This is a genomic window from Agromyces sp. NPDC060279, from assembly GCF_042726785.1.
Classification (GTDB): Bacteria; Actinomycetota; Actinomycetes; order Actinomycetales; family Microbacteriaceae; genus Agromyces.
In genome coordinates, this window is record NZ_JBHXBK010000002.1 from 443,489 (window position 1) to 499,673 (window position 56,185).

Below are 56,185 nucleotides of genomic sequence, written 5' to 3' on the forward strand. Positions count from 1 at the left end.
CGACCGGCGGCGGGCCCGCCAGGCCGTGCGCCGGGCGATCGAGCTCTCCCGGGCCTGAACCGCGGTCGCGCGAGCGCGCGCAGGCCGCTCCCAGGCCTGCGTCAGCGCGTGGCGGCGAGCATCGCGTCGAGCGCCGTCTCGACCGAGGGACGGGCGAAGCGGTAGCCGTCCGACAGCAGCCGCTCGGGCACCGCGGCCTGGTCCGCGAGCAGCAGCTCGTCGGCGGCGACGCCGAGCCCGAGCCGCAGGAGCGGCGCAGGCACGGCGAGCACGTAGGGTCGTCGCATCCGCGTCGCGAGCGCGGCGAGCACATGATCGGCCGTGGCCGTCGCGGGGCCGACGAGGTTCACCGGGCCGTCGAGCTCGGAGTCGAGCAGGTGCAGCATCGCCCCGATCTCGTCGTCGAGGGCGATCCAGGGCCAGTGCTGGCGTCCGTCGCCGAGCCGGCCGGACAGCCCGAAGCGGGTGAGCCCGGCGATCCGGCGCATCGCCCCGCCGCGACCGACGACGATGCCGGAGCGCAGCAGCACGGTGCGGCTGCCGGCGGGAGCGCGGAGCGCCTCGGCCTCCCAGACGGCGACCACCTCGGCGAGGAAGCCCTCGCCGCGCTCGGCCGACTCGGGAAGCGTCTCGCCCGGCCGGTCGCCGTAGGCACCCACCGCCGAGGCGTTCAGCAGCGCCGCGGGCGGTGAGGCAACCTGCCGCATCGCCTCGACGAGGGTGCGCGTCGCCGCGACCCGCGAGGCGACGATCTCGGCGCGGTAGTCGCGGGTCCAGGGCAGCCGCGCGAGCGAGGCGCCGGAGAGGTTCACGACCGCGTCGGCGCGCTCGATCTCGGCGAACTCGACCTCGCCGCGCTCCGGCGCCCACGCGGACTCGTCGCCGGCGGACGCCGGACGGCGCACCAGCCGGACGACCTCGTGCCCCGAGGCCCGCGCGCGGGCTACGAACTCGGTGCCGAGGAAGCCGGACGCGCCGGCGACGAGGACGCGCACGATCAGGCCAGCTCGGCCTCGATGGTGATGGGGATGCCGGCGAGCGCCTGCGAGATCGGGCAGTTCTGCTTGGCGTCCTCGGCGAAGGTCTGGAACTCCGCCTCGCTGAGCCCCGGGACGCGCGCGCTCACGAGCAGGTGGCTGCCGAGCACGCCCTTGCCGGCCTCGAAGGTCACGGCGGCGGTGGTCTGGATGCTCTCGGGCTCGTGCCCCGCGCCGGAGAGCGCGTGCGAGAGCGCCATCGAGAAGCAGGAGGAGTGCGCCGCGGCCAGCAGTTCCTCGGGCGTCGTCGTGGCGTCGGCCCCCTCCGAGCGCGCGCGCCAGTTCACGTTGAACTCGGCCAGCTTCGAGGAATCGAGGCGGACGCTGCCGGAGCCGGCGACGAGGCTCCCGTTCCAGACGGTGGTGGATTCGCTCGTGACGGCCATGGGGTCCTCCTCTTCGCGCCGGGATCCGGCGTTCGTTCGGTGCGCCGGGCGTCTCAGGACGCGGGCTCCGGCCGTGCGGACCGGTGCCCGGCGTGCCGTTCGGCCGCCCGCCGGAGCTCGTCTTCGAGCCGTCATCCAGCCTAGCGAAGCGAGCCGGCGATCGGACGGGCCGGACGGATCACCCGGGCCCGGATCAGCAGCAGGTACAGCTGGCAGCCGAGGCAGAACCCGAACGCGGCGTTCAGGAACGCCGCGAGGAATGCGGCGGCCGCCGCGATCGGCACCGCGAGCGGGAGGCCGAGCGCGCCAAGCACGACGCCCGTGCCGGCGACGAGGAGGCCGACGCCCTGGGCGAAGGTCGGCGGGCGCGGGTCCTCGAGCTCCGCGGGCGGCGCGAGCCGCGGGCGGACGAGGCGCCGGTAGAGCACCCCAAACGGATGCCGGGCGACCCCGGCGAACGCACCCCACGCGAAGAGCAGGGCGAGCACCGCGAGCAGCAGCCACGCCGCGAGCTCGGCGCCGGCGAGGCCGAGCACGACGTCGACGAGCAGCAGCGCCGCGGTGATCGCGGCGCTGAAGCGCGGTCCCCGGGGGTCGATGGCGGTGGGTTCAGCTCTGGACACGGGTCCTCCTGGTGAGCGAGTCGAGCAGCCGGGCGAGCTCCTCGGTGCGGGGCGGCCCGCCGATGCGGGCGCGCTGCCGGCCGGCCCCGTCGTAGACGAGCGTGGTCGGCGTCTGCAGCACGGCGAAGTGCGCCGCGAGCTCCGGCGCGTCGGTGAGATCGATCTCGACGTGCCGCACGCCCTCGGTCTCTGCGGCGAGCGCGCGGAGCTGCCGGGCGGTGCCGGGGCAGCGACTGCAGAACGCGGTGGAGAACTGCACGAGGGTCGCCCGCTCGCCGAAGACGGCGGGCTCCACGCCGAGCGCAGCGGCCGCCGCCGAGGCATCCGCCGTGCCGCCCGAGGCGACGAGCACCCGGCCGCTGCGGGCGCGCAGCAGCAGGCCGAGCGCCGTCGCCGCGCCGAGCAGCGCGACGGCGACGAGGAGCGCCGCGGTCCAGTTCATGCGGCGATGCTAGGCGCGCAGGAACCGGCCCGCGAGCATGTTGCGCCCGGTGACGCGGCGTGACGCCCGGCGGCTCAGCGCGGCACGCCCGCTGCCCCCGGTTCCGGGGCTAGCATCGAGGGGTGGCAGCCGCGATCCCGACCCCGTACGAAGACCTGCTCCGCGACACGCTCGAGCACGGCACGCACAAATCCGATCGCACCGGCACGGGCACCACGAGCGTGTTCGGCCGGCAGATCCGCTTCGACCTCGCGCAGGGATTCCCGCTCATCACCACGAAGCGCGTGCACTTCAAGTCGATCGCGTACGAGCTGCTCTGGTTCCTCCGCGGCGACTCGAACGTGCGCTGGCTGCAGGAGCACGGCGTCACCATCTGGGACGAGTGGGCCGACGCCGAGGGCGAGCTCGGGCCGGTGTACGGCGTGCAGTGGCGCTCCTGGCCGACGCCCGGCGGCGAGCACATCGACCAGATCGCCCAGGTGATCGAGCAGATCCGCCAGACGCCCGACTCGCGCCGGCTCATCGTCTCGGCCTGGAACCCCGCCGACATCCCCGACATGGCGCTCGCGCCGTGCCACGCCATGTTCCAGTTCTACGTCGCCGACGGCAAGCTCTCCTGCCAGCTGTACCAGCGCAGCGCCGATCTGTTCCTCGGCGTGCCGTTCAACATCGCGTCCTACGCGCTGCTCACCCTCATGGTGGCCCAGCAGACGGGCCTCGAGCCCGGCGACTTCGTCTGGACGGGCGGCGACTGCCACATCTACGACAACCACCTCGAGCAGGTGCGCACCCAGCTCGAGCGCGAGCCCTACCCGGCCCCGACGCTGCGCTTCGCGCGCAAGCCCGAGTCGATCCTCGACTACGAGTACGACGACTTCGTCGTCGAGGGCTACGAGCACCACCCCGCCATCCGCGGCGCGGTCGCGGTATGAGCGACGCCCCGGCCGCTTCGGCGCCCGCCGTGCGCATCGGGCTCGTCTGGGCCGAGGCCCACGGCGGCGTGATCGGCGCCGGCGGCGGCATGCCCTGGCACGTGCCAGAGGACCTCGCGCACTTCAAGGCGGTGACGCTCGGCGCGCCGGTCGTCATGGGCCGCAAGACCTGGGACTCGCTGCCCGAGCGCTTCCGCCCGCTGCCCGGCCGGGCGAACGTCGTCGTGACGCGGCAGGGCGACTGGTCCGCCGAGGGGGTGCAGCGGGCCGGTTCGCTCGACGAGGCGCTCGCGCTCGCCGCGGACGCTGCGGATGCCGCGGGCGAGGCCGTCCGCGTCTGGGTCATCGGCGGCGGCGAGCTCTTCCGCCAGGCCCTGCCGCGTGCAGACCGCCTGGAGGTCACCGAACTCGACCTCGACGTCGCGGGCGACGCCTTCGCCCCCGGGCGCGGCGCCGAGTGGCGGCTGGAGGCCGGCGACCCCGAGCCCGACGGCGAGCCGCACTGGCACACCTCCCGCTCCGGCATCCGCTACCGCTTCCTCAGCTACGTGCGCTGAACCGCCCCCGCGCCGCCGACCGTGCCCGGCGCGAGTCGCACGACGATTCGCCCGGCGCGCCCGTTCGGCCCGCGCGTCGTCGGATCCGTCGTGCGACTCGCGCTCATGCACCCGCCGGTTCCTCGTCCTCACCGGGCGCCGGTCGGCCGGAGTCGTGCACAGATGCGCCGCGCCGGGATGCAAGGCGGGACCGAACCGCACAGGCTGCTCGCATGCCCGTCGCTCCTGCCCTCGTCCGTCGCCGATGCTCCATCTCGGGCGGCGTCGCCCGCACCAGCGAGCTCGCGGCGAGCGGCATCGACCGGTCCTCCCTCGCCCGCGCGCTCGCCGACGGCGAGATCGTCCGGCTCCGAGAGGGCGTCTACGCCGTCCCCGACCTCCCGGCGCCGGTGCAGACGGCGGTCCGTCATGGGGGAGCGCTCGGATGCCTCAGCCGAGTCCACGCCGCCGGGCTCTGGGTGCTCGAAGCGCCCGAGACGGTGCACGTGTCGATGCCGCGCACCGGGCGACGGCGGCGACACGAGGGCTGCCGCTGTGTCACGCACTGGAGCCGGGCGTCGACGACGGAGCCTCGAGCGTCTCTCGGCGAGGCGCTCCTCCAGCTGCACGGCTGCCGGGGAACGGAGGAGTTCTTCGTCGCACTCGAATCGGCGATGCGCAGACGATTCATCAGCCGGCAGGGCGTGGCGACGCTCCGTGCGCGGCTCCCTGCGAAGCATCGCTGGCTCGTCGACTTCGCGCGGTGGGACGCCGACAGCGGGCTGGAGTCGCTGCTCCGGCTCAGACTGCGCGGGCTCGGCCTCGAGCTTCGCTCGCAGGTGCGCATCCCCGGGGTCGGCCGGGTCGATTTCGTGCTCGGCGACCGGTTGATCCTCGAGGCGGACGGCAAGGCGAACCATGTCGACGCTCCCGGATCGTCGTCGTCCGCCTCGAAGCGCCACAAGGATCTCGTGCGGGGCGTCACCTTGCGCGTCGAGTCGCACGATGATCGCGACGGCGCGCCGGCTGCGGCGCAGCATCCCGCCGTTCGTCGTGCGACTCGCGCAGGCGGTCCCTCCGCTCGCGCAACGGATCGTCGTCCGGCGCGCGGAACCGATAGCCTGGTGGGCGTGACTCAGGAAAACCCCTTCGGACAAGTGCTCGTCGCGCTCGTCACGCCCATGACGGCGGACGGCGAAGTCGATTGGCCCGGGGTCGAGAAGCACATCGACGACGTCATCTCGAACGGTGCCGACGGCATCGTCGTCACCGGCACCACGGGCGAGACCTCGACCCTGACCGACCCCGAGAAGCTGCGGCTCGTCGAGGTCGGCAAGGACGTCGCGGCGGGCCGGGCGAAGATCATCACCGGCGGCGGCTCCAACGAGACCGCCCACGCCATCGAGCTGTACCAGCACAGCGAGAAGGCCGGCGCCGACGGCATCATGATCGTCACGCCGTACTACAACAAGCCGACCCAGGCCGGCATCCTCACGCACTTCCGCATGGTCGCTGACGCCACCGATCTTCCGGTGATCCTCTACGACATCCCCGGTCGCACGGGCGTGCCGATCACCTACGAGACCATCCTGCGGCTCGCGAAGCACCCGAACATCCTCGCCGTGAAGGACGCGAAGGGCGATTTCAGCGAGGTCAGCCGGGTGCTGAACCAGACCGATCTCATGTACTTCTCCGGTGACGACGCGAACGTGCTCCCGCACCTCGCGATCGGGGCGACCGGCCTCATCGGCGTCACCGCGAACATCGCGCCGGCGCCCTACCGGGCCATCGTCGACGCCGTGAACCGGGGCGACCTCGCCGCGGCGACGGCCGAGCACCAGCGCCTCGAGCCGCTCGTTCGTGCGACCATGACGCACGTGCCGGGCACCGTGGCGGCGAAGTACATCCTGCACGGCCTCGGCCGCATCGGCAGCCCGCGCGTGCGCCTGCCGCTCGTCGGGCCCGAGGAGTGGGAGGCCGCCCTCATCGAGGACGAGATCGCGCTCGTCCAGGGCGTGCCCGGCGCTGACTTCCACAACTTCCGCCCCGATCGCAACGCCGCCGCCGGCGGCGCCCTGCCGAAGATCGCGGGCACCACGCGCTGAACGGCGCACCGAGACATCCGCTGGGCCGCGCGGCCCGCACCGTCAACTGAACATCAACACGAAGGAGGGCCTATGCCCGACGTCTTTGCACCCGCCACGCTCGAGGCGGGCACGCTGCGCGTGATCCCGATCGGCGGCCTCGGCGAGGTCGGCCGCAACATGACGAGCTTCGAGATCGACGGCAAGATCCTGATCGTCGACTGCGGCGTGCTCTTCCCGGAGGAGCACCAGCCCGGCGTCGACCTCATCCTGCCCGATTTCGGCTTCCTCGAGGACCGCCTCGGCGACATCGTCGGCGTCGTGCTCACGCACGGCCACGAGGACCACATCGGCGCCGTGCCCTACCTGCTGAAGCGCCGCGCGGACATCCCGCTGATCGGCTCCACGCTGACCCTCGCGCTCGTCGAGGCGAAGCTCAAGGAGCACCGCATCCAGCCGTACAGCCTCACCGTGCGCGAGGGGCAGCGCGAGACGCTCGGCCCCTTCGACCTCGAGTTCGTCGCGGTGAACCACTCGATCCCCGATGCGCTCGCCGTCGCGATCAAGACCCGGGCGGGCAACGTGCTCGCCACCGGCGACTTCAAGATGGACCAGCTGCCGCTCGACGGCCGACTCACCGACCTGCGCGACTTCGCCCGGCTCGGCGAGGAGGGGATCGACCTGTTCCTGGTCGACTCGACGAACGCGGATGTCCCGGGCTTCACCCCGCTCGAGCGTGAGATCGGCCCGGTGCTCGACCAGGTGATCTCGCGGGCGACGAAGAAGGTCGTCGTGGCGAGCTTCTCGAGCCACGTGCACCGTGTGCAGCAGGTGCTCGACGCGGCGCACGCGAACGGCCGCCGGGTCGCGCTCCTCGGCCGGAGCATGGTGCGGAACATGACCATCGCCGCCGAGCTCGGCTACCTGAAGGTGCCGGACGGCGTGCTCGTCGACTACAAGAAGGCCGGCGACATCCCCGACGAGCGCATCGTCTACATGTCGACCGGTTCGCAGGGCGAGCCGATGGCCGTGCTCAGCCGCATGGCGAACCGCGACCACCAGATCGAGATCGACGAGGGCGACACCGTCATCCTCGCCTCGAGTCTCATCCCCGGCAACGAGAACGCCGTCTACCGCGTCATCGACGGGCTCACGAAGCTCGGCGCGAACGTCGTGCACAAGGGCAACGCCCGGGTCCACGTCTCGGGCCACGCTGCGGCCGGCGAACTGCTGTACTGCTACAACATCCTGAAGCCGGGCAACGTGCTGCCGATCCACGGCGAGTACCGGCACCTCGTCGCGAACGCGAAGCTCGCCCGCGACACGGGCATCCCGGAGCGCAACACTTTCATCGGCGAGAACGGCACCGTCTTCGATCTGAAGGACGGCGAGGTACGCGTCGCCGGCCAGCTCGATCTGGGCTTCGTCTACGTCGACGGGTCCACGGTGGGCGAGATCACCGACGCCGACCTGAAGGACCGCCGCATCCTCGGCGAGGAGGGCTTCATCTCGGTCATCGTCGTCGTCGACGCCGCGACCGGGCGGGTCATCTCCGGCCCGGAGATCCACGCCCGCGGCTTCGCCGAGGACGACGCCGTCTTCGAGGACGTGAAGCCGAAGATCGTCGGCGCCCTCGCGGATGCCGCGCAGAACGGCGTGCGCGATGCGTACGGGCTGCAGCAGATCGTGCGCCGCACGCTCGGCACCTGGGTGAACCGGCGGCTGCGCCGGCGCCCGATGCTCGTGCCGCTCGTGATCGAGGCGTAGCCCGCTCGGGGTTTTCCCGGATTCATCCCCGAGAGGGACGAAGCGGAGCCGTTTCACCCCATAGGGTGGTCCAGTGGCCGGGGGACGGGCCGAAGGATTGGGGTGTCGTGGGCGTCTGGCGCAAGTGGATCTTTCCCATCATCCGGGTGGTGCTCGTCGCGGTCGTCGCAGTGGCGCTCGTCAAGCTCGCCTTCTTCCCGGACCGGGCGGAGGACGATGCGGCGTTGCAGCCGGGCGGCAGCCTCACCCAGCCCGAGGTCGTCGTCTCGACCGGCACCATCACGAACGACCTCGTGCTGAGCGGCACGGTGAACGCCGACGCCGCCGTGACCGTGAAGGCGACGGGGACGGGCACGGTCGACGAGATCTTCATCGGCGCGGGCAGCACCGTGACCAAGGGCGACAAGATCTTCGACATCAAGGTCGAGGACCCGCCCGCGATGGTCGAGGAGCCGGGGCCCGACGGGCAGCCGATGCAGGTGCCCGCGGAACCGACGTTCCACTTCGAGAAGGTCTTCGCGCCGGCGAACGGCGTGCTCAGCTCGCTCGACGTCATCGAGGGCCAGCCCGTCACGACCGGGGCCGCCGCGGGCAAGGTCGCCCCGCCGACCTTCAACGTCACGGCGACGCTGAGCCCCGAGCAGCAGTACCGGCTCACGCAGCAGCCGAGCGAGGCGACGGTGGCGATCACCGGCGGCCCTGCGCCGTTCGTCTGCACCGGTCTCACCATCGGCACGCCGCAGACCGGCGGTGGCGGCGACGGCGAGGACGGCGGCGGTCAGGGCGACGGCACCGCGACCGCAGCCACGGTGCGCTGCGCGGTGCCCGGCGACGTGCGGGTCTTCCCGGGCCTCGCCGCCGAGGTGACGATCCAGGCCGGATCGGCCGAGAACGTGCTCATCATCCCCACGACCGCCGTGAAGGGCGGGGCGGAGACCGGCGTGGTGTGGCTCGTGGACGCCGAAGGCGCGCAGACCGAGCGGAGCGTGAAGCTCGGCCTCAGCGACGGCAGCCAGGTGGCGGTCGCCGAGGGCCTCGCCGAGGGCGACACGATCCTCGAGTTCGTCCCGGGTGCTCCGGCCGTCGCGCCGGGCATGGAGGGCTGTGAGCTCCTGCCCGACGGCAGCCAGGTGTGCCTCGGATGAGCCTCATCGAGGCCGTCGACGTCGGCCGTACGGTGCAGATCCCCGACGCGGAGCCGCTGACGATCCTCCGCGGCGTCGAGCTCACGGTCGAGGCGGGGGAGCGGGTGTCGATCGTCGGACGCAGCGGTTCCGGCAAGTCCACGCTGCTCAACCTGCTCGGACTCATCGACAGTCCGACCGAGGGCGAGCTGCGCATTCTCGGCGAGGATGCCGCGAGGCTCCGCGGCGCCCGGCGCGACCGCATGCGGGGGCAGGAGATCGGCTTCGTCTTCCAGCAGTTCAACCTCCTTCCGGGGCGCACGGCGCTCGAGAACGTCCAGACCCCGCTGCTCTACGCCGGCGGCGCCTCCTTCTGGCGTCGTGAGCGGATCGCGCGCGAGATGCTCGGGCGGGTCGGCCTCGGCGAGCGCACCGACGCGAAGCCCGAGCGCCTCTCGGGCGGCGAGCAGCAGCGTGTCGCCATCGCGCGGGCGCTGGTGCGCCGCCCCCGGCTGATCCTCGCCGACGAGCCGACCGGCGCCCTCGACCTCGAGACGGGCGGCACGGTGATGGAGCTCATCGAGGAGGTCGCGGCCGAGACCGACGCCGCCCTCGTCACGATCACGCACGACCCGGCGATCGCGCGCCGCGCGGACCGCCACCTGCGGCTGAGCGAGGGGCGTCTCGTGCCCCTCGACGAGCCGGTCCCGGCCGGGAGCGCCGCATGAACGCGCTCGCGCGGCTCGGCACCGGCTTCGTCAGCGCCGTCGTCGAGGCCATGGAGGAGCTGCGCATCCACCGGGGACGCGTGCTGCTGTCGCTCGTCGGGGTGGCGGTCGCGGTGTGCGCGCTCGCGACCGTCGTCGGCGCGGGTGCCGTGGCCGAGCAGGGGGTCCGCGAGTCCTCGGAGCGCGGGGGAGGTCGGGCCGCGACGGCGACCTTCAACGTCAACGCCGCCACGCCGCCCGACGCCGAGTCGGTCTCGTCGGCCTGGACCGAGGTCCTCGAGCGCTACGGTGTCGCGTACGGCACGCGGCTCAGCTTCGGTGAGATGCTCGTGCAGTTCACCGACGGCGCCGTGACGGTGCCGGTGCAGGCGGTCGATCCGGCGTACGGCATCATCCACCGGGTGCGCGTCAGCGAGGGCACCTGGTTCGACGCGAGCGACGCGGAACGGCTCGCCCCCGCCGTCGTGATCAGCGAGGCCTTCTGGGACCGGCTCGGGCGACCGCCGCTCGCGACGCACCCGACGGTCGAGCTCCTCGGCGAGGGCGGCCGCACTGCGGTCGTCGTCGGGGTCACGCCGCGCAACGGCGAGTGGGACACCGAGCCCAGCGCGTTCATGCTCGCCGACGCATACGCCGCCTTGCCGGTGCCGGGCGGCACGGGCTCGTCCATGATGGGCAGCTTGCTGCCGAGCTTCGAGGCGTGGATCGATCAGAACCAGGCCGACCCGATCATCGAGGCGATCCGCCGCGACTTCGCGGCCGCGCTCGGAGAGGGCGTCCAGGTCGACGGCTTCCGCACCGACTACGCCGCCTTCGGCGAGGACCCGCTGCTCTTCGTCAAGCTGCTCGTCATCGGGGTCGCCGTGGTCATCCTGCTGCTCGGCGCGCTCGGGCTCGTGAACATCGCCCTCGTGACGGTGCGCACCCGCATCCGAGAGATCGGCATCCGGCGCACCTTCGGCGCGACCGCCGGCCGCGTCTTCTTCGCGGTGATGATGGAGAGCGTCGTGGGTACCTTCGTCGCGGGCGTCGTCGGCGTCGGCGTCGCGATCCTGCTCGTGCGCAGCCCGCTGATGAGCATGCTGCTCGGCGGCGGCGAGCTCGAGGACCTCCCCGGCTTCCCGATCGAGGCCGCGGTGATCGGGCTCGGCTCCGCCGTGCTCGTCGGGGCGCTCGCAGGCCTCCTGCCGGCGTTCGCCGCGATCCGCGTGCGGGTCATCGACGCGATCCGGTTCTGAGCGTGCGCACCCGGATCCGGAACATTCCCGCGCAGCTGCCGGCCGGTGACGGCGGGCGGCCGTAGCCTGGTGGGCATGGCAACGAGCACGAAGTCGACGGGCCGTGCCTCGGGTACCTCGACCCGCGGCGCCGCCGCGCGCACTGCCCCGACGAAGAAGCTGCCCGCCGCGACGGCCAAGCAGAGCAAGGCCGCGCAGGCGAAGGCCGCGCAGCCCGAGGGTCCGAACCTGCTCGTGCGGGCGTGGATGGGGCTCGCTCACCTGGCCGGCGGGGCCGCTCGCGCGCTCGGCCCGGAGACGCTGCAGAAAGAGGAGCGCCGCGACGGGCTGCCCTTCTTCCTCGTGCTCCTCGCCATCGCGGGCGCCGTGATCGAGTGGTTCCTCATCAACGACCCCGTGGCGCAGACGCTCGACGCGTGGAGCTTCGGCGCCCTGTTCGGCCGGGTCGCCTTCGCGCTGCCCATCATCATGCTGCTGTTCGCGGTCTGGCTGTTCCGCCACCCGAGCTCAGTGCACGACAACACCCGCATCGGCATCGGCCTGGCGCTGCTGCTCGTCACCGTGGCGGCGCTCTGCCACATCTTCGGCGGGCAGCCCGACCCGAGCGAGGGCATCATGGCGCTCGCGAAGGCCGGCGGCGTCCTCGGCTGGACGCTCGCGCAGCCCCTGATCTTCCTGATCACGCCGATCGGCGCGACCGCGGTCGTGATCCTGCTGCTCATGCTGGCCCTGCTCATCATGACGAAGACGCCGCCGAACCGCATCGGCGCGCGCGTCCGCGAGCTCTACGTCTGGCTCTTCGGGGCACCGGAGGCCGACGCCGTCGAGGCGGAGCCCGAGGCGAAGCCGAGCCGCCGCAAGAAGGAGCGCAGCGAGCCGGTCGAGCTCGACGGGCTCGACGACGACGAGGAGTCGAGCGCGAGCGGCCTCGTCCCGTGGTGGCGGCGCAACAGTTCGAACCGCGAAGAGGACCCGAGTTTCGAGGCGCCCGGCGTCGACGGCCTGACCGAGGTGTTCGGCCCCGGCTCGGCCGACGGCAGCTTCGAGTCGGCCATCGAGGGCGACGGCTACGGCGCCGAGGTGCTCGGCGAGCTCGAGCGCGCCGAGTCCGCCGTGGCCAGGTTCACGGGCGAGGTGCCGCACGGCGGCACCGGGCTCCGGGGCGACGACGCGGGCGCGACCGCCGTCTTGGAGCCGCTCGCCGGCCTCGGCGACGAGCCGGGGGCCGATGCGGCGCCGGGGCTCGTGCCCGACGAGGCCGCCGAGCCGCAGCCCGACCGCCCGTACCACCTGCCGGCCTCCTCGACCCTCGCGGCTGGCGCCCCGGCGAAGACGCGGTCACAGGCCAACGACGACGTGGTCCGTGCGATCACGGGCGTGCTCGAGCAGTTCTCGGTCGATGCGAAGGTCACCGGCTTCTCGCGGGGCCCGACCGTGACCCAGTACGAGATCGAGCTCGGACCCGGCGTCAAGGTCGAGCGCGTCACCGCGTTGTCGAAGAACTTGTCCTACGCGGTCGCGTCGAACGAGGTGCGCATCCTCTCGCCGATCCCCGGCAAGAGCGCGATCGGCGTCGAGATCCCGAACGCCGACCGTGAGATCGTGACCCTCGGCGACGTGCTGCGCGCGCCGGCCGCGGCGAACGCGAAGCACCCGATGACGATCGGCGTCGGCAAGGACGTCGGCGGCGGCTACGTCGTCGCAAACCTCGCGAAGATGCCGCACCTCCTCGTCGCCGGCTCCACCGGATCGGGCAAGTCGAGCTTCGTGAACTCCATGATCACGAGCCTCCTGATGCGGGCGAAGCCGAGCGACGTGCGCATGGTGCTCATCGACCCGAAGCGCGTCGAGCTCGCCCCCTACGCGGGCGTTCCGCACCTCATCACGCCCATCATCACGAACCCGAAGAAGGCGGCCGAGGCGCTGCAGTGGGTCGTGAAGGAGATGGACATGCGGTACGACGACCTCGCGTCGTTCGGGTTCCGCCACATCGACGACTTCAACAAGGCCGTCATCAACGATGAGATCGTGCTGCCGGCGGGCAGCGAGCGGGTGCTGAAGCCCTATCCCTATCTCCTCGTCGTCGTCGACGAGCTCGCCGACCTCATGATGGTCGCCCCGCGCGACGTCGAGGACTCGATCGTCCGCATCACGCAGCTCGCCCGCGCCTCCGGCATCCACCTGGTGCTGGCGACCCAGCGGCCCTCGGTCGACGTCGTGACCGGCCTCATCAAGGCGAACGTCCCGTCGCGGCTCGCGTTCGCGGTGACGAGCGTCACCGACTCGCGCGTCATCCTCGACCAGCCCGGCGCCGACAAGCTCATCGGCCAGGGCGACGGCCTGTTCCTGCCGATGGGGGCGTCGAAGGCGCTCCGCGTGCAGGGTGCGTGGGTCAGCGAGGCCGAGATCGAGCGCGTCGTCTCCCACGTCACGCGGCAGGCGCGACCCGACTACCGCCAAGACGTGCAGGCCGCGGTCGAGCGCAAGGAGATCGACTCGGACATCGGCGACGACCTCGAGCTGCTGCTCGCGGCGGCCGAGCTCGTCGTGTCGACGCAGTTCGGCTCGACCTCGATGCTGCAGCGCAAGCTCCGCGTCGGCTTCGCGAAGGCCGGGCGACTCATGGACCTCCTCGAGTCCCGCGAGATCGTCGGCCCGTCCGAGGGGTCGAAGGCGCGCGACGTGCTCGTGACCGCCGAGCAGTTGCCCGGCGTGCTGGCGAAGCTCCGCGGCGAGCCGTCGGGGCCGGCGCCCGCCGCCGCTCCCGCCGCTGCGCCGGCTGCCGCTCCCGCCGCTGCGGCGCCGCCGCAGGCCGCGCCGCAGCCCGACGACCGCTACGACGATCCGGTGGGCCGCATCCCCGAAGGCCTCGAAGAGGTCGAGGCGGAGGACGACGAGGATGCCTGGGGCCTCACCGGTCGCGACTGACCGGGTAGCCTTGGCCCTATGACCTCCTCCGCCGAAGGGCGTGCTCGATCGGCGAACTGGAATCTGCCGAACGCGATCACGATCGTGCGAATCCTGCTCGCGCCGATCTTCTTCTGGCTGCTGCTGGCCGACGGCGGCGAGGGCGGCGCGCTCCGCTGGGCTGCCACGGCGCTGTTCGTCGTCGCGATCGCGACCGACGGCATCGACGGGCACATCGCGCGCAGCCGCGGGCTGGTCACCGACCTCGGCAAGCTCCTCGACCCCATCGCCGACAAGCTGCTCACGAGCGGGGCGCTCGTCTGCCTCTCGATCCTCGCCGAGGTGCCGTGGTGGGTGACCGGGCTGATCGTCCTCCGCGAGGTCGGCATCACGGTGTGGCGCTTCGTCGAGCTCGGCCGGGGCAACGTCGTGCCGGCCTCCTCCGGCGGAAAGCTCAAGACGGTCGTGCAGGCGGTCGCGATCTCGGTCGCCCTCGCGCCGCTGCCCGTGCTGCTGGGCGAGTGGATGGCCTGGGTGAATGCGGTGCTCATCGCGGCGGCGCTCGTGCTCACCGTCTGGTCCGGCCTGCTGTACGTGCGGGACGCGATCCGGCTCGCTCGTGAGGGGCGCGCGGGGCGCGCATGACCGACGGCGCGGATGCCTCGCTCGGACCGGCCTCTCGCGGCGCCGGCGCCGCCTCCCCGCATGACGAGACCGCCGAGCTCGTCGCGGAGCTCGGCCGTCGCGGCCTGCGCCTCGGGATCGCCGAGTCGCTCACCGGCGGCCTCCTCGCCGCCGAGCTCATCCGCATCCCCGGCGCCTCGGCGGTCGTGAACGGCGGGATCGTCGCGTACGCCACCCCGTTGAAGCACCAGCTCCTCGGCGTGGACGCGGAGCTGCTGGCCGCCGAGGGCGCCGTGCACCCGGAGGTCGCCAGGCAGATGGCCCGCGGCGCCCGTTCGGCGCTCGCCGTCGGCGGCCGCGAGGCGGAGTTCGGCATCGCCACGACCGGCGTCGCCGGCCCGGATCCGCAGGACGGCCGTGCACCGGGCACCGTCTACCTGGGGGTCAGCGGCCCGGCGGGGGAGCGTGCGGTCGAGCTCCGGCTGACCGGTGATCGGGCGGCGATCCGGGCCGAGACGGTGCGCCGGGCCGTCGTCGAGCTGCGCGCCGAGCTCTAGCGCGGCTCCCGCCGCCGGTAGCGGTGCTCCGGGCGGCCCGCCGCCCCGTACCGCGGGGCGACCTCGGCCGCGCCGGTCGCCACGAGGTGTTCGAGGTAGCGCCTGGCGCTCACCCGGCTCATGCCGAGCGACTGGGCGATCTCGGCGGCCGAGGCATCCGGTGCCGCGTTCGCGAGTTCGGCCGAGACCCGGCCGAGGCTCACGCCGGACAGCCCCTTCGGCACCGGCAGCGGGCCGCTCGGCGTGGCGGCCGTGCCGAGCAGGCGGTCGACCTCCTGCTGATCGAGCGCGTCGGGGCGACGCTCGCGACGGAGTTCGCGGCGCACCTCGTCGAGCCGCTCGCCGAGCGTCGCCCCGGTGAACGGCTTCACGAGGTACTGGCGCACGCCGAGCAGGCGCGCCCGGCGCACCGTGTCGAGGTCGCGCGCCGCGGTGACGGCGATGACCTCGACCTCGTCGCCGGAGGCGCGCAGCCGGCGGAGCACCTCGAGCCCGCCGAGGTCCGGCAGGTACACGTCGAGCAGCACGAGCTCCGGCCGGTGCTGCTCGATGGCCGCGAGCGCGGCGGCGCCGGTGTGCGCCTCGGCGACGACGACGAAGCCGGACCGCGCATCGACGAAGGCCCGGTTGACCTGCGCGACGGCGAAGTCGTCGTCGACGATGACGACGCGGACGTCGCTCATGCGTCCGCCCCCACCCGGTCCCTGGCGACGGGGAGCCGCACGGTGAACCGGGCGCCGCCGGCGGGGGAGCTGCCGGCCTCGGCGGTGCCCCCGAGCCGCTGGGCGATCCGCTGCACGATCGTGAGCCCGATACCGCGGCGCGCCTTCCCCGGTGCGGGCGGCTTGTCGCTGACGTCGGGCTGGAAGATCGCGGCGCGCCGCTCGGCGGGGACGCCGGGCCCGTCGTCGTCGACCTGCACCAGCACGACGTCCGGCTCCAGGTCGTCGCGCACGAGCAGGCGCACGTCGCCGCCGAGCACGCAGGCCTCCACGGCGTTGTCGAGGAGGTTCGCCACGACGGTGCGGATGTCGTCCGCCGCGGGATGCCCGCCGCCGAGATGCGAGGCGGGGTCGACCTCGAGCCCGATCCCGAGCTCGTGTGCGCGGGACCGCTTGGCGAGCACGAGCGCCGCCGTCTCCGCGTCGGCGATCCCGCCGTGGTCGTGCAGCGAACCGAGCGCGCCGCCGGCACCGACACGCTCGATGAACGCGCTGGCCGCCTCCAGCTGGCCGAGCTCGATGAGCCCGCCGAGCACGTGCAGGGTGTTCGAGAACTCGTGCGACTGGGCGCGGAGGTCGTCGGCGAGGCTCTGCGCGCCCTGCAGCTCGCGCAGCATCGTCTCGAGCTCGGTGCGGTCGCGGAGGATCGCGATCCAGCCGACCTCGCGGCCGTCGACGCGGATGCGGTCGGCGTGCACGAGCAGCACGCGTTCGCCGGAGAGCACCGGGGTCTCCGCCGGCTCGTCGGCCACGATGAACCGGGCGAGCTCGCCGTCCAGCACCTCGTCGACCACACGGCAGAGCACGGCGTCGGCGTCCACGCCGAGGAGCCGGGCGGCGGCGTCGTTCACGAGCACGATGCGCCGATCGCCGTCGAGCGCGACGAGCCCCTCGCGGATGCCGTGCAGCATGGCCTCGCGGGTCTCGAGCAGCGCACGGATCTCGTCGGGCTCGAGGCCATAGATGCGGCGGCGGATGAGCCCGCCGATCCAGGCCGAGCCGAGCACGCCGACGAGCGTCGCGCCGACGAGCGCCGCGAAGAGCGCCCACAGGCCGCCGAGGAAGTCTTCGCGCAGCTCGGACTCGAGGATGCCGACCGAGACCTGCCCGATCACCGTCGTGCCGTCCGCCGCGAAGATCGGCACCTTGACCCGCCAGGACTCGCCGAGCGTGCCGGTCTGCGTGCCGACGTAGATCCTCCCGGAGAGCGGCACGGACGGGTCGGTGGACACCCGCTCGCCGATCCGCTCGGGATCCGGGTGCGAGTAGCGGATGCCGTCGTCGTTCGCCACGACGACGTAGGTCACGTCGGAGGCCTCGCGGATGACCTCGGCGATCGGCTGGATCGTGCGCGACGGCGCGCGGTCGTCGAACGCCTCGATGATGACGGGCAGCGAGGCCACGGACTGGGCCACGGCGACCATGCGGTCCTCGTACGACTCGCGGAGCTGGCGCTCCTGCAGCAGGGCGGCGACGAGCCCGGTGCCGACGACGGTGGCGAGCACGATCGTCACCTGCAGCAGCAGGAGCTGCATGCGCAGCGACATCGACCGGCCCACTGGAACAGTGTGCCGCACGCGGGGTCGGCGCCAGGCATCCAGGACCGTGAACACTACGACCGAAACGACCGCAACGACCCTTACGACGCTTACGACCGCAGTGTTCCGCCTGACGGAAGCCGGGCCCTAGCTTCGTGCCGTACCGATCGACCGGCCAGGGTGGCCGGCGCTCAAGGAGGAGTCTTGCGATCAGCATCCGGACCGCGGTCCGCGGTCCTTTCCCGACCCATGGCACGGCGCTCCGGCGCCGCCGCCCTCGCCCTCGCGGCCGGACTCGGCCTCGCGGCCTGTTCCGGCACCGGAGCGCAGCCCGCCGGAGGAGGCGACGCGGAGGCCGTGTCGTTCGACGCCGTCCAGCTCATCGCCCCGGCCGACCCCGGCGGCGGCTGGGACCAGACCGCCCGCGCCCTCGGCGAGGTGCTCACCGGTGAAGACCTGGTCGCCAAGGCCCCCGTGGAGAACATCGGCGGTGCGGGCGGCACCGTCGGTCTCGCGGCGCTCGCCAACGAGAAGGACCCGGCGACCCTCATGGTGACCGGCCTCGTGATGGTCGGTGCGGTCGAGACGAACGCCTCGCAGTCGCGCATCGAGGACGTCACCCCGATCGCCCGGCTCACCGAGGAGCCGCTCGTCGTGGTCGTGCCCGCCTCGTCGTCGTACGAGACGGTCGACGATCTCGTCGACGCGATCGTGAAGGAGGGCGCCGCGATCTCCGTCACGGGCGGCTCGGCGGGCGGCGCCGACCACATCCTGGCCGGCATGCTCGTCACCGAGGCCGGCGTCGACCCCGCCGAGGTGCCGTCGACGCTGAACTACATCCCGAACTCGGGCGGTGGCGAGGCGGTCACGATGCTGCTCGGCGGCACCGTGCAGGCCGGCATCTCCGGCGTCGGCGAGTTCGCCGAGCAGGTCGAGGCGGGCGAGCTGCGTGCGCTCGCCGTCTCCTCGGGCGAGCCGAGCGAGCTCCTGCCCGAGGTGCCGACCCTCGTCGACGAGGGCTACGACATCGAGCTCACCAACTGGCGCGGGCTCCTCGCCCCTCCCGGCATCGACGACGCCGACCGCGAGGCGCTGGTCGAGCTCGTGACCGAGCTGCACGCCTCCGACGCCTGGGCGAAGACCCTGGCCGACAAGGGCTGGAGCGACGCGTTCCTCGTCGGCGACGAGTTCCAGGAGTTCCTCGACGGCAACATCGCCGAGGTCACCGAGACGCTGCAGACGATCGGCCTGGGCGCGAAGTGACCACCGAGACTCCGGACCCCGCCGGCGCCCCCCGCCCGGCGGGGGCCGGACCCCGCCGGCCGATCGGCGAGCTCGCATTCGCGGTCGTCTGCGCGCTGCTCGGCGTCGGCGTGATCGTCGGCGCCGGGGCCATCCGCGTTCCCCCGGGCTCGGCGAGTGTGCTCGGCCCGCGCGTCTTCCCGTACTTCGTCGGCGCCCTGCTGCTCGTCGCCGCGGTCGCCGTCATCGTCGCGATCGCGACGGGGCACCGCGGGCAGCCGGACGACGGGGAGGACGTCGACCCGAACGCGAAGACCGACTGGCGGGCGGTCGTGCTGCTCGTCGCCGTGTTCTGCTCGCAGCTCGTGCTCATCGAGTTCGTCGGCTGGCCGATCGCGATCGCCGCCGTCTTCGCCGGTGCGGCGCTCACGCTCGGCGCGAAGCGCTGGTGGGTCGCCGTGCTCGTCGGCCTCGGTCTCGGCCTCGCCACGCAACTGCTCTTCGGGTCCTGGCTGGGGCTCTCGCTCCCCGCCGGCCCCCTGCTCGACTGGATCCCGATCTTCAATGGATAGTCTCGCCGCCCTCCTCGAGGGCTTCGCCACGGCCCTGCAGCCGCAGTACCTCCTCTACGCGTTGTTCGGCGTCTTCGTCGGCACCGCGGTCGGCGTGCTCCCCGGCATCGGACCGGCGATGACCGTCGCCCTGCTGCTGCCGCTCACCTACTCGCTCGATCCCACCGGCGCGCTGATCCTGTTCGCCGGCATCTACTACGGCGGCATGTACGGCGGCTCGACCACCTCGATCCTGCTGAACACGCCGGGGGAGTCGGCGTCGATCGTCACCGCGCTCGAGGGCAATCGGATGGCGAAGGCCGGTCGCGGCGCGGCCGCCCTCGCCACGGCCGCCATCGGCTCCTTCGTCGCGGGCACGATCGCCACCGTGCTGCTCACCTTCCTCGCGCCCGGCATCGCGAAGCTCGCGGTGCAGCTCGGCCCGGCGGACTACTTCGCCCTGATGGTCGTGGCGTTCCTCACCGTCGGCGCGCTGCTCGGCTCGAGCGTGCCGCGCGGGCTCGTCTCGCTCGGCCTCGGGCTCATGCTCGGGCTCGTCGGCACCGAGGTGCTCTCGGGGCAGCAGCGCTACACCTTCGGGGTGCCGAGCCTCGCCGACGGCATCGACGTCGTGCTCATCGCCGTCGGCCTCTTCGCGCTCGGCGAGACGCTCTACGTCGCGTCGCGGCTGCGGCACGGCGCCGTGCAGCTCATCCCGGTCACGCGCGGATGGCGCAGCTGGATGACCCGCAGCGACTGGCGCCGCTCGTGGAAGCCGTGGCTGCGCGGCACGGCGATCGGCTTCCCGATCGGCACGATCCCGGCCGGCGGTGCCGATGTCGCGACGTTCCTCTCCTACGCGAGCGAGCGCAAGCTCGCCAAGGGCCGCGCGCGCGAGCAGTTCGGGCGCGGTGCGATCGAGGGCGTCGCGGGTCCGGAGGCCGCGAACAACGCGGCGGCGGCGGGCGTGCTCGTGCCGCTGCTGACGCTCGGGCTGCCGACCACGGCGACCGCGGCCATCATCATCTCCGCGTTCCAGTCGTACGGCATCCGCCCGGGCCCGCTGCTCTTCGAGAACCAGTCGGGCCTGGTCTGGGCGCTCATCGCGAGCCTCTACATCGGCAACGTGCTGCTGCTCGTGCTCAACCTGCCGCTCGTCGGCATGTGGGTGAAGGTGCTGCGCATCCCGCGGCCGTACCTCTACGCCGGCATCCTCGCCTTCGCCGGTCTCGGCGCGTACGCGCTGCACTTCAACGTGTTCGACACCCTCACCCTGCTCGTCGTCGGCGTCGCCGGCTTCCTCATGCGCCGCTACGGCTACCCGGTCGCGCCGATGGTCGTCGGCGGCATCCTCGGGCCGATGGCCGAAGAGCAGTTGCGCAAGGCGATGGCGATCAGCCAGGGCGACCTGCTCTACCTCGTGCACAGCCCGTTCGCGATCATCGCCTACTCGACCATGGCCGTGATCGTGCTCGGCGGCGTCTGGCTGAAGCGCCGGCGAGCGAAGCTCGAGGCCGCGCCGAAGCTCGTGCCGACCTCGGCGATCCAGGCGATCGACGACGCGAGGAAGTAGTCGCAGGCGCGGGCCGCGGGGCCCCGTGACGATCGCCCGGGATCGTCGCGGGGCCCCGCGGAATACCCGCCGACTCCGAGCCGTTACATGTGACGAGTTCACACGGGAAATCCAGTGTGCAAGGCTAGAGTCTGACTCACGGGAGACGTCGGTTAGACTGACCCTCCCATTCCGGTCCAACCGGACCGAGAGGCAGAAGAGAAGGAGGTTCCGATGGTTCTGGTTCGTCAGGAGATCGGCGATGTGCTGAGGGACTTCCGGCTGCAGAAGGGGCGCACCCTCCGTCAGGTGGCGTCCAAGGCCTCCGTCGCTCTCGGCTACCTCAGTGAGGTCGAGCGCGGGCAGAAGGAGGCGTCGAGCGAGATTCTCGCGTCCGTCGCCGAGGCGCTCGACACTCCCATCTCGGTGATCATGCACGAGGTCGGCGATCGCATCGCCGTGCTCGAGGGCCTCACCGCGGTGCCCGACAGCCTGCCCGACGAGCTCGTCGCCGAGTTCGACGCAGACATGATGGTGCGCTGAGCCCCGCGTTCAGTGCTCCCCGATTTCCCGAACGGCCGGTCCTCGACCGGCCGTTCGGCTGTTCCGGCCGTGTGGCCGCCAGGAGGTCGACGTGAAGCTCAGTGAGTTCCAGCTCGCCGTCGCCGAGGAGTTCGGCGAGGGCTACGGCGGGGTTGTGGTCGCCGATCTGGCGCTCGCCCCGTTCGGCGGGCGCACGGCGAAGGAGGCGCTCGCCGACGGCGTGCCGGCCCGCGAGGTCTGGTCGGCGCTCTGCGAGGCGACGGATGTGCCGCTGGCGCGCCGACACGGGCCGGCGATCCGCGAGCCGCGCGCCACGAGCTGATCCTGGCCGAAGATCTGTTCGACACGCCGCGGCGGGTTCGAACATGCGTTCGGTGCTGCGGTACTGTCCTCAACAGGTGAGGTGATCCCGGATCCGTCCACGGTTCACCGCCTCCGGCACTCGGTGTCGGTGGTGGTGACTAGCGTCGGAGGCGTCGGATCTTCCGATCCGAACCCGCCTTGTCGCAAGGCGGGCGGGGTCACGGCCCCGCTCGAGGCGCGACAGCCTAGAGGCAGCCGACCGACTCAGAAGGAGCCCACCTCATGCCCTCTCCCGCAGACCGCGAGAAAGCCCTCGAAACCGCCCTCGCCCAGATCGACCGCCAGTTCGGCAAGGGCTCCGTCATGCGCCTCGGCAGCGAAGAGCGCGCCCCGGTCGAGGTCATCCCCACCGGTTCCATCGCCCTCGACGTCGCGCTCGGCGTCGGCGGCCTGCCCCGCGGCCGCATTATCGAGATCTACGGCCCGGAGTCCTCGGGAAAGACCACGCTCACCCTGCACGCCATCGCCAACGTGCAGCGCGCCGGCGGCATCGCCGCCTTCGTCGACGCCGAGCACGCGCTCGACCCCGACTACGCGAAGAAGCTGGGCGTCGACATCGACTCGCTCCTCGTCTCGCAGCCCGACACGGGCGAGCAGGCGCTCGAGATCGCCGACATGCTCGTCCGCTCCGGCTCCATCGACCTCGTCGTCATCGACTCCGTCGCGGCGCTCGTGCCTCGTGCCGAGATCGAGGGCGAGATGGGCGACTCGCACGTCGGTCTCCAGGCCCGCCTCATGTCGCAGGCGCTCCGCAAGCTGACCGGTGGGCTCAACCAGACGAACACCACGATGATCTTCATCAACCAGCTCCGCGAGAAGATCGGCGTGTTCTTCGGCTCGCCCGAGACGACCGCGGGCGGCAAGGCGCTGAAGTTCTACGCCTCAGTCCGCCTCGACATCCGCCGCATCGAGACCCTGAAAGACGGCACCGAGGCGGTCGGCAACCGCACCCGCGTCAAGGTCGTCAAGAACAAGATGGCCCCGCCGTTCAAGCAGGCCGAGTTCGACATCCTGTACGGCGTCGGCATCTCCCGCGAGGGCTCGCTCATCGATTACGGCGTCGACCAGGCCATCGTGAAGAAGTCGGGCGCGTGGTACACGTACGACGGCGACCAGCTCGGTCAGGGCAAGGAGAACGCGCGCAACTTCCTCCTGCAGAACCCCGACATCGCCGCCGACATCGAGCAGAAGATCCTGGTGAAGCTCGGCATCGGCAAGCAGGGGCAGCAGGCCGCCGAGACGGGCGGCAACGTCGAGTCGATCGACGCGAAGCGCCGGGGCGCCTGAGTCCCATGGTCCGTCGGCACGAGCCGGGTGGTGGGCGCGAGCGCTCGGACGAGGTCGGTCAGCCGGCCGAGTCCGAGCGGCTCGCGCCCGTCGCGTATCTGCCGTGGGCGGTGCCCGGTGTCGAGCCGAGCGCGCGCGAAAGCGGTACGGGGGCGACCTCCGCGCGGCCGGCCGCATCGCGACCGGGTGACTCGCGCTCGTCGGTCTCTCGACCGAGTCGCTCGGGCTCGCGCTCGCGCGACTCGGCGGCACGATCGCCCCGGGGCAGCGAGTGGTCGCACCTCATCGCCGTGACGCCCGAGCCCGCCGACGAGGCGACGTTCGATGGCAGCTCCGCTGAGCACGACGAGCCGGGGCCCGAGCGCGACGAGCGCATCGACCGCATCGTGGTCGGCCGGCTTCGGCGTTCGGCGCTGTCGGTCGCCGAGGTGCGTGCCGTCCTCGTCGAGCACGGGCTCGACGACGTCGAGGTCGAAGAGTGGATCGAGCGCTACGAACGGCTGGGCTACCTCGACGACGCCCGGCTCGCCGAGCAGCTCGTGCACAGTCACGGCGAACGCCGCGGCCGGGGGAGCGGGGCGATCCTCGCCGAGCTCGCACGGCGCGGCGTCGACGTCGGCGTCGCCCGAGAGGCCGTCGGCGAGCTCGACCCCGAGGTGGAGCTCACGAACGCGATCGCGGTCGCCGAACGTCGGGCGCGGCAGCTCGGCGGACTCGACCGTGCGGTCGCCGAGCGCCGGCTCTCGGCGTTCCTCGCCAGGCGGGGGTATCCGGGCGACGTCGTGCGGGAGGCGGTGGCGACGGCGCTGCCTCGCGAACGCTCGTAGACTGGTGCGATCATGAGCACGCTTCACGAGGTCTCGCCGGGCGAGGCCGTCCCCGCCCAGGCAGAGTCCGCCCCGCGCACCTACGAGGTGCGCACCTTCGGCTGTCAGATGAACGTGCACGACTCCGAGCGGCTGTCGGGCTCCCTCGAGGCCGCCGGCTACGTCCCCGCGAACGGCGCCGAGGCCGACGTGGTCGTCATCAACACCTGCGCGGTGCGCGAGAACGCCGACAACAAGCTCTACGGCAACCTCGGGCACCTCGCCGGCGTGAAGCGGCGGCACGCGGGCATGCAGATCGCCGTCGGCGGCTGCCTCGCGCAGAAGGACAAGAACGTCATCCTCGAGAAGGCGCCCTGGGTCGACGTCGTCTTCGGCACGCACAACATGGGCGCCCTGCCGAGCCTGCTCGAACGGGCCCGTCACAACGACGAGGCGCAGCTCGAGATCCTCGACGCGCTCGAGGTGTTCCCCTCGACGCTGCCGACGAAGCGCGACTCGACCTACAGCGGCTGGGTGTCGATCTCGGTCGGCTGCAACAACACCTGCACCTTCTGCATCGTGCCGGCGCTCCGCGGCAAGGAGAAGGACCGCCGTCCCGGCGAGATCCTCGCCGAGGTGCAGGCGCTCGTCGACGACGGCGCCATCGAGGTCACGCTGCTCGGGCAGAACGTCAACTCCTACGGCGTCGAGTTCGGCGACCGGCAGGCGTTCGGCAAGCTCCTCCGCGCCGCAGGCACGATCGAGGGTCTCGAACGCATCCGCTTCACGAGCCCGCACCCTGCCGCCTTCACCGACGACGTCATCGACGCCATGGCCGAGACGCCGAACGTCATGCCGCAGCTGCACATGCCCTTGCAGTCGGGCTCCGACCGCATCCTGAAGGCCATGCGGCGCTCCTACCGCTCCGAGCGCTTCCTCGGCATCCTCGACCGGGTGCGCGCCAAGATCCCGAACGCGGCCATCTCCACCGACATCATCGTCGGTTTCCCCGGTGAGACCGAAGAGGACTTCCAGGAGACGCTGCGCGTCGTCGAGGCCGCGCGCTTCGCCTCCGCCTTCACCTTCCAGTACTCCATCCGCCCGGGCACCCCGGCCGCCACCATGGAGGAGCAGGTGCCGAAGGAAGTCGTGCAGGAGCGCTACGAGCGCCTCATCGCCCTCCAGGAGCGCATCTCCTGGGAAGAGAACCAGCGGCTCATCGGCCGCACCGCCGAGGTGCTCGTCGCGACCGGCGAGGGCAAGAAGGACGCCGAGACGCACCGGCTCTCGGGCCGCGCCGAAGACAGCCGGCTCGTGCACTTCGAGGTTCCCGAAGGCTCCGAGATCCCGCGGCCGGGCGACGTCGTCACCGTCGTCATCTCGCAGGCGGCGCCGTTCCACCTCATCGCCGACTCGCCCGACGGGGCACCGCTCGCGGTCCGCCGCACCCGCGCCGGCGACGCCTGGGACCGCGCGCAGGCTGAGAGCTGCGGCGTGCCGGGCGACGGCGGCGCGGCTGGGGCTCCCGGCCCGGTCTCACTCGGGCTGCCGACCGTGCGCGTCGCGCGCGAGCCGCTCGTCTCGCCGGGTGTCGGCACCATGCCGATCTACGACCCCACCGACGGTCAGCGCTGAGGTGACCCTCGTCGCGGTCGTCGGTGCCACCGGCACCGGCAAGTCGGACTTCGCGCTCGACCTCGCCGAGGCGGTCGCCCGTGCCGGCCGGCACGCCGAGATCGTGAACGCCGACGCCATGCAGCTCTACCGGGGCATGGACATCGGCACGGCGAAGCTGCCCATCGCGGCGCGCCGAGGCATCCCGCACCACCTCCTCGACGTGCTCGAGGTGACCGAGGAGGCCTCCGTCGCCGCGTACCAGCGCGACGCGCGCGCCGCCGTCGACCGCATCACCGCCGACGGAGGTGTCGCGGTGCTCGTCGGCGGCTCCGGCCTGTACGTCTCGAGCGTCATTCACGACTTCCGCTTCCCCGGCACCGACCCGGCGGTGCGCGCGCGGCTCGAGGCCGAGCTCGCCGAGCGCGGGCCGGGACTCCTGCACGCCCGGCTGCGAGAGATCGACGCCGAGACCGCCGCGGGCGTCGACGCGCAGAACGGCCGGCGCATCGTGCGAGCGCTCGAAGTCATCGAGGTGACCGGCGAACCCAAGGCGGCGCGCCTCCCCGACGAGCCGGTGCCGTGGCGCCCGCACCGCATCGTGCACCTCCGCAGCGAGCGGGCTGCGCTCGTCGCTCGGCTCGACGAGCGGGTCGAGCAGATGTGGCGCGACGGGCTCGTCGACGAGGTGGCGCAGCTCGTTCCCCGGGGACTGGAGCGCGGGGTGACCGCGCGCAAGGCGATCGGCTACGCGCAGGCGCTGGCCGAGCTGCAGGGTCGGATGCCGCGGGCGGAGGCGATCGCCGAGACTCAGCAGCTCACCCGGGTGTACGCGAGACGCCAGGTGGGCTGGTTCAAGCGGTACCGCGAAGCGGTCGTGCTCGACCCCCTCGACGACGTCGCTCGCGCCGCGGAGCTCGACCGCCTCGCCGCCCTAGACTGAAGCGCATGTCGTTCGATCTCAGGTTCACCAAGGGGCAGGGCACCGGCAACGATTTCGTGCTCTTCGCGGATCCCGAGGGCGACCTCGAACTGACCCCAGAGCAGATCCGGGCGGTCTGCGACCGGCGCTTCGGCGTCGGCGCCGACGGCGTCATCCGCGCGGTGCGCAGCAGCAACCTCGCAGCCGGAGCCGACGCCCTCGCCGAGGACGCCGAGGCCGTCTGGTTCATGGACTACTGGAACGCCGACGGTTCCGTGTCCGAGATGTGCGGCAACGGCATCCGCGTCTACGCCGCGTACCTCCTCGACCAGGGCCTCGCCGAGCTGCCCGACGGCGGCGAGCTCGTCATCGGCACACGCGCCGGCGTGCGGCGCGTGCGCCGGTCCGGCAGCGGCTACCAGGCCGACCTCGGCGTGTGGCGGCTCGCCGGCGGCGAGCCGCTCGTGCGCGCGAAGAACCTGCCCGTCGCCCGGCCGGGCCTCGGCATCGACGTCGGCAACCCGCACGTCGTCGTGGCCCTCGCCGACGAGGCCGAGCTCGAGGGCCTCGACCTCGGCTACCTGCCGGTGCTCGACCCGGAGCCCGAGGCCGGGGCGAACGTGGAATTCGTGGTGCCGGCCGACCCCCTCGTCGAGGACGGCGTCGGCCGCATCCGCATGCGCGTGCACGAGCGGGGCTCCGGCGAGACGCTGTCCTGCGGCACCGGCGCGGTCGCCTCCGCGCTCGCCGTCCGGCACTGGGCCGGGGCGGGCGCACCCGACACCTGGCGCGTCCAGGTGCCGGGCGGGGTGCTCGGCGTCCGCATGGTGAGCGCGCCCGACGGCGAGCGCGTCTCGCTCTCCGGCCCGGCCGAGCTCGTCTACGACGGCGTGCTCGCGCTCGCATGAGCGGCGCCGAGCGCCGCGAGTCCGCCCGCTCCGCCTTCCCCTGGTTGCTGCTCGTCGGCATCTCGCTCGTCGCGCTGAACTTCCGCGGACCGCTCGTCACGATCTCACCGGTCATCGGCGACATCGAGCAGAGCCTCGGCATCACGCCGACCACCGCTGGACTGCTGACGAGCCTGCCCGTGCTCTGCTTCGCCCTCGGCACGCCCGTCGCCGCGTGGACGATCCGTCTGAGCGGTGCCGAGCGGGCCGTCGCGATCGCGCTCATCGGCACGCTGATCGGCACGATCATCCGCTCCGGCGGCACGACGGCCGCTGCCTTCGTCGGCACCGTCGTGATCGGCATCGCCATCGCGATCGGCAACGTCGTCGTTCCCGTCGTGATCCGGCGCGACGTGCCGCCCGCGCGGGCGCAGCTCGTCACCGGCGTCTACTCGGCCATGATGAACGTCGGCTCGATGCTCACGATCGCCGCCACCGCGCCGCTCGCCGAGCAGATCGGATGGCAGTGGGCCACCGCGGTCTGGGGCGTACTCATCCTCGTCGCGCTCGCGGTGTGGGGCGTGCACCTCCGCCGCACGGTCGCGGAGAGCCGCGAGGCGAGAGCCGCGGAGGCGCTCGCCGTCACCGGCTCGATGCAGGCGGTGACGGGTCCCACCGGCGTCATCCCGGGGGAACGCTCGGCGTGGCGCAACAGCATGACCTGGCTGCTCGCCGCGGCCTTCGCCACGCAGTCCTTCTCGTACTACGGCCTGAGCGCCTGGCTGCCGAGCCTCTACGGCGACGAGCACGGCCTCGACGTGATCGCCGCGGGCAACGTCTCCTCGCTGTTCCAGCTTGCGGCCGTCGTGGGTGCGCTCGGCGTGCCGTTCCTCGGCCGCGCGCGCCCCGTCTGGCTGCAGCCCGCGATCGTCGGCGTGCTCTGGATGTCGCTCCCGCTCGGGCTGCTGCTCGCCCCGGACGCCTATCTGCTCTGGACCGTCACCGGCGGCATCGCCCAGGGCGGCGGCTTCGTCGTCATCATCGCCTCGGTGGTGCGGTTCACGCGCACCGACCGGGAGACGACGCAGATGTCGGCGCTCGTGCAGGCCGGCGGCTATCTGCTCGCCGCGACCGCGCCGCCCGTGCTCGGCGCCCTGCACGAGTCGACCGGCGCCTGGACGGCGCCGCTGCTCGCGGTGCTGGTCGCGACGAGCGGATTCCTCGTGCTGACGAGCACGGCGGCGATCCGCGCGGCGCGCACCGGCGCAGCGGACTGATCGCGAGGTCCGAGCGCGGCGAACGCCGGGCTACGCGTCGGGCCAGCGCACCTCGATGAGGCGGAAGCCCTTGTCGGTGGCGCGTCGCTCGACCGCCGTGCCGCTCGGCAGCGTCTCGCCGAGCCAGCGCTGCAGCGAGTCGGCGCCGAGGTTCTTCTGCACGACGAGCCAGGCCGAGCGACCGGCCTCGAGGCGCGGCAGCCAGGTGGTGAGGAGCTCGTGCAGCTGCGGCTTGCCGATGCGGATCGGCGGGTTGGACCAGATCGCGCGGAACGCGACGTCGTCGGGAACATCGCCGGGCAGTACGGCGTTGACATTGTGGAGCCCGAGCCGCGCGGCGTTCCGCCGCACGAGGTCGAGCGCCCGCTCGTTGACGTCGACGGCCCAGACCGTCGCCTCGGGGGAGCGCAGCGCGAGCGTCAGCGCCATCGGCCCCCACCCGCAGCCGAGGTCGAGCAGCTGGCCGTCGGCGGGCGGCTCGGGAGCGTGGTCGAGCAGCACGCGGGTGCCGTGGTCGACGTGCTCGGGGCTGAACACCCCGGCGGCGGTGAGCAGCTCGAGTTCACGCCCCGCCAGGCGCACCCGGACGGTGCGCAGCGCGTCCTCCGACGCGGGCTTGGACGAGAAGTAGTGCTCCTGAGACATACAGGGGAACCTATCGCACGAGGGAGAAGTAGGCTGGACACGATGAACGAAGCCCCAGAACAGCACCCCGACGACGCCGTCGAGCGCGTGCTGCGCTCGGCCGACACGCGCGCCGGCATCGCCCGGTTCGGTGCCGAGGCCGCCGCAGCCATCCAGAAGGACGGCGCGGATGCCTCGCCGTGGCAGTCCACCGACGGCGAACAGCTCGACCGTGAGGAACGCGCGGCGCTCCGCCGCGTGAGCGGCCTGTCGACCGAGCTCGAAGACGTCACCGAGGTCGAGTACCGCCAGCTGCGGCTCGAGAACGTCGTGCTCATCGGCGTCTACTCGCAGGGCTCGCTCGACGACGCCGAGACCTCGCTGCGCGAGCTCTCGGCCCTCGCCGAGACCGCCGGTGCCCGGGTGCTCGACGGCGTGCTGCAGCGCCGTCCGCACCCCGACCCCGCCACCTACCTCGGTCGCGGCAAGGTCGAGGAGCTGCGCCACATCGTGGCCTCCCTCGGCGCCGACACCGTCATCGCCGACACCGAGCTCGCACCGAGCCAGCGCCGTGCGCTGGAGGACGCGGTGAAGGTGAAGGTCATCGACCGCACGGCCGTGATCCTCGACATCTTCAGCCAGCACGCGAAGAGCCGTGAGGGCAAGGCCCAGGTCGAGCTCGCGCAGCTCGAGTACCTGCTTCCCCGTCTCCGCGGCTGGGGCGAGTCGATGTCGCGCCAGGCCGGTGGCCAGGTCGGCGGCGCCGGCGCGGGCATGGGCAGCCGCGGTCCCGGTGAGACGAAGCTCGAGCTCGACCGTCGGCGCATCCACTCCCGCATGGCGAAGCTCCGCAAGCAGATCGTCGGCATGAAGCCGGCCCGCGAGGCGAAGCGGGCCAACCGCAAGCGCAACGCGGTGCCGTCCGTGGCGATCGCCGGCTACACGAACGCCGGCAAGTCGAGCCTCCTGAACCGCATCACCGGCGCGGGCGTGCTCGTCGAGAACGCCCTCTTCGCGACCCTCGACGCGACGGTGCGGCGCAACACCACCGCAGACGGCCGGGTCTACACGATCGCCGACACGGTCGGCTTCGTGCGCAACCTGCCGCACCAGCTCGTCGAGGCGTTCCGCTCGACGCTGGAGGAGGTTGGCGACGCCGACCTCATCGTGCACGTCGTCGACGCCGCGCACCCCGACCCCGCCGGACAGATCGCGACCGTCCGCGACGTCATCGGCGAGGTCGGCGCACGCGATGTGCCCGAGCTCGTCGTGTTCAACAAGGCCGATCTCGTCACCGCGGAGGACCGCCTCGTGCTGCAGGGCCTCGAGCCCGACGCCGTGTTCGCGTCCGCGCGCACCGGCGAGGGCGTCGAGGCCGTGCTCGAGGCGATCGGGCGGATGCTGCCCGACCCGGCCGTCGAGGTCGAGCTGCTCGTGCCCTACGAGCGGGGCGACATCGTCTCCGCGTTGCACGAGACCTCGCGGGTGCTCGAGCTCGAGTACGTCGAGGAGGGCACCCGGGTGCGCGCGCTCGTCTCGCCCGAGCTCGCGGGCCAGCTCGCCGAGTTCCGGGCGCCGGTCGCCGCGTAGGCCGGAGCCGCACCGCCGCGGGAGGCCGGGTCATCCGGCGTCCCGCGGCGTCATCCTCGGTCATACTCCTGCGCGCCCGGCGCGGTCGGCGTATCGTCGCTCTTGATCGTCGGCGACGGGCCGGATGCCCGCCGCCAGGAGCGACCGCCGAGCCCGGCACCCGCCCCCGAGACCCACCCGCCGCAGCGCGGCGGTGGTCGCGGCAAGCCGTGCCATCGCCCATGCGGCATCCCGTCGAGGAGCCAGCATGACCGGAGCCGCAGGCGACTGTCCCGGCCGCCCGCCGATCTCCTTCGAGCTGTACCCGCCGCGCAGCGATGCCGCGGCGATCGCGCTCGGACGCACGATCGATCGGCTGGCCGAGGTCGACCCCGCCTTCATCTCCGTGACGTTCGGCGCCGGCGGCTCCTCGCGCGGACGCTCCCTCACGGTGCTCCGGTACATCCTCGAACAGACGCACGTCGAGCCGATGGCGCACCTCACCTGCGTCGGCTCCTCCCACGCGGAGGCGAACCGCATCGTGCGGGAGTTCCTCGACGCGGGGATCACGAGCTTCCTCGCGCTCCGCGGCGACCCGCCCGAGGGCGGCGACCCGGACGCCGGCCTCGGCGACCTGGGCTCGGCCGCCGAGCTCGTGCAGCTCATCCACCGGGTGCAGGAGGAGCGCGAGCCCTTCGGCCAGGCCGGGGTGCCCGGCGCTCCCGGCGCCCGGCGGATCCGCGCCCGGCCGCGACCCGAGCGCGTCGCCGTCGCCGCCTTCCCGACGGGGCATCCGCGCTCGCGCGGCCTCGCCCAGGACGTCGACGCCCTCCTCGCCAAGGAGGTCGCCGGGGCGACCCTCGCGATCACCCAGCTGTTCTGGCACGCCGAGGACTACCTCGGCTTCGTGGAGCGGGCGCGCGCGGCCGGGGTCTCGATCCCGATCCTGCCCGGCCTCATGCCCGTGACGACGCCGGCCCGCCTCGCCCGGCTCACCGAGCTGACGGGTGTCGAGCCGCCGGCCGAGCTCGCGATCGCGCTCGAGATCGAACCGGACGCCGCAGCGCGCGCGGAGATCGGCGAGGCGCACGCGGCGGCGCTCGCGGCCGCGGTGCTCGAGGGCGGGGCGCCCGGCCTCCACCTCTACACCTACAACCGGCACGAGACGGTGCGCTCGGTGCTCGAACGGATCGGCATCCACTCGGCCACGACGCACGGCTGAGCCCGAACGAAGACCCGGCCCGAGGCATCCCGCCCCGGGTCTCCCCGGCGACCCGCGATCCCGCGGTGCTTCGTCGACCCCGCAGCACGACGAAAGGACCCAGCACATGACCGCACCCGCCTTCCCCGCGGGCACGATCCTCGGCTACCCGCGGATCGGCCGCCGCCGCGAGCTGAAGCGCGCCGTGGAGGCCTACTGGGCCGGACGCATCGACCGCGCCGAGCTCGAGCGGCGGACCGCCGAGCTGCGGTCGGCGACCCGCGCCCGGCTCGTCGAGCTCGGGCTCGGCGGTGACGACTCGGCCATCCCCGACTCCTTCGCCGTGTACGACCAGGTGCTCGACACCGCCCTCGCCGTCGGCGCGGTGCCCGAGCGCTTCGGGCACCTCCGCGCGGCCGACGGCTCCGTCGACGTCGACGGCGAGTTCGTGCTCGCCCGCGGCGAGGTGGGGCAGCCGCCGCTCGAGATGACGAAGTGGTTCGACACGAACTACCACTACCTCGTGCCCGAGATCGCCCCGGGAACGGCGTTCGGCACCCACCCGGAGCGGCTCGTGACGCGCTTCGCGGAGGCGCTCGGGGAGGGCGTGCTGACCCGCCCGGTGCTCGTCGGACCGGTGACGCTGCTCGCGCTCGCGAAGCCGGCCGCGGAGGCGCCGGAGGGCTTCCGGCCGCTCGATGAGCTGGAGCGGCTGCTCCCCGTGTACGCCGAACTCCTGGCGCGCCTCGCCGAGGCGGGCGCCGCGTGGGTGCAGCTCGACGAGCCGGCCCTCGCGAGCGAGAGCCTCGACGAGAGTCCGGCGCGTCTGCGCGAGGCAGCGGCGCGAGCGTACGCCGTGCTCGGGGCCGCGGCGCGGCGCCCGGCGCTCTTCGTCGCGACCCCGTACGGGGGAATCGGCGACGGACTCGCCGTGCTCGCCGCGACGCCCGTCGAAGCGATCGGTCTCGACGTCGTGCGCGGCGAGCTCCCGAGCGCACTCGACGGGGCCACGCGGGCCGCCCTGGCGGACAAGACGCTCGTCGCGGGCGTCGTCGACGGGCGGAACATCTGGCGGGGCGACCTCGCGGCGGCCTTCGATCGCGCCGCGGCGCTCGACGGGCTCGCCGGCTCGCTCGCGATCTCGACCTCCACCTCGCTCCAGCACGTGCCGCACGACCTCGCGGACGAGCAGCGGCTCGACCCGCGGCTCGTGAGCTGGCTCGCCTTCGCCGATCAGAAGGTCGCCCAGGTCGCGACGCTCGCGCGCGGGCTCGCGGACGGGCGGCAGGCGATCGAGACGGAGCTCGCGGAGGCCTCGGCCGCCCTCGTCGACCGCGCCGGCGCGCCCGGGGTGCGGGTACCGGCGGTGCGCGCGCGGCTCGCCGCCCTCTCCGACGGCGACTTCGCCCGCGTCGACTACGACGCCCGCGTCGAGGCGCAGCGCGACCTCGGGCTGCCGGAGCTGCCGACGACGACGATCGGCTCCTTCCCGCAGACGGGCGAGCTCCGTCGGGCGCGGGCCGCGCTCGCCGGCGGCGAGCTCGACGAGGCGGGCTACCGCACGCTCATCGAGCAGGAGATCGAGCGGGTGGTGCGCCTGCAGGAGGAGCTCGGCCTCGACGTGCTCGTGCACGGCGAGCCGGAGCGCAACGACATGGTGCAGTACTTCGCCGAGCTGCTCGACGGCTTCGCGGTGACCGAGCACGGCTGGGTGCAGTCGTACGGTTCGCGCTGCACGCGGCCCTCGATCCTCTGGGGCGACGTCTCCCGCCCCGCACCGATGACCGTGGGCTGGTCGGCCTACGCCCAGTCGCTCACCGAACGGCACCTGAAGGGGATGCTGACGGGGCCCGTCACGATCCTGGCCTGGTCGTTCGTGCGCGACGATCAGCCGCTCGGCGACACCGCCCGCCAGGTGGGACTCGCGCTCCGCGACGAGGTCGCGGACCTGGAGGCCGCCGGCATCCGGATCATCCAGGTCGACGAGCCCGCGCTTCGGGAGCTGCTGCCGCTGCGCCGCGCGGAGCAGCCCGCGTACCTCGACTGGTCGGTCGGGGCGTTCCGGCTTGCGACGGGCGGGGCCGCGCCGGCGACGCAGGTGCACACCCACCTCTGCTACTCCGAGTTCGGCGTCGTCATCGACGCCATCCGGGGCCTGGATGCCGATGTCACGAGCATCGAGGCCGCGCGCAGCCGGATGGAGGTGGTCGAGGACCTCGGCCGCAGCGGCTTCGACCACGGGGTCGGCCCCGGCGTGTACGACATCCACTCGCCCCGGGTGCCCGGCGAGGACGAGGTCCGCGAGCTCCTGGAGCGCGCGGTCGCGGAGGTGCCGGCGTCGCGGCTCTGGGTGAACCCGGACTGCGGCCTGAAGACGCGCGGCTACGACGAGACCGTCGCCTCGCTCGCCAACCTCGTCGGCGCGGCGCGTTCGGTGCGGGAGTCGCTCGCCCGAGCCTGAGCGGGTCCGCCCGTCGGGCGTGAGACGAGGAACGGCCCGGGATGCCTCGCATCCCGGGCCGTTCCGCGTGCCTGGCGGCGTCAGACCGCGCGGAGCACCGCGACGACCTTGCCGAGCACCTCGGCGTCGTCGCCCAGGATCGGCTCGAAGGCGCTGTTGCGGGGGAGGAGCCAGGTGTGGCCGTCGCGCTGCCGGAAGACCTTCACCGTCGCCTCCTCGTCGAGCATGGCCGCGACGATCTCACCGTTCTCCGCGGTGCGCTGCGAACGCACGACGACCCAGTCGCCGTCGCAGATGGCCGCGTCGACCATGGAGTCGCCGACGACCTTCAGCATGAACAGCTCGCCCTTGCCCACGAGCTGACGGGGGAGCGGGAAGACCTCGTCGATCTGCTGCTCGGCGGTGATCGGGATGCCGGCGGCGATCCGGCCGACGAGCGGCACCATCGCCGCGTCGCCGACGGGGATCGGCTCGCCCTCGCTCGGCTGGCGTTCGTCGCTGCCGGGGAGCTCGATCAGCACCTCGAGCGCGCGGGGACGGTTCGGGTCGCGGCGCAGGTAGCCGGCCAGTTCGAGCTGGTTCAGCTGGTGGGTGACGCTCGAAAGCGAGGACAGGCCCACGGCGTCGCCGATCTCGCGCATGCTCGGCGGATAGCCCCGCGTCGCGACGGAGCGCTGGATGACCTCGAGGATCGAGATCTGCTTCGCGCTCAGGCTCTTGCGGCGGCGCGCACGTGCGGCCGGTTTGCTGCCCTCGGTCTCGGTGCTCACGTGCTGACGCCCCTCGTCGGCGGTCTTGCGACCGGAATGTCGGTGGTCCCTGATGGACTCTGTTCTGACATTCGAAACTGTATCCGCGCAACGCGGGTGCGGCAAACATTCCTTCGAGTGTGTCGCGAATCCGAGGCGGCGCAATGTTCGAAGAACGGCTTGCAGATTCGAACAATCGAAGATAGATTCGGAACACAGCTTCGCATCCGGCCCTCCCGGCCGAGGGCCGGGTGCGATTCTCCTGGAGGTGTTGAGATGAGCGCAGTGATCGCAAGCGGTGCCGAGTTCACCGCGAACGGCTTCGCAGGTGCCCGCACGCGGCTTCGACTGACCCGACGCGGTCGGGTCGTGTTCACGTCCCTCGGGGCGCTCCCGCTCGTCATCTGGGCGGCGCTGAGCGTGCTCGGCGCAGGAGTCGCAGCGGCCGACGACGCCGTCGGCCCGGGCGCGAGCTTCGAATACGTCACGGTCGGCGCCGGCGACACCCTGTGGGAGATCGCCGAGGCGACCGACCCCGGGGCCGATCCTCGCGTGGTCATCGACGACATCATCCGGTTGAACGGGCTCGACTCCTCGGTGGTCGAGCCGGGCCAGCGCCTGGCGCTTCCCGCCGCGAACTGAGCGCTCCGGCACCGCCGCACCACGGCGTCACAGGGTGCCGCGCATCACTAGCATGAAGTGGTGACGAGCTTCGAAGATCTGCCCATCCGCGATGACCTCAGAGGGCGTTCGCCCTACGGAGCGCCGCAGAAGGTCGTTCCGGTCGCGCTCAACGTGAACGAGAACACGCACCCGATTCCCGAGGATGTGGCGCACGACATCGTCGCGCGAGTTGCGGCGGCCATCCTCCAGCTGAACCGGTACCCCGACCGGGAGTTCACGGAACTGCGCGAGGCGTTCGCCCGCTATCTCGGACACGGGCTCACGCCCGAGCAGATCTGGGCGGCGAACGGCTCGAACGAAGTGCTGCAGCACCTGCTGCAGGCGTTCGGCGGCCCCGGGCGCCGGGCGCTCGGCTTTTCGCCCACCTATTCGATGTACTCGCTGCTCGCCTCCGGCACCGGCACGGAGTGGGTCGACGCCCCGCGCGACGCCGACTACGAGTTGAGCGCCGAGACGGCCGTCGCGGCCATCGAGCAGCACGACCCCGACGTCGTCTTCCTCTGCGCGCCGAACAACCCCACCGGCACTCCGGTCTCGCTCGACACGATCCGCGCGGTCGCCGATGCCGCCCGCGGCATCGTGATCGTCGACGAGGCCTACTTCGAGTTCGCCGACCCCGGCACGCCGAGCGCCCTCGAGCTCCTCGAGGGCCGGCCGCGCCTCGTCGTCTCGCGCACCATGAGCAAGGCCTTCGCCTTCGCGGGCGCGCGGGTCGGCTACCTCGCCGCCGACCCGGCGCTGATCGACGCCCTCCGTCTCGTGCGGCTCCCGTACCATCTCTCCGCCCTCACCCAGGCCGCGGCCCTCGCCGCCCTCGCGCACAGCGGCGAGATGCTCGCGATGGTCGACGAGATCCGCGGCCAGCGCGACCGCATCGTGCGCGAGCTCGGCCGGCTCGGCTTCCGCGCCTACCGGAGCGGATCGAACTTCGTGCTGTTCGGCGGCGTCGACGAGCCGGCGGCGCTCTGGCAGGCGCTCCTCGAGCGGGGCGTCCTGATCCGCGACATCGGCCTGCCCGGCAGCCTCCGGGTGAGCGCGGGCACGGAGGCGGAGACGACCGCGTTCCTCGAGGCGATCGCGCTGTTCGCGCCGAGCGCCGCGAATAGGATCGGAGCATGACCATGGCGAACCAGCACCGCACGGCCCGCGTCCAGCGCGAGACGAGCGAGTCGAGCATCGACCTCTCCATCGATCTCGACGGTACCGGCACGAGCGACATCGAGACGGGCGTCCCGTTCTACGACCACCTGCTCACCGCCTTCGCCAAGCACTCGCTGAGCGACCTCACGGTGCGCGCCAGCGGCGACGTGCACATCGACGTGCACCACACCGTCGAGGACACGGGCATCGTGCTCGGCCAGGCCATCCGCCAGGCGCTCGGCGACAAGCGCGGCATCTCGCGCTACGGCGACGCGCTCGTCCCGCTCGACGAGGCGCTCGCGCAGGCCGTCGTCGACATCTCGGGCCGGCCGTACCTCGTGCACACGGGCGAGCCCGAGGGCTTCGAGTTCCACCTCATCGGCGGCCACTTCACGGGGTCGATGGTGCGCCACGTCTTCGAAGCCATCACGTTCAACGCCGGCCTCACCGTGCACGTCCGCGTGCTCGGCGGACGCGACCCGCACCACATCGCCGAGGCCGAGTTCAAGGCGTTCGCGCGGGCGTTCCGGCAGGCCAAGGCGCTCGATCCGCTCGTCGTCGGCATCCCGTCCACGAAGGGCGCGCTGTGAGCCGCACCCGGCGCGTCGTCGTCCTCGACTACGGCTCCGGCAACGTCCACTCGGCGGCCAAGGCGCTCGAGCGGGCGGGGGCCGACGTCGAGGTCACCGCGGCCCGCGCGGCGGTCATGGAGGCCGACGGGCTCGTTGTGCCCGGCGTCGGCGCCTTCCGCGCCGTCATGGAGCAGCTCCGCGCCGTGCGCGGCGACGAGCTCATCGATCGGCGACTCGCGGGCGGACGCCCCGTGCTCGGCATCTGCGTCGGCATGCAGGTCATGTTCGAGCGCGGCGTCGAGCGCGGCACCGACACCGAGGGGCTCGGCGAATGGCCGGGCGAGGTCACCGAGCTGCCGGCCGAGGTGCTGCCGCACATGGGCTGGAACACGGTGACCCCGGATGCGGGCAGCGCGCTCTTCGACGGCATCGAGGACGAGCGCTTCTACTTCGTGCACTCCTTCGCCGCCCAGCAGTGGAGCCTCGACGTGATCCCGCCGTTCCCGCAGCCCTCGCTCACCTGGGCCGAGCACGGAGGCCGTTTCCTGGCGGCGGTCGAGAACGGCCCGCTTTCCGCGACGCAGTTCCACCCGGAGAAGTCCGCGGATGCCGGCATCCGCCTGCTCTCCAACTGGATCGGCACCCTTTCCTGACCAGCGCGACGCCCCGGCGTCCCGACCCTGACCGTCACGTGTCAACGGCGGCCGCCGGCCGCGACTAGGATGCTGTGACTGTGCCCGAGTGCCGCACAGCGGCCTTCTCTCCGAGGACAGTGATGAGCGAGTTCAACCACACCCCCCGCCTGGTGCTCCTGCCGGCCGTCGACGTCGCCGGCGGCAAGGCCGTCCGCCTGACCAAGGGGGAGGCGGGCACCGAGACCAACTACGGCGACCCCGTCGACGCCGCGGCCGAGTGGGCCGACCAGGGCGCCGACTGGATCCACCTCGTCGACCTCGACGCCGCCTTCGGCCGCGGTTCGAACGCGGGCATCCTGAAGAAGGTCATCCGCCAGGTGCGCGGCGTGAACGTCGAGCTCTCCGGCGGCATCCGCGACGACGCCTCGCTCGAGAACGCGCTCGAGATCGGCGCGAAGCGCATCAACCTCGGCACCGCGGCGCTCGAGAACCCCGAGTGGGCTGCCTCGGTGATCGCCCAGTACGGCGAGGCCATCGCGATCGGCCTCGACGTGCGCGGCACGACCCTGGCCGCCCGCGGCTGGACGCAGGACGGCGGCGACCTCTGGCAGGTCATGGACCGCCTGGAGGAGGCCGGGGCCGCCCGCTACGTCGTCACGGACGTGACCAAGGACGGCACGCTGCAGGGGCCGAACCTCGAGCTGCTCCGCCAGGTCATGGAGCGCACGCACCGCCCGGTCGTCGCCTCCGGCGGGGTCTCGAACCTCGACGACATCGCGGCGCTCCGCGAGCTCGTGCCGCTCGGCCTCGAGGGCTCGATCGTCGGCAAGGCGCTCTACGCCGGCGCGTTCACGCTCGCCGAGGCCCTCGACGTCGCCGGCTACTGACGGCGTTCCGATGAGCGACGCCGAGACAGCCGACCGCGACGGTCGGGACGGCGCACGGGAGCTTCCCGCGCACCTCACCGACTCGGCGGGCGTGCCGTGGGCCGGACGCGCCTTCGAGGCGAATCCGCACGCCGGTGACGACGGCTCGACCCCGCCGGAGCTCGGGGCGGCGCTCGCCCGGTTCCGCGACGGCGACGGCTCGCAGGCGGCCGTGGTCGACGCGTTCGGCCGCGCGCGGCTGCTGATCCCGCTCCTCGCGGAACTCGGTGACCCGTCGGCCGGTTCGGGGGAGCCCGGCGGTGCCGACATCGGCCCGCACGGCCACGCGGTCGACAAGAGCCAGGAGCTCTCGATCGTCACGGTGGAGGCGCCGGACGGCCGGCGCGTGCTGCCCGTGTTCTCCTCCGTCGAGGCGATGCGCACCTGGAACCCGGAGGCGCGGCCGGTTCCCGCCGACGGCGTCCGGGTGTGCCTCGCGGCGGCCGACGACGGCACGGAGCTCGTGGTGCTCGACCCGGGCTCGGGGAACGAGTTCGTGCTGCGCCGGCCCGCGGTCTGGGCGGTCGCCCAGTCGCACGACTGGGTGCCGCCGTTCGAGTCCGTGCCGGTGCGGCTCGCCTTCGAACGCTCGATCGGCAGCGAGCTCGCGGTGCTCGGCATCGACCTCGCCGCGGGCGACCCGCTCGCGCAGCTCGCCGGTCCCGAGCTCGTCGTCGTGCTGCACCTCGTCGAGGGGCTCACCCGCGAGGAGCTCGACGCCACGACCGCCCGGCTCGCGCGTCGCTGGGCGGAGGACGACGCCATCGCGACCGGCGTCGACTCGCTCGCGGTGCGCCTCGTGGGCGGTCGCGCCGCCTGAAGGGCGGCAGTGTCGGCGGCATCCGCTTGAATGGATGCCATGACCGATGCGCTCGCGGCGTTCTCGGCGGCCACGCGCACGTGGTTCACCGAGGCGTTCCGCGCGCCGACGCCCGTGCAGGCCGGGGCCTGGTCGGCGATCGGGCGCGGCTCGCACGCGCTCGTCGTCGCCCCGACCGGCTCGGGCAAGACGCTGTCGGCCTTCCTCTCGGCCATCGACCGGCTGCACCGCGAGCCCGCTCGTGAGCCGGGCACCCGGGTGGTGTACCTCTCCCCGTTGAAGGCGCTCGGCGTCGACGTCGAACGCAACCTCCGTGCGCCGCTCACGGGCATCGGGCGGGTGGCCGAGCGGCTCGGCGACACCCCGCCGCCGATCACGGTGGGCGTGCGCTCGGGCGACACCCCGGCCGACGAGCGACGCGCGCTGCAGCGGCATCCGCCCGACATCCTCATCACGACGCCCGAGTCGCTCTTCCTCATGCTGACCTCGCAGGCGCGCGAGACGCTCCGTTCCGTCGAGACCGTCATCGTCGACGAGATCCACGCGGTCGCCGGCACCAAGCGCGGCGCCCACCTCGCGGTGACCCTCGAACGCCTCGACGCCCTGCTCGAACGTCCGGCGCAGCGCATCGGCCTCTCGGCCACGGTGCGTCCCGTCGAAGAGGTGGCGCGCTTCCTCTGCGCGAGCGCCCCCGTCGAGATCGTCGCGCCGCCGGCCGACAAGCGCTTCGAGCTGCGCGTCGTCGTGCCCGTCGAAGACATGGCGCAGCTGCCCGCGAGCGACGACGCCACCGGCTCGATCTGGCCGCACGTGGAACAGGCGATCCTTGATCAGGTGCTCGCGAACCGCTCGTCGATCGTCTTCGCGAACTCCCGCCGGCTCGCCGAACGGCTGACGGCGAGGCTCAACGAGCTGCAGCTCGAAGAGGTCGAACGCGAGGAACTGGCCGTCGCGGCCGCCGCCGGCGGGCCGCCGGCGCAGGTCATGGCGCAGTCCGGGCAGACGAGCGGCGCCCCGCCCGTCATCGCCCGGGCGCACCACGGCTCGGTCAGCAAGGAGCAGCGGGCCGAGATCGAGGACGAGCTGAAGTCCGGCCGGCTCCGCTGCGTCGTCGCGACCTCGAGCCTCGAGCTCGGCATCGACATGGGGGCCGTCGACCTGGTCGTCCAGGTCGAGGCGCCGCCCTCGGTGGCGAGCGGCCTGCAGCGCCTCGGTCGCGCCGGCCACCAGGTCGGCGAGGTCTCCCGCGGCGTGATGTTCCCCAAGAACCGGGCCGACCTCGTGCACACCGCGGTCGCCTCCGAGCGCATGCTCGCCGGCGCGATCGAGACGCTCCGGGTCCCCGCCAACCCCCTCGACATCCTCGCTCAGCAGACCATCGCCGCGGCGGCCGTCGACGAGCTCGACGTCGAGGGCTGGTTCGCGACGCTCCGCCGCTCGGCGCCGTTCTCCGCGCTGCCGCGCTCGGCGTACGAGGCGACCCTCGACCTCCTGGCCGGCCGCTACCCGTCCGATCGCTTCGGCGAGCTGCGGCCGCGCCTCGTCTGGCACCGCGAGCAGGGGGTCCTCACCGGCCGCCCCGGCGCGCAGCGGCTCGCGGTGACGAACGGCGGCACCATTCCCGATCGCGGCATGTTCGGCGTGTTCCTCGTCGGCGCCGACGAGGGCGCGGCGCGCCGTGTCGGCGAGCTCGACGAGGAGATGGTGTACGAGTCCCGGGTCGGCGACGTGTTCGCGCTCGGGGCGACGAGCTGGCGCATCCAGGAGATCACCTTCGACCGGGTGAACGTCGTGCCGGCCTTCGGTCAGCCCGGCCGCGTGCCGTTCTGGAAGGGCGATGCGCTCGGCCGTCCAGCGGAGCTCGGCCGGGCGCTCGGGGCGTTCATGCGCGAGCTCGGCGCCGCTGCGGAGTCGCCGGCGCTCGCCCGGCTCCGCGCCGCCGGGCTCGACGACAACGCCGCACGCAATCTCGTCGCCTTCCTCGCCGACCAGGCCCGCGCCACCGGACAGGTGCCGAGCGACCGAACCCTCGTCGTCGAACGCACCCGCGACGAGCTCGGCGACTGGCGCGTCATCCTGCACTCGCCGTTCGGCATGCCCGTGCACGCCCCGTGGGCGCTCGCCGTCGCGGCCCGGGTGCGGGAGCGGCTCGGCGTCGACGGCTCGGCCGTGGCCTCCGACGACGGCATCATCGTGCGGGTGCCCGACACCGGCGTCGACCCGCCCGGCGCGGAGCTCTTCGTCTTCGAGCCGGCCGAGCTCGAGCAGCTCGTCGCCGACGAGGTCGGCGGATCCGCGCTGTTCGCGAGCCGTTTCCGAGAGTGCGCGGCGCGGGCGCTGCTGCTCCCGCAGTACCAGCCCGGCCGCCGCTCGCCGCTCTGGCAGCAGCGGCAGAAGGCCGCCCAGCTCCTCGAGGTCGCGAGCGCGTACCCCACGTTCCCGATCATCCTCGAGACGGTGCGCGAGGTGCTGCAAGACGTCTACGACGTGCCCGGGCTCGTCGAGATCGCCGCAGACGTCGCGGCGCGGCGGGTGCGGCTCGTCGAGGTCACCACGGACACGCCGAGCCCGTTCGCGAGCGCCCTGCTGTTCGGCTACGTCGGCGCGTTCATGTACGAGGGCGACTCGCCGCTCGCCGAGCGCCGGGCCGCCGCGCTCGCGATCGACCAGTCGCTGCTCGGCGAACTGCTCGGCCGCGTCGAGCTGCGCGAGCTCCTCGACCCCGGCGTCATCGACGAGACCGAGGCCGAACTGCAGCGGCTCGCCCCGGATCGCCGGGCCAAGGGCGTCGAAGGCGTCGCCGATCTCCTGCGCGTGCTCGGCCCGCTCCGCGACGACGAGCTCGCGGCCCGGGTCGATGCGGGCACCGACGCCGCGGCCGCCCTGGCCGAGCTGATCGCGGAGCGGCGGGCGGTTCGGGTCTCCTTCGCGGGGGCCGAGTTCGCCGCGGCGGTCGAAGACGTCGGCCGGCTGCGCGACGCGCTCGGGGTGCCCGTGCCGCCGGGAGTCGCCGCGGCCTTCGGCGAGGGCGTCGCCGACCCGCTCGGCGACCTCGTCGGACGGTACGCGCGCACCCACGGGCCCTTCGCGGTCGAGGAGGTCGCCGAGCGCTTCGGCATCGGCGTCGCGGTCGCGCGCGCGGCGCTGCGCCGGCTGGCCGACGAGCGCCGAGTCGTCGAGGGGGAGTTCCGCCCGCACGGCACCGCCACCGAGTGGTGCGACGCCGAGGTGCTGCGTCGGCTCCGCCGTCGCTCGCTCGCGGCGCTCCGGCACGAGATCGAGCCGGTGCCGCAGGAGGCGCTCGCGCGCTTCCTGCCCGCCTGGCAGCACGTGGGCGGCACGCTGCGCGGCCTCGACGGCGTGGTCGCCGTCGTCGAACAGCTCGAGGGCGCCCGCCTGCCCGCCTCGGCCTGGGAGTCCCTCGTGCTGCCGGCTCGGGTGGCCGACTACTCGCCGGCGATGCTCGACGAGCTGATGGCCGCCGGCGAGGTGCTCTGGGCCGGCTCCGGCGCGCTTTCCGGCGACGACGGCTGGGTCACGCTGCACCTGGCCGAGACGGCTCCGCTCACGCTGCCCGCGCCGGCACCGCTCGAGCTCGACCCGGTGCAGCGCGAGCTCCTCGTCGCGCTCGGCTCCGGGGGCGCGTTCTTCTTCCGGCAGCTGGCCGACGCGGTGGGCGCGTTCGGCGAGCTCGAGCACGCACCCGACGACGCCGCACTGGTGGAGGGGCTGTGGGGGCTGGCCTGGTCGGGGCTCGTGACGGGCGACACCTTCGCGCCCGTGCGGGCGCTGGTCGGCGCGGGGCGCAGCGCGCACAAGTCCTCGCGCCCGGCACCGCGGGCGAGGATGCTCCGCGGCCGCGCGCTGCCCCGGGCCACGATGCCGAGCCGCAGCGGGCCGCCGTCGGTCGCGGGCCGCTGGTCGGTGCTCCCCGTCGCCGACGAGGACGCCACCCGCCGCGCGCACGCACTCGGCGAGACGCTGCTCGACCGCTACGGCGTGGTCACCCGGGGCAGCGTCGTCGCCGAGGGCGTGCTCGGCGGCTTCGCGCTCGCCTACAAGACCCTGCGGGGCTTCGAGGACTCGGGCCGGTCACGGCGCGGGTACTTCGTCGAGCGTCTCGGCGCCGCGCAGTTCGCCGCGCCGGGCGCCGTCGACCGGCTCCGCGGCTTCGCGGAGCCCACCGTCGGGCGCGAGGCCGGCGCGCAGGGCCCGCCCGCGCCTCGGGCGTCGGGCGCCGGGGGCGCGGGCGCCCGCGAGGCATCCGCTTCGGCGCCTCGGCCAGTCGCGCTCGCCGCGACCGATCCGGCGAACGCCTACGGCGCAGCGCTGCCCTGGCCGGACCCGCCGGGCGAGAGCTCGCACCGGGCCGCGCGCAAGGCGGGCGCCATCGTCGTGCTCGTCGACGGCGAGCTCGTGCTGTACGTCGAGCGCGGCGGCAAGACCGTGTTGGCGTACCGCGACGACGAGCAGACGCTGCAGGCCGCGGCCACCGCGCTCGCCGAGCTCGTGCGCTCGGGGCGGGTGCGTCGGCTCGCCGTGGAGTCGGTCAACGGCGTCTTCGTGCTGGGCACGCCCTTCGGCCGTGCGCTGAGCGCTGCGGGCTTCGGCGAGACCCCGAAGGGGGTGCGGCTCGATGCCCGAAGGTGACACGGTCTACCGGGCCGCCGCGCGGCTCCGGGAGGCGCTCGCCGGCCGGGTGCTCGTCCGCAGCGACTTCCGCGTGCCGCGCTACGCGACCGCCGACCTCCGCGGCGAACTCGTCGAGCAGGTCGTGAGCCGCGGCAAGCACCTGCTCGTCCGCACGCCGTCGTGGAGCGTCCGCAGCCATCTGAAGATGGAGGGGGAGTGGCGGGTCTACGCGCCCGGCCAGCCCTGGGGTAAGCCCGCCCACCTCGCGCGGCTCGTGCTCGCGAACGACGCGGCCGTCGCGGTGGGCTTCGAACTCGGCGAGGTCGAGCTGCTGCCGCGCGACGCGGAGGACGCGGCCCTCGCCCGGCTCGGCCCCGACCTGCTCGGCGACGACTGGGACCCGCTCGAGGCGAGCGCGAGGCTCGCCGCCCGGGGCGAGCAGCCGATCGCCGTCGCGCTGCTCGACCAGCGCGTGATGGCCGGGCTCGGCAACGTCTACGTGAACGAGCTGTGCTTCCTCCGCGGCATCCGCCCGGAGCGGCCCGTCGCCGAGGCGGGCGACCCGGCGCGGTTCGTCGAGCTGGCGCATCGCCTGATCCGGGCCAACCGCGAGCGCACCGCACGGGTCACCACCGGCGTCGACCGGCGCGGCGCCCGGCTCTGGGTCTACGGGCGGGCCGGGGCGCCGTGCCGCCGCTGCGGCACGCTCGTCGAGCGCGGTGAACTCGGCCGCGGGCGCACCGATTCCGTCACCGACCCGCAGGAGCGGGTGACCTACTTCTGCCCGCACTGCCAGCGCTGAACGGCGCTCCGAGGGACCTCCGAGGGCGCGCGCGGCTCAGCTGACCGGGCCGGTCCACTTCTCGCCGGGGCCCTGCCCGATCGGGTCGGGGATGGGTGAGGTCTCGCGGAAGGCGAGCTGCAGCGAACGCAGGCCGTCGCGCAGCGAGCGGGCGTGCATGTCGCTGATCTCCGGCGCGCCGGCGGTGATGAGTCCGGCGAGGGCGTTGATGAGCTTGCGGGCCTCGTCGAGGTCGAGCTGCGAGTCGGGGTCGTCGGCGAGGCCGACCTTCACGGCGGCGGCGCTCATGAGGTGCACCGCGGCCGTCGTGATCACCTCGACGGCGGGCACCTCGGCGAGGTCGCGGGTGGCGTCGGCGGCCTCGGCCGCGACCGCTGCGGCGTACTGCGCGGCCTCCTCCCCGTGCGAGTGGGCGGCGGGGGGCTCGGCGGAATTGTCGGTCACGGATTTCCTCTGCTAAACTTCTGCGGGCTCCGGGGTTCATCCCCGGTACGAAAGTGGATCTTCTCCCACCCGCGCTGACCGCTCAAGGTTACCGGGTCGTTGCACTCCGCCGGGTCTCGCGAGAGGCCGGGTAGTCAGGGTGCCGCACGAGCCCTCGGAATCCGTTCCGGGGGAGCAGTGCGTGCCAGAGTTTCTGGCAAAGGAGTGCCGCTCTCGTCGTCGGGCGGCATCCGTCTCCCGATCGGCTTCTGAAGAATGCCTTGAGCAGAGGAGACACGCATCAGCGATCCGCGTACCAATGACCGTATCCGCGTCCCCGAGGTCCGTCTCGTGGGTCCTGGCGGAGAGCAGGTCGGCGTCGTGAAGATCGAGGTGGCCCTGCGGCTCGCGCAGGAGGCGGACCTCGACCTCGTCGAGGTCGCACCGAACTCCCGCCCGCCGGTCGTCAAGATCATGGACTACGGCAAGTACAAGTACGAGGCTGCGCAGAAGGCCAAGGAGGCCCGGCGCAATCAGGCGAACACCATCCTCAAAGAGGTCCGGTTCCGCCTCAAGATCGACAAGCACGATTACGAGACCAAGATGAAACGCGCCGTCGGCTTCCTGAAGGCCGGCGACAAGGTCAAGGCGATGATCCTGTTCCGCGGTCGCGAGCAGTCGCGCCCCGAGATGGGCGTCCGCCTGCTGCAGCGCTTCGCCGAGGACGTGGCGGAGTTTGGCACCGTCGAGCACACGCCCACCATCGACGGCCGCAACATGGTCATGGTCATCGCTCCGCTCAAGAACAAGTCCGAGGCCAAGGCCGAGGCGAACGCACAGCGTGCTGCGTCCAAGGCGCGACCGGCCGAGGCCGGCGAGCCCGAGGCGCAGACGGCAGAGTCCGGTACGGACGAAGCCTGACACCCCCGTCCGTCATTCGTGGCGGCAGATCCAAGGAGAACACGAGATGCCGAAGCAGAAGACCCACTCCGGGTCCAAGAAGCGCTTCAAGATCACCGGCAGCGGCAAGATCAAGAAGCAGCAGGCCGGTATGCGCCACAACCTCGAGGGCAAGTCCTCGGTGCGCACCCGCCGCCTGAACCAGGACAAGGTCGCCTCGGCGCCCGACGCCAAGGTCATCAAGAAGCTTCTCGGCCGCTGAGCCGAAGAGACCCGTAAGGAACACACGTCATGGCAAGAGTGAAGCGCGCTGTCAATGCGCACAAGAAGCGTCGGGTCATCCTCGAGCGCGCCGAGGGCTACCGCGGTCAGCGGTCGCGCCTCTACCGCAAGGCGAAGGAGCAGGTCACCCACTCCCTCGTCTACTCGTACAACGACCGCCGCAAGAAGAAGGGCGACTTCCGTCGCCTGTGGATCCAGCGGATCAACGCGGCCTCGCGTGCGAACGGCCTCACCTACAACCGCCTCATCCAGGGCCTTGGCCTGGCCGGCGTCGAGGTCGACCGTCGCATCCTCGCCGAGCTCGCGGTGAACGAGCCCACCGCGTTCGCGGCGCTCGTCGAGACCGCCAAGAAGGCGCTTCCCGCCGACGTCAACGCGCCGTCGGCCGCGTAACGTCGCTTCGGCACCCGAAGGGCCCGGCATCCTGCACAGGATGCCGGGCCCTTCGTCGTGTGCGCCGCTCCCGTCGCCGCGCGGTCCCGGGCGCCCGGATCCGGGCGCCGCGCTCGCTAGGCTGAAGCCATGCTCGAGAACCCCCGTTCGCCGCGCGTCCGCGCCGTGGCGAAGCTCGCGAAGAAGGCCGCCCGCCAGGAGAGCGGACGCTTCCTGCTCGAGGGCCCCCAGGCCGTCGGCGAGGCCCTGACCTTCCGCCCGGAACTCCTGGAGGAACTGTTCGCGACCCCGACGGCGCTCGAGCGCCACCCCGACGTCGCGGAGCGTGCGCGCGAGCACGGCATCGAGGTCGAGTTCGTGACCGAGCAGGTGCTCGAGTCGATGGCCGACACGGTCACCCCGCAGGGCTTCGTCGCCGTGTGCCGGCAGTTCCCGACGGCGGCGAAGGACGTCTTCGCCGCCGGGCCGAAGCTCATCGCCATTCTCGAAGAGGTGCGCGATCCCGGCAATCTCGGCACGATCGTCCGCGCGGCCGACGCGGCCGGCGCCGACGCCGTCATCCTCACCGGCCGCGCGGTCGACCTTTACAACCCGAAGGTCGTGCGCAGTTCCACCGGCTCGATCTTCCACCTGCCCGTCGCGGTGGGCGCCGAGCTCGAGGACGTCGTGACCCGTGCCCGCGCCGGCGGCCTCACCGTGCTCGCCGCCGACGTCAAGGGCGACGACCTGCTCGCCGTGCGCACCGAGGGCCTGCTCGCGCAGCCGACGGCGTGGATCTTCGGCAACGAGGCGCGCGGGCTCGACGATGACAAGCTCGCCCTGTCGGACCGTGCGGTGGTCGTGCCGATCTACGGCAACGCCGAGTCGATGAACCTCGCCACGGCAGCCTCCGTCTGCCTCTACGAGAGCGCCTTCGCGCACCGGAGCTGATCACGAATCGGTAAACCCGCCGGGCGCGCTCTGGCGGTTCGGCGGGCAATGTCCCTAACTTGGGGGGTATGCAGCGCAGCGAACCCGCCCCGGACACGTCGAACTTCTCGGTGCGCCGGGGAGAGCCGCTGGTCGTCGTCGACCACGTCGAGAAGCACTACGGCCAGTTCCACGCGCTGAAGGACGTCTCCCTCAGCGTCGATCGCGGCGAGGTCGTCGTCGTCATCGGGCCGTCGGGCTCGGGCAAGTCGACGCTCTGCCGCACGATCAACCGCCTGGAGACCTTCACCTCGGGCTCGATCCGCATCGACGGCGACGAGCTCCCGAAGGAGGGCAAGGCGCTCGCGGCGCTCCGCGCCGACGTCGGCATGGTCTTCCAGTCTTTCAACCTCTTCGCGCACCTGACGGTGCTCGACAACGTGACGCTCGGGCCGATCAAGGTCAAGCGGCAGTCGAAGGCGGATGCCGAGCGCGCGGCGCGCGTGCTGCTCGAACGGGTCGGCGTCGCCCAGCAGGCCGAGAAGCTGCCCGGTCAGCTCTCCGGCGGTCAGCAGCAGCGCGTCGCCATCGCGCGAGCGCTCGCGATGAACCCGAAGGTGATGCTCTTCGACGAGCCGACGAGCGCTCTCGACCCGGAGATGATCAATGAGGTCCTCGACGTCATGGTCGGCCTCGCCCAGGACGGCATGACGATGATCGTCGTCACCCACGAGATGGGCTTCGCCCGGAAGGCGGCCGACCGGGTCGTCTTCATGGCCGACGGCCAGATCGTCGAGGAGGCCGCGCCCGAGGAGTTCTTTACCGCCCCCAAGAGTGCGCGGGCGAAGGACTTCCTCTCGAAGCTCATCACCCACTGAGACGTCCGCGCCCTGCCGCGGCGACCCGAACGACGATACGAAACCAGGAGGATCACATGCGACGCAGAACACGACTCGCCGGAGCGATCGCCGGCCTCGCGGTCGCGGCACTCGCCCTGACCGGCTGCAACAGCGGGAGCCCCGGAGACCCGAGCGACGGCGCCGGCGACGCGAGCGACGCGCCGCTCTGGGAGGTCGCGAGCGACGTGCAGCTCGAGGGCAGCCCGACCTTCGACGCGATGACGAAGCGCGGCAAGGTCGTCATCGGCGTGAAGAACGACCAGCCCGGCCTCGGCTACGAGGACGCCGCCTCGGGCGAGCGCAGCGGTTTCGACATCGACATCGCGCGCTGGATCGCCGCCTCGCTCGGCTTCGACGAGGACCAGATCGAGTACCAGACGATCCCGTCGGCGAACCGCGAGCAGGCGATCGTGAACGGCGACATCGACTACTACGTCGGCACCTACTCGATCACCGACAAGCGCAAGGAGCAGATCGACTTCGCCGGACCGTACCTCATCACCGGCCAGGGGCTCCTGGTCGCGGCCGACAACGAGGACATCAACGGCCCGGACGACCTGGCCGGCAAGATCGTCTGCTCGGTGACGGGCTCGACGCCGCTGCAGCGCATCCGCGACGAGTACAACCCGGGCGACACCGTCGAGTACGACACGTACTCGCAGTGCGTCGACCAGCTCGTGCAGGGCTCGGTGGACGCCATCACGACCGACGAGGCGATCCTCGCCGGCTACGTGGCGCAGCAGCCCGACGAACTGAAGATCGCGGGGGAGCCGTTCAGCGAGGAGCGCTACGGCGTCGGCATCGCCAAGGGCGACTCCGAGCTGCAGGCGCACATCAACGAGCTCTTCACCGATGGCGGTGACGTGTGGCAGGCGCTCTTCGACGAGCACCTCGCACCCGCCGGCATCAAGGGCGAGCAGCCGGCCGTCGACTGATCCGGCGCGGGCGGGGGCGAACGGCTCCCGCCCGCACCGCCGTCCGACCCGAACCGCGGAGGAGCACGATGGGCATCATCACCGACAATCTCGACCTCTGGTCGTCGACCCTGCTCGGCACCCTCGTGCTGTTCGTCGCGGGCGGGCTGCTCGCGCTCGTCCTTGGCACGCTCGTGGGGGCGATGCGGGTGTCGCCCATCCCCGTCGCGCGGGCGGTCGGCACCTTCTACGTCAATACCATCCGCAACACCCCGCTCACCCTCGTCTTCTTCGCCTTCGCGTTCGCGCTGCCGCCGCTGCTCGGCCTCCGGCTCACCGGCGACGTCTCGCTGACGCTCGCGATCTGCGCGCTCGGCATCTACACCGCCACCTACGTGGCCGAGACGATCCGCTCCGGCATCAACACCGTGCCGGTCGGCCAGGCGGAGGCGGCACGGGCCCTCGGCCTCACCTTCGGGCAGGTGATGACGCTCGTGGTGCTGCCGCAGGCGTTCCGCTCGGTCATCCCGCCGATGATGAGCGTCTTCATCGCCCTGCTGAAGAACACCACGGTCGCGGCGGGCTTCTCCGTCGTGAACCTCGGCTCGATCCGCAGCTACCTCAGCGAGCGCGGCGAGAACCAGTTCGTGGCGATCCTCTGGGTCATGGTCGTCTTCGTCGTGCTCGTGCTGCTGCTCTCCTGGGCGCAGCGAGCGCTCGAGAACCGTTGGAAGGTGGCGCGATGAGCAGCGTCCTGTACGACGTCCCCGGCCCCCGCGCGATCGCGCGGAACCGCATCCTCGGCGTCCTCACCGTGCTCGTGGTGCTCGCCATCCTCGGCTTCATCGTCTGGCGGCTCTGGGACACCGGCCAGTTCTCCGCGGAGAAGTGGGACGCCTTCACCTATACGAACGTCTGGCTGCAGATCGCGCTCGCCACGGGGCGCACCCTCGCCGCCTTCGCCTTCGCCGCCGTCGGCGCGCTCGCCCTCGGCTTCGCGCTCGCGATCGGGCGGCTCAGCGATCACCCGTGGCTGCGCGGTCCGATCGGCGCGGTCGTCGAGGTGCTGCGGGCCGTTCCCGTGCTGGTGTTCATGTTCCTGCTGTACTACGGGCTCCCGGTGCTCGGCATCCGCATGGAGCCGTTCTGGGCGGTCGTCATCGCGCTCATCGCCTACAACGGCTCGGTGCTCGCCGAGGTGATCCGCGCGGGCGTCGAGTCGCTGCCCCGCGGGCAGAGCGAGGCCGGCTATGCGATCGGCCTGCGCAAGGCGGCGGTGATGCGGCTCGTTCTGCTGCCGCAGGCGATCCGCGCGATGATGCCGGTCATCATCGCCCAGCTCGTCGTCACGCTGAAGGACACGGCGCTCGGCTACATCATCACGTACCAGGAGCTGCTGTTCTACGCCCGGTACATCGGCTCGCAGTCGACCTACGGTTCGCCGATCGTGCCGGCGACGATCGTGGTCGGCGCGATCTACATCGCGCTCTGCCTCATCCTCTCCTTCGTGGCGAATCGGGTGGAGCGCCGGCTGCGGCGCACGGCGAAGCTCGGCAAGGGCGTCGCGCCGGCGGACGACGCCATGACGGCGACGCGCGCCGTCGCCGTGCAGGCCGGGCTCGACGACGCCGAGCCGCGCCGCTGAGCGCCCGGCACCGCCTGGTCGCAGCGGCCGACTAGACTCGATCTTCGTGCCAGAGCCCACTGAAATCACCGAGCCCGCGGTCGCCGCGGCCGTCGATGCCGCCCTCGCGGCGATCGCCGCCGCCGACGACTCCGCCGCGCTCAAGCAGGTCCGCGCCGAGCACACCGGCGAGAAGTCGCCGCTCGCTCAGCTGAACGCCCTGCTGCGCAGCGTCCCCAACGAGCAGAAGGCCGCCCTCGGCAAGCTCGTCGGCAGCGCGCGCGGGCGCGTGAACCAGGCGTTCGCGGCCCGTGAGGCGGAGATCACCGCCGCCGAGGCCGAGGCGCGCCTCGCGGCGGAGGCCGTCGACGTGACGGCGCTGCCCTCGCGGGCGGCTGCGGGCGCCAGGCATCCGCTCACCCTGCTCCAGGACCGCGTGGCCGAGATCTTCACCGGCATGGGCTGGGAGATCGCGGAGGGCCCCGAGGTCGAGAGCGAGTGGTTCAACTTCGATGCGCTGAACTTCGACCCCGACCACCCCGCGCGCGCGATGCAGGACACCTTCTTCATCGACCCGCCGGAGCAGCACCTCGTGCTGCGCACGCATACGAGCCCTGTGCAGGTGCGCTCGATGCTCGAGCGCGAGGTGCCGATCTACGTGCTCGCCCCGGGCCGGGTCTACCGCACCGACGAGTTCGACGCCACGCACCTGCCGGTGTTCATGCAGTTCGAGGGGCTCGCCGTCGACCGCGGCCTCACGATGGCGCACCTGAAGGGCACCCTCGACCACTTCGTGAAGTCGGTGTTCGGCGAGGAGGCGAAGATCCGCCTCCGGCCGAGCTACTTCCCGTTCACCGAGCCGAGCGCTGAGCTCGACTTCTGGCATCCGACGTTCAAGGGCGGCGCACGCTGGATCGAGTGGGGCGGCTGCGGCATGGTCCACCCGAACGTGCTCCGCTCCGCGGGCATCGACCCGGAGGTGTACTCGGGCTTCGCGTTCGGCATGGGCATCGAGCGCGGCATCATGCTCCGCAACGACGTCTCGGACATGCGCGAGATGGTCGAAGGCGATATCCGCTTCTCCCAGCAATTCGGAATGGTGGTCTGACGATGCGAGTGCCGCTCAGCTGGCTCGCCGAGTACGTCGAGCTCGTCCCCGGGACGACGCCCGAGGACGTCCACGCCGCCCTCGTGAAGGTCGGCCTCGAAGAAGAAGAGGTGCACGGCTTCGAACTGCAGGGCCCGATCGTCGTCGGCGAGGTCCTCGACTTCGTCGAGGAGCCGCAGTCCAACGGCAAGACGATCCGCTGGTGCCAGGTCCGGGTCGCCCCGGTCGGCGAGACCGCGGCCGACGGCGGGGATGCCGTGCACGGCATCGTCTGCGGGGCCCGCAACTTCTTCCCCGGTGACAAGGTCGTCGTGACGCTGCCCGGCTCGGTGCTGCCCGGGCCGTTCCCGATCGCCGCGCGCAAGACCTACGGGCACGTCTCCGACGGCATGATCGCGTCGGCGCGCGAGCTCGGCCTCGGCGACGACCACGACGGCATCCTGCGGCTCGCGGAGCTCGGCATCGACGCGCCCGTCGGCAGCGACGCGATCGAGCTGCTCGGCCTGAACGACGCCGCGGTCGAGATCAACGTCACGCCGGATCGCGGCTACGCCTTCTCGATCCGCGGGGTCGCGCGCGAGTACGCGCACGCCACGGGGGCCGCCTTCCGCGACCCCGTCGCCCAGTCGGCGCCGGCGGATGCCTCGGGCGAGGCCTTCCCCGTCGTGATCGCCGACGACGCGCCGATCCGCGGTCGCGTGGGCTCCCACGTCTTCGCGACCCGCATCGTGCGGGGGGTCGATCCGGCGCGGCCGACGCCGCCGTGGATGGTCGCACGGCTGAAGCTCGCCGGCGTGCGCTCGCTGTCGCTGCTCATCGACATCACGAACTACGTGATGCTCGAGTTCGGTCAGCCGATGCACGGCTACGACCTCGACACGCTCGTCGGCGGCATCACCGTGCGCCGCGCCCGCGAGGGCGAGACGATCGAGACGCTCGACGGCAAGCAGCGCGCGCTGCACCCCGAGGACCTGCTGATCACCGACGAGGCCGGCCCGATCGGCATCGCCGGGGTGATGGGCGGCGCCCGCACCGAGATGAGCGACACCACCAGGAACGTCCTCATCGAGGCGGCGAACTTCGACACGGTGTCGATCGCCCGCGCCGCCCGCCGGCACAAGCTGCCGAGCGAGGCCTCGCGCCGCTTCGAGCGCGGCGTCGACCCCGAGATCGCCGCGGCCGCCGCGAGCCGGGTCGCCCAGCTCATGGTCGACCTCGCCGGCGGCACCGCCGACCCGGTCGGCGGGCTCATCGACGAGACGCCCGCGCGCGAGCCGATCGCGCTGCCCGACGGCTACGTCTCCGGCCTCATCGGCGTCGAGTACACCGACGCGGAGGTCCGCGACGCCCTGGCCGAGATCGGGGCCCGGGTCGAGGACGCCGAGGGCGGGCTCTCCGTCACCCCGCCGAGCTGGCGCCCCGACCTCACCGGCAAGGCCGAACTCGCCGAGGAGGTGGCCCGGCTCGTCGGGTACCACCGCATTCCCTCCGTGCTGCCGGTCGCGCCTCCCGGGCGCGGGCTCACCCGCGCGCAGCGGCTGCGCAAGCGCACCGCCGACGTGCTCGCCGCGGGCGGCGGCACCGAGGTGCTCGCCTTCCCGTTCGTCACCGAGCACGACAACGCCCTGTTCGGCAGCGTCGACGGCGAGCCCGTCGCCTCGGTGCGCGTCGCGAACGCGCTCGACGCCAGCCGTCCGTTCCTGCGCCGATCGTTGCTGCCGGGGCTCGTCGAGATCGCACGCCGCAACCTGTCGCGCGGGCTCGTCGACCTCGAGCTGTTCGAGCTGGGCCTGGTCTTCCTCCCCGAGTCTGGCCGCGAATACGGCACCGCGGAGCTGCCGGCCGCCGGCGTGCGCCCGAGCGACGCCGAGCTCGCGGCGCTCATCGACGGCATCCCCCCGCAGCCCCGCCACGTCGCGGTGCTGCTCACGGGGGACGTCGTCGCGAAGCAGCCCGGCCAGCCGGCCGTGGCCGCGGGGCTCGCCGACGCCCTCGACGCGGTGCGACGCATCGCACTCGCGACCGGCGGCGAGATCGAGATGGTGCAGGGGCACCACCAGGCGATGCACCCGGGTCGCACCGCGGAGCTCCGGGTCGGCGGCGCCAGCATCGGCTTCGCGGGCGAGCTGCACCCCGCGATCGCCGAGGAGGCCGACCTCCCGCGCGTCGTCGCCGTCGCGGAGCTCGATCTCGACGCGCTCATCGCGGCGAGCGACCGCACGATGGAGGCGAGCCCGCTCGGCACCCACCCCGCCGCGACGCAGGACCTCTCCCTCGTCGTGCCGGTCGAGACGCCGGCCGCCGAGGTCGGCGCCGCCGTGCGCGAGGGCGCCGGCGAGCTCCTCGAGGCGCTGCACCTCGTCGACGACTATCGGGGCCAGGGTGTGGCCGAAGGCAGCAAGAGCCTCACCTTCGCGCTCCGCTTCCGGGCGGCTGACCGCACGCTCACCGCGGCGGAGGCGAGCGAGGCGAAGCTCGCCGGCGCCCGCCTCGCGGCCGAGCGCTTCGGCGCGGCCATCCGCGACTGAGCCGCGGAGCACCGTCCGAACGGCCCCGCCCGGCACCCGCCGGTCGGGGCCGTTCGTCATCCGGCGACTCCCGGTTTGGCATCCCTCCCGCGGAGTCGGTAGGGTCGCAGCATGTCCTCCCTTCGGTCCCTCGCCGCGGCGCAGCCTCTGCGCGCCGCCGCGCTGCGCGACCGACGCCGGGGCGCTCGCCGACGCTAGGCGACCCCGGTGCACGGCGATGCCGCCGTGCACCGGTGTCGCCGGAGCCGACCCACGACCGCTCAGACCTTTAAGGTGGACTCATGACCTACTCCGTCGCCGTCTCCGGCGCGTCCGGCTATGCCGGGGGAGAGATCCTCAGGCTCCTCGCCGATCATCCCGAGTTCGAGGTGCGCACCGTCACCGCGCACCAGAACGCCGGCCAGTCGCTCGTGCAGGTGCAGCCGCATCTGCGCAGCTACACGCATCTCACGCTGCAGGAGACGAGCGCCGCGACCCTCTCCGGTCACGACCTCGTCTTCCTCGCCCTGCCGCACGGCGCCTCCGGCGCGGTGGCGGCGGAGCTCGACGACGACGCCCTCGTCATCGACTGCGGCGCCGACCACCGCCTCGAGAGCGCCGCCGACTGGGCCGCGTTCTACGGCGGCGACTTCCACGGTGCGTGGACCTACGGCGTCCCCGAGCTGCCGCGGCTCTCCGGCACGCAGCGCGACCGGCTCGCGAAGACCCGGCGCATCGCGGCTCCCGGCTGCAACGCGTCGACCGTGGCCCTGTCGCTCGCGCCCGGCATCCGGGCCGGGATCGTCGAACCGACCGACCTCGTGAGCGTCCTCGCCGTCGGTCCGTCGGGCGCGGGAAAGAGCGCGAAGACGCATCTGCTCGCCTCCGAGATCCTCGGCTCCGCGAACCCGTACGCGGTCGGCGGCACGCACCGGCACATCCCCGAGATCCAGCAGGCGCTCCGCTGGGCGGGCGCGGCCGAGCCGACGATCTCGTTCACCCCGGTCATCGTGCCGATGTCCCGCGGCATCCTCGCGACCTCGACCGCGCGCATCGTGCCGGGCACGAGCGCAGCGGCGGTCCGGGCCGCCTGGGAGGACGCGTACGCGGGGGAGCGCTTCG

53 protein-coding genes and 1 pseudogene (2 of these 54 cut by a window edge) are annotated in these 56,185 nt (G+C 72.7%); 45 read left to right on the forward strand and 9 right to left on the reverse strand.

All coding sequences use genetic code 11. From position 1 onward, the window contains the following. A protein-coding gene (locus tag ACFWE1_RS10750; RefSeq protein ID WP_376933445.1) for a hypothetical protein crosses the window boundary here: on the forward strand, positions 1-58 show its end. The gene continues 377 nt to the left of window position 1, outside the view; the window shows 58 of its 435 coding nt (coding positions 378-435); its start codon lies beyond the left edge, outside the window; its stop codon occupies positions 56-58. 43 nt (positions 59-101) lie between these two features. On the opposite strand, the gene ACFWE1_RS10755 is transcribed toward ACFWE1_RS10750, so the two are convergent. From ACFWE1_RS10755 to ACFWE1_RS10770, 4 genes are all read right to left on the reverse strand, one after another. Then, entirely contained in the window at positions 102-995 is an 894-nt protein-coding gene (locus tag ACFWE1_RS10755; RefSeq protein ID WP_376933446.1) for a TIGR01777 family oxidoreductase, read from the reverse strand. Between the two features lie 2 nt (positions 996-997). Beyond that, positions 998-1,423 carry an OsmC family peroxiredoxin gene (locus ACFWE1_RS10760; protein ID WP_243568651.1) on the reverse strand — a complete coding sequence of 142 codons (426 nt, stop codon included), beginning with the start codon at positions 1,421-1,423 and terminating at the stop codon, positions 998-1,000. A 140-nt stretch (positions 1,424-1,563) separates the two neighbouring features. After that, the gene (locus tag ACFWE1_RS10765) at positions 1,564-2,046 is read right to left on the reverse strand and encodes a DUF4395 domain-containing protein (protein ID WP_376933447.1); all 483 of its coding nucleotides are present in this window, start codon (positions 2,044-2,046) and stop codon (positions 1,564-1,566) included. Continuing rightward, positions 2,033-2,488, reverse strand: coding sequence for a TlpA family protein disulfide reductase (locus ACFWE1_RS10770; RefSeq protein ID WP_376933448.1), 456 nt, complete (start codon positions 2,486-2,488; stop codon positions 2,033-2,035). Before ACFWE1_RS10770 ends, ACFWE1_RS10765 begins: the two co-directional genes overlap by 14 nt. A gap of 122 nt (positions 2,489-2,610) precedes the next feature. Between ACFWE1_RS10770 and ACFWE1_RS10775 the strand changes: the two genes are divergently transcribed. From ACFWE1_RS10775 to ACFWE1_RS10825, 11 genes and pseudogenes are all read left to right on the forward strand, one after another. After that, positions 2,611-3,420: a thymidylate synthase gene (locus ACFWE1_RS10775; RefSeq protein WP_376933449.1), complete on the forward strand. Its 810-nt coding sequence runs from the start codon at positions 2,611-2,613 to the stop codon at positions 3,418-3,420. Then, entirely contained in the window at positions 3,417-3,977 is a 561-nt protein-coding gene (locus ACFWE1_RS10780; protein ID WP_376933450.1) for a dihydrofolate reductase, read from the forward strand. Before ACFWE1_RS10775 ends, ACFWE1_RS10780 begins: the two co-directional genes overlap by 4 nt. Before the next feature lie 212 nt (positions 3,978-4,189). Then, positions 4,190-4,339: pseudogene (locus ACFWE1_RS10785) on the forward strand (type IV toxin-antitoxin system AbiEi family antitoxin domain-containing protein); the annotation flags it as partial. A 747-nt stretch (positions 4,340-5,086) separates the two neighbouring features. Next, positions 5,087-6,061, forward strand: coding sequence for a 4-hydroxy-tetrahydrodipicolinate synthase (dapA, locus tag ACFWE1_RS10790; protein ID WP_279399741.1), 975 nt, complete (start codon positions 5,087-5,089; stop codon positions 6,059-6,061). Between the two features lie 72 nt (positions 6,062-6,133). Continuing rightward, on the forward strand, positions 6,134-7,807 hold the full coding sequence (locus ACFWE1_RS10795; protein ID WP_376933451.1) for a ribonuclease J: 1,674 nt from the start codon (positions 6,134-6,136) through the stop codon (positions 7,805-7,807). A gap of 107 nt (positions 7,808-7,914) precedes the next feature. Continuing rightward, complete coding sequence (locus ACFWE1_RS10800) at positions 7,915-8,952, forward strand: efflux RND transporter periplasmic adaptor subunit (protein ID WP_376933452.1); 1,038 nt, start codon at positions 7,915-7,917, stop codon at positions 8,950-8,952. Next, positions 8,949-9,659 (forward strand): ABC transporter ATP-binding protein, encoded by a 711-nt coding sequence (locus tag ACFWE1_RS10805; RefSeq protein ID WP_376933453.1) that lies wholly within the window; start codon positions 8,949-8,951, stop codon positions 9,657-9,659. Before ACFWE1_RS10800 ends, ACFWE1_RS10805 begins: the two co-directional genes overlap by 4 nt. After that, a complete protein-coding gene (locus ACFWE1_RS10810) occupies positions 9,656-10,897 on the forward strand; it encodes an ABC transporter permease (protein ID WP_376933454.1) in 1,242 nt (413 codons plus the stop codon). Before ACFWE1_RS10805 ends, ACFWE1_RS10810 begins: the two co-directional genes overlap by 4 nt. A 75-nt stretch (positions 10,898-10,972) precedes the next feature. After that, positions 10,973-13,825, forward strand: coding sequence for a DNA translocase FtsK 4TM domain-containing protein (locus tag ACFWE1_RS10815; protein ID WP_376933455.1), 2,853 nt, complete (start codon positions 10,973-10,975; stop codon positions 13,823-13,825). An 18-nt stretch (positions 13,826-13,843) separates the two neighbouring features. Continuing rightward, on the forward strand, positions 13,844-14,449 hold the full coding sequence (gene pgsA, locus ACFWE1_RS10820) for a CDP-diacylglycerol--glycerol-3-phosphate 3-phosphatidyltransferase (protein WP_376933456.1): 606 nt from the start codon (positions 13,844-13,846) through the stop codon (positions 14,447-14,449). Beyond that, on the forward strand, positions 14,446-14,985 hold the full coding sequence (locus ACFWE1_RS10825; protein ID WP_376933457.1) for a CinA family protein: 540 nt from the start codon (positions 14,446-14,448) through the stop codon (positions 14,983-14,985). The genes pgsA and ACFWE1_RS10825 overlap by 4 nt, the downstream gene beginning before the upstream one ends. Here ACFWE1_RS10825 and ACFWE1_RS10830 read toward each other — a convergent pair. After that, a complete protein-coding gene (locus ACFWE1_RS10830) occupies positions 14,982-15,668 on the reverse strand; it encodes a response regulator (protein ID WP_376933458.1) in 687 nt (228 codons plus the stop codon). The two genes, ACFWE1_RS10825 and ACFWE1_RS10830, sit on opposite strands and share 4 nt — an antisense overlap. Further along, positions 15,665-17,266, reverse strand: a complete 1,602-nt coding sequence (locus ACFWE1_RS10835; RefSeq protein WP_376933459.1) for an ATP-binding protein — start codon at positions 17,264-17,266, stop codon at positions 15,665-15,667. The genes ACFWE1_RS10830 and ACFWE1_RS10835 overlap by 4 nt, the downstream gene beginning before the upstream one ends. Before the next feature lie 228 nt (positions 17,267-17,494). Between ACFWE1_RS10835 and ACFWE1_RS10840 the strand changes: the two genes are divergently transcribed. The 11 genes from ACFWE1_RS10840 to ACFWE1_RS10890 all read left to right on the forward strand — a co-directional run bounded on the left by ACFWE1_RS10840 (position 17,495) and on the right by ACFWE1_RS10890 (position 28,289). After that, positions 17,495-18,508: a Bug family tripartite tricarboxylate transporter substrate binding protein gene (locus tag ACFWE1_RS10840; protein WP_376933460.1), complete on the forward strand. Its 1,014-nt coding sequence runs from the start codon at positions 17,495-17,497 to the stop codon at positions 18,506-18,508. Then, on the forward strand, positions 18,505-19,059 hold the full coding sequence (locus ACFWE1_RS10845; protein ID WP_376933461.1) for a tripartite tricarboxylate transporter TctB family protein: 555 nt from the start codon (positions 18,505-18,507) through the stop codon (positions 19,057-19,059). Before ACFWE1_RS10840 ends, ACFWE1_RS10845 begins: the two co-directional genes overlap by 4 nt. Beyond that, the gene (locus tag ACFWE1_RS10850; RefSeq protein WP_376933462.1) at positions 19,052-20,611 is read left to right on the forward strand and encodes a tripartite tricarboxylate transporter permease; all 1,560 of its coding nucleotides are present in this window, start codon (positions 19,052-19,054) and stop codon (positions 20,609-20,611) included. The genes ACFWE1_RS10845 and ACFWE1_RS10850 overlap by 8 nt, the downstream gene beginning before the upstream one ends. Before the next feature lie 213 nt (positions 20,612-20,824). Next, positions 20,825-21,133 (forward strand): helix-turn-helix domain-containing protein, encoded by a 309-nt coding sequence (locus tag ACFWE1_RS10855; RefSeq protein WP_189086033.1) that lies wholly within the window; start codon positions 20,825-20,827, stop codon positions 21,131-21,133. Positions 21,134-21,224: 91 nt separating this feature from the next. Then, positions 21,225-21,455 carry a DUF3046 domain-containing protein gene (locus ACFWE1_RS10860; RefSeq protein WP_376933463.1) on the forward strand — a complete coding sequence of 77 codons (231 nt, stop codon included), beginning with the start codon at positions 21,225-21,227 and terminating at the stop codon, positions 21,453-21,455. A gap of 263 nt (positions 21,456-21,718) precedes the next feature. Beyond that, a complete protein-coding gene (recA, locus tag ACFWE1_RS10865; RefSeq protein ID WP_230766598.1) occupies positions 21,719-22,783 on the forward strand; it encodes a recombinase RecA in 1,065 nt (354 codons plus the stop codon). A gap of 290 nt (positions 22,784-23,073) precedes the next feature. Then, a complete protein-coding gene (locus ACFWE1_RS10870) occupies positions 23,074-23,610 on the forward strand; it encodes a regulatory protein RecX (RefSeq protein ID WP_376933464.1) in 537 nt (178 codons plus the stop codon). A 12-nt stretch (positions 23,611-23,622) separates the two neighbouring features. Next, positions 23,623-25,224, forward strand: a complete 1,602-nt coding sequence (gene miaB / locus ACFWE1_RS10875; RefSeq protein WP_376933465.1) for a tRNA (N6-isopentenyl adenosine(37)-C2)-methylthiotransferase MiaB — start codon at positions 23,623-23,625, stop codon at positions 25,222-25,224. Position 25,225: 1 nt separating this feature from the next. Beyond that, positions 25,226-26,146 (forward strand): tRNA (adenosine(37)-N6)-dimethylallyltransferase MiaA, encoded by a 921-nt coding sequence (gene miaA, locus ACFWE1_RS10880; RefSeq protein WP_376933466.1) that lies wholly within the window; start codon positions 25,226-25,228, stop codon positions 26,144-26,146. Between the two features lie 5 nt (positions 26,147-26,151). Then, entirely contained in the window at positions 26,152-27,033 is an 882-nt protein-coding gene (gene dapF / locus ACFWE1_RS10885) for a diaminopimelate epimerase (protein ID WP_376933467.1), read from the forward strand. Further along, on the forward strand, positions 27,030-28,289 hold the full coding sequence (locus tag ACFWE1_RS10890; protein ID WP_376933468.1) for a CynX/NimT family MFS transporter: 1,260 nt from the start codon (positions 27,030-27,032) through the stop codon (positions 28,287-28,289). Before dapF ends, ACFWE1_RS10890 begins: the two co-directional genes overlap by 4 nt. Positions 28,290-28,319: 30 nt before the next feature. Here the strand turns inward: ACFWE1_RS10890 and ACFWE1_RS10895 are convergent, their stop codons facing one another. After that, a complete protein-coding gene (locus tag ACFWE1_RS10895) occupies positions 28,320-28,934 on the reverse strand; it encodes a class I SAM-dependent methyltransferase (protein WP_376933469.1) in 615 nt (204 codons plus the stop codon). A gap of 42 nt (positions 28,935-28,976) precedes the next feature. On the opposite strand from ACFWE1_RS10895, the gene hflX reads away from it, so the two are divergent. The 3 genes from hflX (at position 28,977) to metE (ending at position 34,144) form a co-directional block, all read left to right on the forward strand. Continuing rightward, complete coding sequence (gene hflX, locus ACFWE1_RS10900; RefSeq protein WP_376933470.1) at positions 28,977-30,503, forward strand: GTPase HflX; 1,527 nt, start codon at positions 28,977-28,979, stop codon at positions 30,501-30,503. Between the two features lie 247 nt (positions 30,504-30,750). Then, positions 30,751-31,704 (forward strand): methylenetetrahydrofolate reductase, encoded by a 954-nt coding sequence (locus tag ACFWE1_RS10905; RefSeq protein WP_376933471.1) that lies wholly within the window; start codon positions 30,751-30,753, stop codon positions 31,702-31,704. Positions 31,705-31,810: 106 nt separating this feature from the next. Beyond that, a complete protein-coding gene (gene metE, locus ACFWE1_RS10910) occupies positions 31,811-34,144 on the forward strand; it encodes a 5-methyltetrahydropteroyltriglutamate--homocysteine S-methyltransferase (RefSeq protein ID WP_376933472.1) in 2,334 nt (777 codons plus the stop codon). 80 nt (positions 34,145-34,224) lie between these two features. Here metE and lexA read toward each other — a convergent pair whose 3' ends face one another. Further along, positions 34,225-34,914 (reverse strand): transcriptional repressor LexA, encoded by a 690-nt coding sequence (gene lexA / locus ACFWE1_RS10915; protein ID WP_243568624.1) that lies wholly within the window; start codon positions 34,912-34,914, stop codon positions 34,225-34,227. 255 nt (positions 34,915-35,169) lie between these two features. Here lexA and ACFWE1_RS10920 point away from each other — a divergent pair, with 255 nt between their 5' ends. The 8 genes from ACFWE1_RS10920 to ACFWE1_RS10955 all read left to right on the forward strand — a co-directional run bounded on the left by ACFWE1_RS10920 (position 35,170) and on the right by ACFWE1_RS10955 (position 45,104). Beyond that, a complete protein-coding gene (locus ACFWE1_RS10920; protein ID WP_376933473.1) occupies positions 35,170-35,535 on the forward strand; it encodes a LysM peptidoglycan-binding domain-containing protein in 366 nt (121 codons plus the stop codon). 60 nt (positions 35,536-35,595) lie between these two features. After that, positions 35,596-36,696 carry a histidinol-phosphate transaminase gene (locus ACFWE1_RS10925; protein ID WP_376933474.1) on the forward strand — a complete coding sequence of 367 codons (1,101 nt, stop codon included), beginning with the start codon at positions 35,596-35,598 and terminating at the stop codon, positions 36,694-36,696. A 2-nt stretch (positions 36,697-36,698) separates the two neighbouring features. Next, complete coding sequence (gene hisB, locus ACFWE1_RS10930) at positions 36,699-37,307, forward strand: imidazoleglycerol-phosphate dehydratase HisB (RefSeq protein WP_189086190.1); 609 nt, start codon at positions 36,699-36,701, stop codon at positions 37,305-37,307. After that, complete coding sequence (gene hisH / locus ACFWE1_RS10935) at positions 37,304-37,942, forward strand: imidazole glycerol phosphate synthase subunit HisH (RefSeq protein ID WP_376933475.1); 639 nt, start codon at positions 37,304-37,306, stop codon at positions 37,940-37,942. The genes hisB and hisH overlap by 4 nt, the downstream gene beginning before the upstream one ends. 122 nt (positions 37,943-38,064) lie before the next feature. Then, positions 38,065-38,811, forward strand: coding sequence for a bifunctional 1-(5-phosphoribosyl)-5-((5-phosphoribosylamino)methylideneamino)imidazole-4-carboxamide isomerase/phosphoribosylanthranilate isomerase PriA (gene priA, locus ACFWE1_RS10940; protein ID WP_376933476.1), 747 nt, complete (start codon positions 38,065-38,067; stop codon positions 38,809-38,811). Positions 38,812-38,821: 10 nt separating this feature from the next. Continuing rightward, entirely contained in the window at positions 38,822-39,670 is an 849-nt protein-coding gene (locus ACFWE1_RS10945; RefSeq protein ID WP_376933477.1) for an SseB family protein, read from the forward strand. Positions 39,671-39,709: 39 nt separating this feature from the next. Then, positions 39,710-44,320: an ATP-dependent helicase gene (locus ACFWE1_RS10950; RefSeq protein ID WP_376933478.1), complete on the forward strand. Its 4,611-nt coding sequence runs from the start codon at positions 39,710-39,712 to the stop codon at positions 44,318-44,320. Beyond that, the gene (locus ACFWE1_RS10955; RefSeq protein ID WP_376933479.1) at positions 44,307-45,104 is read left to right on the forward strand and encodes a DNA-formamidopyrimidine glycosylase family protein; all 798 of its coding nucleotides are present in this window, start codon (positions 44,307-44,309) and stop codon (positions 45,102-45,104) included. Before ACFWE1_RS10950 ends, ACFWE1_RS10955 begins: the two co-directional genes overlap by 14 nt. Before the next feature lie 36 nt (positions 45,105-45,140). On the opposite strand, the gene ACFWE1_RS10960 is transcribed toward ACFWE1_RS10955, so the two are convergent. Further along, a complete protein-coding gene (locus ACFWE1_RS10960) occupies positions 45,141-45,548 on the reverse strand; it encodes a DUF1844 domain-containing protein (RefSeq protein WP_376933480.1) in 408 nt (135 codons plus the stop codon). A gap of 279 nt (positions 45,549-45,827) precedes the next feature. Between ACFWE1_RS10960 and infC the strand changes: the two genes are divergently transcribed. The 11 genes from infC to argC form a co-directional block, all read left to right on the forward strand. Next, positions 45,828-46,448, forward strand: coding sequence for a translation initiation factor IF-3 (gene infC, locus ACFWE1_RS10965; protein ID WP_189086189.1), 621 nt, complete (start codon positions 45,828-45,830; stop codon positions 46,446-46,448). A 46-nt stretch (positions 46,449-46,494) separates the two neighbouring features. Beyond that, a complete protein-coding gene (gene rpmI, locus ACFWE1_RS10970; protein ID WP_189086014.1) occupies positions 46,495-46,689 on the forward strand; it encodes a 50S ribosomal protein L35 in 195 nt (64 codons plus the stop codon). 29 nt (positions 46,690-46,718) lie between these two features. Continuing rightward, on the forward strand, positions 46,719-47,102 hold the full coding sequence (gene rplT, locus ACFWE1_RS10975) for a 50S ribosomal protein L20 (protein WP_189086013.1): 384 nt from the start codon (positions 46,719-46,721) through the stop codon (positions 47,100-47,102). Positions 47,103-47,231: 129 nt separating this feature from the next. After that, complete coding sequence (locus ACFWE1_RS10980; protein ID WP_376933481.1) at positions 47,232-48,032, forward strand: TrmH family RNA methyltransferase; 801 nt, start codon at positions 47,232-47,234, stop codon at positions 48,030-48,032. Positions 48,033-48,100: 68 nt separating this feature from the next. Then, positions 48,101-48,889, forward strand: coding sequence for an amino acid ABC transporter ATP-binding protein (locus ACFWE1_RS10985; protein ID WP_372458696.1), 789 nt, complete (start codon positions 48,101-48,103; stop codon positions 48,887-48,889). Positions 48,890-48,945: 56 nt separating this feature from the next. After that, positions 48,946-49,845 (forward strand): glutamate ABC transporter substrate-binding protein, encoded by a 900-nt coding sequence (locus tag ACFWE1_RS10990; protein WP_376933482.1) that lies wholly within the window; start codon positions 48,946-48,948, stop codon positions 49,843-49,845. 68 nt (positions 49,846-49,913) lie between these two features. Beyond that, the gene (locus ACFWE1_RS10995; RefSeq protein ID WP_189086010.1) at positions 49,914-50,570 is read left to right on the forward strand and encodes an amino acid ABC transporter permease; all 657 of its coding nucleotides are present in this window, start codon (positions 49,914-49,916) and stop codon (positions 50,568-50,570) included. After that, entirely contained in the window at positions 50,567-51,469 is a 903-nt protein-coding gene (locus ACFWE1_RS11000) for an amino acid ABC transporter permease (RefSeq protein ID WP_376933483.1), read from the forward strand. Before ACFWE1_RS10995 ends, ACFWE1_RS11000 begins: the two co-directional genes overlap by 4 nt. Positions 51,470-51,515: 46 nt before the next feature. Beyond that, positions 51,516-52,556: a phenylalanine--tRNA ligase subunit alpha gene (gene pheS / locus ACFWE1_RS11005; RefSeq protein ID WP_376933484.1), complete on the forward strand. Its 1,041-nt coding sequence runs from the start codon at positions 51,516-51,518 to the stop codon at positions 52,554-52,556. A 2-nt stretch (positions 52,557-52,558) separates the two neighbouring features. Further along, a complete protein-coding gene (pheT, locus tag ACFWE1_RS11010; RefSeq protein ID WP_376933485.1) occupies positions 52,559-55,084 on the forward strand; it encodes a phenylalanine--tRNA ligase subunit beta in 2,526 nt (841 codons plus the stop codon). A gap of 281 nt (positions 55,085-55,365) precedes the next feature. After that, positions 55,366-56,185, forward strand: the 5' portion of a protein-coding gene (argC, locus tag ACFWE1_RS11015; RefSeq protein WP_376933486.1) for an N-acetyl-gamma-glutamyl-phosphate reductase. The gene runs 224 nt beyond the window's last position; only the first 820 of its 1,044 coding nucleotides appear in the window; the start codon lies at positions 55,366-55,368; its stop codon lies beyond the right edge, outside the window.

What these genes read in the sequence shown, in the direction of transcription:
- pgsA (WP_376933456.1), top strand. Translation starts at nt 13,844, where the DNA reads ATGACCTCCTCCGCCGAAGGGCGTGCTCGATCGGCGAACTGGAATCTG.
- ACFWE1_RS10810 (WP_376933454.1), top strand. Translation starts at nt 9,656, where the DNA reads ATGAACGCGCTCGCGCGGCTCGGCACCGGCTTCGTCAGCGCCGTCGTC.
- ACFWE1_RS10840 (WP_376933460.1), top strand. Translation starts at nt 17,495, where the DNA reads ATGGCACGGCGCTCCGGCGCCGCCGCCCTCGCCCTCGCGGCCGGACTC.
- ACFWE1_RS10825 (WP_376933457.1), top strand. Translation starts at nt 14,446, where the DNA reads ATGACCGACGGCGCGGATGCCTCGCTCGGACCGGCCTCTCGCGGCGCC.
- recA (WP_230766598.1), top strand. Translation starts at nt 21,719, where the DNA reads ATGCCCTCTCCCGCAGACCGCGAGAAAGCCCTCGAAACCGCCCTCGCC.
- hflX (WP_376933470.1), top strand. Translation starts at nt 28,977, where the DNA reads ATGAACGAAGCCCCAGAACAGCACCCCGACGACGCCGTCGAGCGCGTG.
- ACFWE1_RS10990 (WP_376933482.1), top strand. Translation starts at nt 48,946, where the DNA reads ATGCGACGCAGAACACGACTCGCCGGAGCGATCGCCGGCCTCGCGGTC.
- ACFWE1_RS10955 (WP_376933479.1), top strand. Translation starts at nt 44,307, where the DNA reads ATGCCCGAAGGTGACACGGTCTACCGGGCCGCCGCGCGGCTCCGGGAG.
- pheT (WP_376933485.1), top strand. Translation starts at nt 52,559, where the DNA reads ATGCGAGTGCCGCTCAGCTGGCTCGCCGAGTACGTCGAGCTCGTCCCC.
- ACFWE1_RS10995 (WP_189086010.1), top strand. Translation starts at nt 49,914, where the DNA reads ATGGGCATCATCACCGACAATCTCGACCTCTGGTCGTCGACCCTGCTC.
- ACFWE1_RS10795 (WP_376933451.1), top strand. Translation starts at nt 6,134, where the DNA reads ATGCCCGACGTCTTTGCACCCGCCACGCTCGAGGCGGGCACGCTGCGC.
- ACFWE1_RS10830 (WP_376933458.1), bottom strand. Translation starts at nt 15,668, where the DNA reads ATGAGCGACGTCCGCGTCGTCATCGTCGACGACGACTTCGCCGTCGCG.
- ACFWE1_RS10890 (WP_376933468.1), top strand. Translation starts at nt 27,030, where the DNA reads ATGAGCGGCGCCGAGCGCCGCGAGTCCGCCCGCTCCGCCTTCCCCTGG.
- ACFWE1_RS10985 (WP_372458696.1), top strand. Translation starts at nt 48,101, where the DNA reads ATGCAGCGCAGCGAACCCGCCCCGGACACGTCGAACTTCTCGGTGCGC.
- ACFWE1_RS10815 (WP_376933455.1), top strand. Translation starts at nt 10,973, where the DNA reads ATGGCAACGAGCACGAAGTCGACGGGCCGTGCCTCGGGTACCTCGACC.
- miaB (WP_376933465.1), top strand. Translation starts at nt 23,623, where the DNA reads ATGAGCACGCTTCACGAGGTCTCGCCGGGCGAGGCCGTCCCCGCCCAG.
- ACFWE1_RS10980 (WP_376933481.1), top strand. Translation starts at nt 47,232, where the DNA reads ATGCTCGAGAACCCCCGTTCGCCGCGCGTCCGCGCCGTGGCGAAGCTC.
- ACFWE1_RS10780 (WP_376933450.1), top strand. Translation starts at nt 3,417, where the DNA reads ATGAGCGACGCCCCGGCCGCTTCGGCGCCCGCCGTGCGCATCGGGCTC.
- ACFWE1_RS10905 (WP_376933471.1), top strand. Translation starts at nt 30,751, where the DNA reads ATGACCGGAGCCGCAGGCGACTGTCCCGGCCGCCCGCCGATCTCCTTC.
- ACFWE1_RS10850 (WP_376933462.1), top strand. Translation starts at nt 19,052, where the DNA reads ATGGATAGTCTCGCCGCCCTCCTCGAGGGCTTCGCCACGGCCCTGCAG.
- ACFWE1_RS10855 (WP_189086033.1), top strand. Translation starts at nt 20,825, where the DNA reads ATGGTTCTGGTTCGTCAGGAGATCGGCGATGTGCTGAGGGACTTCCGG.
- ACFWE1_RS10945 (WP_376933477.1), top strand. Translation starts at nt 38,822, where the DNA reads ATGAGCGACGCCGAGACAGCCGACCGCGACGGTCGGGACGGCGCACGG.
- hisB (WP_189086190.1), top strand. Translation starts at nt 36,699, where the DNA reads ATGGCGAACCAGCACCGCACGGCCCGCGTCCAGCGCGAGACGAGCGAG.
- dapF (WP_376933467.1), top strand. Translation starts at nt 26,152, where the DNA reads ATGTCGTTCGATCTCAGGTTCACCAAGGGGCAGGGCACCGGCAACGAT.
- ACFWE1_RS10760 (WP_243568651.1), bottom strand. Translation starts at nt 1,423, where the DNA reads ATGGCCGTCACGAGCGAATCCACCACCGTCTGGAACGGGAGCCTCGTC.
- ACFWE1_RS10805 (WP_376933453.1), top strand. Translation starts at nt 8,949, where the DNA reads ATGAGCCTCATCGAGGCCGTCGACGTCGGCCGTACGGTGCAGATCCCC.
- priA (WP_376933476.1), top strand. Translation starts at nt 38,065, where the DNA reads ATGAGCGAGTTCAACCACACCCCCCGCCTGGTGCTCCTGCCGGCCGTC.
- ACFWE1_RS10950 (WP_376933478.1), top strand. Translation starts at nt 39,710, where the DNA reads ATGACCGATGCGCTCGCGGCGTTCTCGGCGGCCACGCGCACGTGGTTC.
- rplT (WP_189086013.1), top strand. Translation starts at nt 46,719, where the DNA reads ATGGCAAGAGTGAAGCGCGCTGTCAATGCGCACAAGAAGCGTCGGGTC.
- ACFWE1_RS10895 (WP_376933469.1), bottom strand. Translation starts at nt 28,934, where the DNA reads ATGTCTCAGGAGCACTACTTCTCGTCCAAGCCCGCGTCGGAGGACGCG.
- ACFWE1_RS11000 (WP_376933483.1), top strand. Translation starts at nt 50,567, where the DNA reads ATGAGCAGCGTCCTGTACGACGTCCCCGGCCCCCGCGCGATCGCGCGG.
- ACFWE1_RS10920 (WP_376933473.1), top strand. Translation starts at nt 35,170, where the DNA reads ATGAGCGCAGTGATCGCAAGCGGTGCCGAGTTCACCGCGAACGGCTTC.
- ACFWE1_RS10770 (WP_376933448.1), bottom strand. Translation starts at nt 2,488, where the DNA reads ATGAACTGGACCGCGGCGCTCCTCGTCGCCGTCGCGCTGCTCGGCGCG.
- metE (WP_376933472.1), top strand. Translation starts at nt 31,811, where the DNA reads ATGACCGCACCCGCCTTCCCCGCGGGCACGATCCTCGGCTACCCGCGG.
- rpmI (WP_189086014.1), top strand. Translation starts at nt 46,495, where the DNA reads ATGCCGAAGCAGAAGACCCACTCCGGGTCCAAGAAGCGCTTCAAGATC.